Origin of the sequence: Helicobacter pylori, from assembly GCF_015904775.1 — a bacterium.
GTDB classification, from domain to species: Bacteria; Campylobacterota; Campylobacteria; order Campylobacterales; family Helicobacteraceae; genus Helicobacter; species Helicobacter pylori_DM.
Genome location: NZ_JADZNC010000001.1, coordinates 115,343 through 171,980, shown reverse-complemented (window position 1 = coordinate 171,980; position 56,638 = coordinate 115,343). Strand labels below are relative to the sequence as shown.

The following is a 56,638-nucleotide window of genomic DNA, read 5'->3' as shown; positions in this document are numbered from 1 at the left end:
AAGGCATAGCAAATCCCTATTTTACAACAAACTCTCTTAATAATCTTTTTAAAATAACAAATTGAGGCTAAAATCAAACGCTTTTAACGCCGCTTTAAAGAAATTTGAGCACGCAAATGTTTCAAAAGGGTTTCTAAAATATCGTTATCGTCTTTGCTTGGGGCTTTTAAGCTTTCTTTCTTTTCATCGCTATAAGTAAGGGTGATGTTTTGATTGAAATTAGAAAGTTTGATGATGCCAAGCTGGTTGGCTAGAATTTTAAGCGTAATGATTTGCAAAAATTGAGCGCTCAAATCGTCTATTTTGCCAAACCTGTCTTCTATTTCTTCATGGATTTGCCCCACCTCATCTACATTCTCACACAAACTCAAACGGCGATACAAATCCAATCTCAAACTATCGCTTGCAATGAGTTCAGGGTTTAAAAAAGCGCTCACGCCAAGTTGGATTTCTACGCTTTTTTCAAGCCTTTTCTTCCCCCCACTCAATTCATAAATCGCGTCTTCAAGCATGCGCGTATAGAGTGCATAACCGATATTTTTAATATGCCCGCTCTGATCTTGCCCGAGCAAATTCCCACCCCCCCTGATTTCTAAATCATGATAAGCGACACTCTCCCCACTGCCTAAATACGAATTTTTTTCTAAAGCGAGCAAGCGTTTTAGGGCCTGTTCATTCAAACTTTTTTGATCTTCTATGAGAAAATAGCAAAAGCCTTCTTTTTTGCCTCTCCCCACACGCCCTCTCAATTGGTGCAAATCAGCCAGCCCAAAATTCTGTGCATTATCTATAATGATCGTGTTAGCGTTAGGCAAATGAATCCCTGATTCCACAATAGAAGTGCATAATAAAACCTGATAGTTCCCCTTAGCAAACTCTAGCATGATTTCTTCGCTCTCATTAGCGTTAATCTGGGAATGCAAAATAGCGATTTTGAGTTTAGGGATTAAACCTTCTAGCTTGGTTTTGACTTTTGAAATGCTAGCGATGTGGTTATGGATGTAAAAAATTTGCCCGTTACGGCGTAATTCTCTATAAATAATCTCTTTTAAGAGTTTGTCATTCTTTTCTTTCAAAAAAGTGCGGCTGGGTTTTCTGTCTGTGGGCGGGGTTTTTAAAGAGCTAATGCCTTTAATTTGAGAGAGCGCCATGTTTAAAGTGCGCGGGATAGGCGTAGCGGACATGCTTAAAAAATGCACGCTTTTGCTCAATTCTTTTAAAGCTTCTTTTTGTTTTACGCCAAATTTATGCTCTTCATCCACCACCACTAAGCTCAAGTTTTTAAATTTCGCACCTAAAATCGCATGCGTGCCTACAAGAACATCAACTTGCCCTAATTCCACCGCTTTTAAAAGCTTGTTTTTTTCGCTCGCATACCGATCCAAACGAGCCACTTTAACGCCAAAATTTTCAAAACGCGCCCTTAAAGTCTCAAAATGCTGGTGCGCTAATAAAGTGGTAGGCACAACTAGCGCGCTTTGAAAGCCGTTCAAAAACGTGCAAAAAATCGCATGCATCGCTACTTCTGTTTTCCCAAAACCCACATCCCCACTCAAAAGTCTATCCATCACTCTCTTAGAGCTTAAATCCTTTGAAATTTCAGCGATAGCCTTTTCTTGATCGCTGGTGTATTCAAACCCCGCATGCGATTTAAAGACTTCCAACTCCGCCAAATGCACATCCATCTTTTTACCCAAGATCAAATTGCGTTCAGCCGCTAATTCAATGATCTTACTAGCAATCTCTAAAAGCTTAGTCCTGACTTTAGCTTTTAATTTAAGAAAGCTCCCTTTCCCTAGCCGGTCTTTAGCTGGCACGCTATCGCTTTGCGCCACATAGCGAGCGATGAGATGCAAATTTTCTACCGGCAATAGCAGTTTGTCTTCGCCCAAATAAGCGATTTCTAAAAAATCCCTCTTGCTCCCTAAAACGCTGTGCTGGACTAATTGAGAAAACACGCCCACCCCGTAATCATCATGCACCACCCATTCGCCCGGATTTAGTTCATTCAAAGCGAGCTTGGATTTTTGGCGTTTTTTCTTCCTTTCAAAAGAATTGAGCGAAATAAAAATCCCATCAGGGGTTTTAAAGTTTAACACAAAGGGGGCGATGACGCATTCAATATTGCTTTTTTCAAGCGCGCTTATCGCGTTGTCTAAAATCGTTTTATTAGGGGCTAGGAGCGTGATTTTACGATTTGAATGCAAAGCGATAAAGCCTTCTATGGCATGCGCATGGATTTCTAAATCTTCATAACCTTGCGCGTTTTCTAAAACCTTTAAAAATTTGAAACGCTCATAATTTAATTCGTTTAAGCTCGCTAATTCTTGAATTTCTTCTAAAGCTTTAGGGCTTATAACGCTTTTATAAACGCTTAGCAAGTCTTGCGCTTTTTCTCCTAAAAACCACAAACCAAAACTGGTCAAATCTTTAGAAAAGCTATTTAAGGGGCTTTGTTCCACTTTTGTTTTTAGATCCTTATAAGATGATTCGTCCAAACTAAAAAGCGTGGGGGGGATTTCAATTTCTAGTAAATCTTCTTTAAGACTCATTTGAGTGGTGGGATCCAATTCCTTAATGCTCTCACACTCTGCGTCAAAAAAACTCAAGCGATACGCCTTAGAATTAGGTATATAAATATCCACAATATCCCCCATAAAGCTCGCTTCGCCTTCCACTTCCACTAAGTCTAAAATTTCATAGCCATAATAAAAGAGCTTGTCTTTTAAATCCTTAAGGTTATATTTTCCTAAAAGAGTGATTTTAAAGCTCTCTAAAAGTTCTTTTTTAGGTAAAGGGTGTAATAAAGCGCTAATAGGGGCAATAATGATAGTTTCTTGCTTGTTTTCTAAGGCCTGATAAAACTCCCTCAAACCCCCTAAAAGCTGTAAAAATTCTTCAAAAAACGAACGCAAATCGTCGTTTTTTTTAGCCCTAAACTCCGGGAAAAGAACGGCTTTGGTATTGGGCTTAAAATAGCTTATGACTTCTTTAGCGAGCTTGGATTCTTTAAAATCCTTACAAGCGAGTATTTGATAATCAAAGCCTTTGTTTAAGGCTCTATAAAGACTAGATTGGATCATTCCCTATTTATTTTCAATTTTCTTTTCTTGCTCATTGATTAACAACGCCCCCCCTTGAATATTCTTAGGGCGAGTTTCCCCAATCAAAATCCCCTTCCTTTCCACCACAAGCTCTTGGCTAGAGATCTTACCATCAAGGCGCCCTAAAGGCATGATTTCTACCACTTCCGCTTCCACCGTGCCAGTAAACTTGCCATTGACCACTAATTTATTAGCAAAAATCTCACCCACTACCGAGCCGGTTTGCCCGATCACCACCGTGCTTTTAGAATGCACCACCCCTTCTAATTCGCCATCTACGTGCAAATGGTAATCCAAATGAAGCTCACCCTTTATTTTGGTGCCTTGAGCGATGATAGTCGCTGGTCCTGTTTTTGCATTAGCCGATTTATTATTGTTATCAAAGATTGCCATCTGATGCTCCTTTCTTTATTGAAAACTTCTTCAAAATTTTTCATGTTCCATTTGGTGAAACTCATGGGGTTTATGGGCTGATTTAAAAACCGCACTTCATAATGCAAATGCGGCCCTGTGCTCATCCCTGTATTACCACTATACCCAATCAACTGCCCTTTTTTGACAAATTCGCCCGTTTTCACAACGATTTTATTCAAATGGGCGTAGTAGGTTTTAAAACCAAAAGGGTGGAAAACTTTAATCAAATTCCCATACCCCCCATTCCACCCTTTGCTCGCTAACCCCACTACCCCGCTCGCGCTCGCATACACAGGGGTGTTAATAGCGGTGCTTAAATCAAGCCCGGTATGGTTGTGCAACACATGCAAAATAGGGTGGATTCTTTTATTAAAGGCGGCTGAAACGCGCCGATAGGATTCTAGCGGGTAGTCATTAGGGATAAGGCGCATGATAAAGCTTTTTTGAAGCCCGGTAATCCCAGCGACATCCAGGCGGCTGGAAAAATTGCTCTCTTCTTTTTCTTCTTCAGGCTTATTCACTCCCACCACTTCTTCTAAATCGTTGATGCGTTCCCCTGAAAGTTGCAAATCGTCTAAAAATTCATCCATTTGCAAAGAAAGCTTTTCATTCGTCTCTCTTTTTTTCTCAAATTCTTTAGTGATTAAGGCATGCTGCTTTTCAATATTTTTAATCTCTTTATTTAAGACCAATAACGAAATGCCTAAAAACAATAAAGATCCCACAACGCTCAAAAGCGCATATAGGCCAATTTGACGGAATAAGATATGAACATTAATGTAACGGCTCCCTTTAGAGTCCGTAACCATCACAATCAAACGCCTATCTAAAAACACCAAAATCCTTACTGGCTTATGAGCGCGTCTTTATCCACATGCTCTTGGAGCTGGACGATGTCTTCTAAAACCCAAAACAAATTCTTCCATTCAATAAATTTATTTTCTTCTAAAGCGCTTTGAAAATGATCCAAATCCCATGCCAGAAATTTTTCTGCGTCTAAAATTTTACCCAAAAAGCGCACTTCATAATGCAATTTTTCACCGCCGCTATTACCGCTCTTCCCGCTATAGCCAATCAACTGCCCTTTTTGGATAAAACTTTTGGGCTGCACATTGACATGATCTAAGTGCGTGTAAATGGAGCTAAAACCAAACGCATGTTCAATGCGCACCAAGTTCCCATACCCCACATTAGAATTGGTTTTCACAAAATCCACAATCCCATCAGCGCTCGCATACACAGGCGTGTTTAATGGCGCGATAAAATCAATCCCGGATTCAACGCCCTTAATCTTTTTAATGGGGTGGTTCCTTTCTTTGGTGGGTTTGATCGCGCTATAAGTTTTTAGGGGCATGCCATTAGGAATGAGCATGAGCGCTAAATGTTTTTGAGCCAAATTTAAATTTTCTAAATCCACTTCATCATAAAGATGCACGCCCCCATTAGCCCCTCTTTTGATTTCAATCAAGGATTCCAACCCACGAATCTTTTGCCCCACAATAAAAAGCTCTTCTCGCTTGTTTTTAATCTCTTTTGTCAAAGTGTAATTTTTTTGATACAAATCCCTAAAATCCCTTAAAACCGCGTTCCTTTCTGCTGTCATCGTATCCATTTTAGCGATTAAAAATTTTAAAAAACCCACGCCAAGCCCCACGATCAATAAAAGAATGATAACAGAAATGATGAGGTTGCGTTTTAAATTTTTAGAAAATTTGAGCTGTTTAGAGCCTGATTCATCAATGATGGTGATCATAAGCTGGTTTTGTGGCATCAATCCCTCTTCTTTTGATAGCGTTCATAAAAAGCGTTGGCTACCAGAAATGAGCCATACACCAAATAATTTTCATTTTCTTCCAAATCTTCAAACAAAGCGTGTTCTAACCCTAAAGTTTCTAAAATCCCTTTAAGCTTTTCTAATTGGATAATTCTTTCATTATGCAATTCTAAAATCAAAACCTTTTTAATAACAGGCTTTAAAATTTCTAGCACCCTAAAAGCGTCTTTATCTTGATAGCAGTTATAAATCAAAATGATTTTAGCGTTAAAAACGCGCTTGATTTCTTCTTTTAAGGCTTTGGCGCTATGGGGGTTATGCCCCACGTCTATTAAGATATTAGGGCTTAAAAGCTCGCAACGGCCGATTAAATTTAGGGGCTTTAGGTTTTTTAAAACTTCTTGTTTATTGCATGGCAATAGCGTTTCAAACGCTTTTAGAGCCACTTCTAAATTCATCGCTAAAAAATGGGCTAAATGGTAGCGTTCAATATAATCCCTCACTCCTTTTGAAATTTCATTTTGAACCACAATCAATTTTGCGTGTTTGTCTTTGGCGATCTTTTGAGCCACATTTAAAACCAGTTCTTGTTGGGGAGCGATGATGCTAAGAGAGCCCATCGCTTTTAATTTAGTAGTCGCAATGCTTTCTAAACTATCCCCTAAAAATTCCTTATGATCATAATCAATGGGGGTGAAAACGCTTAGGTTTTTTTCTAAAGCGTTCGTGCTGTCAAACTCCCCCCCAAGCCCCGCTTCTAAAACCAAATAATCGCAATCTTTAGCGAGCATGACGGCTAGTAAGGTAGCGTATTCAAAATACGAGCAAGCGCTGCTGAAAGCGTGCGATTGCAATTGCTGGTGGGCGTTTTCTAAAACGCTTTCTTTAACAATAGAATCATTCAAAAAAAAGCGCTCCCTAAATTCAAAAACATGAGGGGAGGTGAAATGCAACACTTTAAAATTTTGATCGGCTAATAAAAGGGTTAAAAACCGCCCCGTGCTGCCCTTACCATTAGTCCCTACCACATGAATGACTTTCGCTTGAATCTCAAAAAAAGCGTTTTTAAAATCTTTATAAATTTGAATGAAACGGCTAGGGTCAAACTTGTGGTATTCTTTAGGCTTTGTTTCTAAAAACGCCTTTAATCCATGGCTATTTTTCATTATTGAATTTCCCCTCATAAGCGATTTGAGCCACAAATTTAGTCAAAGTTTGTTCCACAGCCTGATTGATAGCATAATAGCGGTTCTGGTAGGTATTAAGGGGGTCTTGCAAATTCACAGCGTAATTATAATACCCGCTATTTTGAAAAGTCTTTCTAACGCCTCTCTTATTATCATAAGTGTAACTCACAGACACGGTTGCGCGATAGAAAGTCGTAAAGCCTTCTTTATTTTGCGTGATACTCGTATCGGTTACATTCGTGATTTCTATAATAATGATAGAATCCGAATCCTTTTCACTCGCCAAGCGGCTTTGGAAGCGTTGCACGACTAAACGATTCATCAAATCCTTAAACTCTACAGAGTTTTCAGGGTTAGGCAAATTCACAATGAGTTTCACATAGATGCTATCGCCTAAAGCGTTTTGAGCGTAAGCGGCGATGGGCTTATACCCACAGCCCTTGAACAAAAATAACAAAATAAAAAAAAGTAAAGCCCTCATGCGATAACAAAATTAACAAGCTTATTAGGCACATAAATTTCTTTTTTAACGCTCGCATTTTCTAAATATTTCTCTAATTCTTTTTTAGCCAAAATAATGATTTCTTCTTTATCAGCGTTAATATTGACTTTCAATTCTGCGCGCCTTTTGCCATTAATGGTAAGCCCTAAAGTCATAAAGTCTTCCACTAAAGCACTTTCATCAATCGCTATAGGTTTAAAATTCTCTCTTTTAAAAAGCCTCTCGCTCAACTCCCATGCCGTGTGCGGGATAATAGGCTCTAAAATTTGCAACAACACAAAATAACCCTCGCATAAAATTTGCTCATTATTTTGTGCATTCAAAGCGTTTAAAGCCTCCATGCAACTTGCGATCAAAGTGTTAAACGAATAAGCGCTTTCAGCCTTATTGAAAATTTCATGCGATTTTTTTAACGCTTCATAGACTTTTTTACGCCCTAATTTTTCCGCTTCATTCAGGCTGACTTCTTTAAATTCAGGCTTAGAAGTAGTGGGGTTAATAGCGCTCGCTTTGTCGTATAAGCGCTTGATAAACCGGTGCGCCCCTTCTAAAGCATTGTCATTCCATTCTAACTCTTTAGCCGGTGGGGCAGCAAAAAGGATAAAAAGCCTCGCCGCATCGGCCCCGTATTTTTTAAGTATCTCTTTAGGGCTAACGACATTGCCTTTAGATTTGCTCATCTTAGCACCATCTTTTAAGACCATGCCCTGAGTGATAAGCTGTTTAAAAGGCTCATCTAAATTAAGATAGCCCAAATCCCTTAAAGCCTTAGTGAAAAAGCGCGCGTATAACAAGTGCAAAATCGCATGCTCAATGCCGCCAATGTAAGTGTCCACTGGCATGAAATACTTCAAGTAATTTTGATCAAACGCTTGATTTTCACGCTGATTTTTGGGCGTGGTGTAGCGCAAAAAATACCAACTAGATTGGATGAAGGTATCCATGGTGTCTGTTTCTCTTAAAGCGTTTTTGTGGCATTTAGGGCATTGAGCGAATTTCCAACTCGCATGCTTTTCTAACGGATTGCCCTCCCCATCAATCACAATGTCTTCAGGCAAAGTTACCGGCAGTTGGGTTTCAGGCACAATCCCGCAATGTTTGCAATGAATCATGGGAATAGGCGCTCCCCAATACCTTTGACGGCTCACTCCCCAATCTTGCAAGCGGTAGTTGATCACCCTTTTACCGAGGTTTTCTTTTTCAAAATAAGCGATGATTTGCTCTCTGGCCACTGAGCTAGAAAGATCGCTCCACTCCCCGCTATTTTTTAAAACCTCTTCTTTGGTGTGGGGCAAATTTTGAGGGCTTTGAGTGATCACTTTAATAGGGATATGATAAAGATTAGCGAATTCAAAATCCCTTTCATCGCAGGCTGGCACGCCCATTAACGCCCCAGAGCCATAATTAGCTAGGGCGAAATTAGCCACCCACACAGGGATTTTTTGCTTTGTTAAAGGGTGGATAGCGTAAATGCCTAAAAACACCCCTTTTTTCTCTAAAGCTCTTTCTCTTTGAGTCGTGTTTAAAATCGCTTTAATCATCTTTGAATCTTCTTGACTCACTTGCTTAATGGCATGCTCTACTAAAGGGTGTTCTGGGGCGATGGCGATGTAGGTAACGCCATAAATGGTGTCCGCTCTTGTGGTAAAAACTTCAATTTCTTGAATGCCATTGCAAGCCTTCAAGCACTCATCAGCGATTTTAAAACCAAATTGCAACCCGCTAGATTTCCCTATCCAGTTTTTTTGCATAATTAGGACTTGAGAAGGCCAATGGTTTTCTAAAGCCTCTAAGTCTTTGAGCAATTCTTCAGCGTAATTTGTGATCTTCAAATAATATTGATAGAGTTCTTTTTGAATAACTTCTGTATCGCAACGCCAACACCTCCCATCAATGACTTGCTCATTAGCTAAAACGGTTTTATCGTTAGGGCACCAATTGAGCATGGCTTTCTTGCGATAGACTAGCCCCTTTTCCCACAAGTCAATGAAAAATTGCTGTTCAAATTTCGTGTAATCCGGATCTGAAGTGGCAAATTCCCTATTTTTAGAAAAAGAAAACCCTAAAGTTTCAAACTCTTTTTGCATGTTTTCAATGTTTTCATAAGTCCAGGTTTTAGGGTGGATACCATGCTTAATGGCCGCATTTTCTGCAGGCATCCCAAAAGAATCAAACCCCATAGGGTGTAACACATTGTAATGGTGCAAACGATAATAACGCGCCAAAGCGTCGCCAATGGTGTAATTGCGCACATGCCCCATGTGGATTTCCCCACTAGGATAAGGCAGCATGCTCAAAATGTATTTTTTAGGGAGGTTAAAATCGTCTTTAGGCTCAAAACTCTTATTTTTCCACCAAAATTCTTGCCATTTTTTTTCTATATTGATAAAATCCATCGTTACCCCTTAATCATCTGTTTCGCTCGTTACAACGCTTTCAATCAACAAAAAGATAAGACTGAAAGCGTTGCTAATCAACGCCCCAATCATGAGCATGTAAGCGGTAACCAAATTATTTAAAATCTGTAAAAACACAAACGCCGGTATGAGGTGCAACACGGTAGCTAAAGAGCTCGCTAACAGCTCTGAAGCGAAACGCTTACACACCCCAATTTTAAGCGTAACGGAAATAAGATTTAAAGCCAACGCTACAAACAACACCACCGTATTAGGCTCATACAAAAACCCTGCAATGGTGGTTAAAGAAATAAGGCTAAACAGCACATGAATGACCCGACCCCAATCCATAGAAACTCCTTAAACTTGACCGCCCTCATACAAACGGCGCATTTTTTCTTTCTCTTGAGCTTTTTTGATTTTTCTAGCCTCATTTTCATAATATCTATCCATATCAAAGCCTAACAATAACGCTACTTTAGGGGCGATGAAAATAGAACTATAAGTCCCTACAATCGTGCCTATTAACATGGGCAATGAAAAGCCAATAATGATCTTACTCCCAAACACGCACAAAATCAACACCACAAAAAACACGGTTAAAGAAGTTAGAAGCGTGCGCGTGAGCGTGCTAGAGATGGCTTCATTAATGGCTTGAATGGCGTTTTTGGTTTTTTGAGAGAGCATCTCTTCTCTGATCCTGTCAAAAATAATGATCGTATCATTAATGGAATACCCAATCAAGGTGAGTAAAGCCGCAATCACTTCCAAATTCATATCAATCTTAAAAACAATCACTGAGCTTGCCACTAAAATCACATCATGCACAAGTGCAACAACGCTCGCTAAAGCAAAACGCCATTCATAGCGGAAACTCACATAAACCATGATCGCTATTAACGCTAAAATCAGCGACAAAATGCCCTTTTCTTTCAATTCGCTCCCCACTCTAGGGCCCACGGTGTCAAATTTACGGATTTCAAAATCGCCGCTGGGTTTTAGAATGTTGGCCACGATAGCGTTCAGATCTTCATTCTCAGCCGTTTCTACAAAAGGGAATTTGATTAACATTTCTTCTTTAGAGCCAAATTCGCTCACTTGCACGCCCTTGAAGCGAGCTTCTTTTTCAAAAAGATCGCGCACTTCTTTAATGGGAGCGTTTTGAGTGTAACGCACCTGCACCAAACTCCCCCCCGCAAAATCAATCCCTAAAGAAAACCCTTTGAAAAACAAAAGCCCTAACGCTAGAAGTGCTAAGATCGCTGAAACAACCACCCCATAATTGGAATAACGCATGAAGCTTAAGATTCTAGTTCGCTTGAATAATTCCATAAAACCTCCTAAGCTCTTTTATTCACGCCAAACCAAAAGTAAAGGCTTTTTGTTTGAGTGAGTTTAGGTAAAATGGCTTGATAAATCCCTTGCGTGCCTATAATAGCGGTGATAATAGAGGCTAAAATCCCAATGCCTGTGGTGAGAGCAAAGCCTTTGATCGCTCCTGTGCCATAAGCGTATAACAACACTGAAGCGATCAAGGAAGTGATATTGGAATCAAAAATCGCTCGACTCGCATTGATATAGCCTAAATGGATCGCTTTAGCGATGCCATCATTCTCTCTTAAGACTTCTCTAATGCGCTCGTTGATAATGATATTAGCATCCACGGCAATCCCCACGGTTAAAACAATCCCTGCCATTCCCGGTAAAGTCAGCGTCGCTCCAAAAATCGCCATGACCGCCACGATCAAAAAAAGATTGACCACTAACGCCATGCAAGCGATCACCCCCGCCATGGAGTAATAAAGCACCATAAAGCCCATAACCAAAATAAAACCCCCAACCAGAGCGATAATGGAAGTTTTAATGCTGTCTTTCCCTAAGCTCGGGCCTACAATCCTTTTTTCTAAAACCTGAATGGGCGCGCTCATCGCCCCACTCCTTAAAGCGATCGCCAAATCGCTCGCTTGAGCCACGCTAAAATTCCCGCTAATCTGCCCGCTCCCTCCGCCAATGCGTTCTCTGATCACTGGGGCTGAATAAACCTTATTGTCTAAAACGATCGCCATGCGTTTGCCCACATTCGCGCCTGAAAAATCCCCAAAAATCTTAGCCCCTTGTGCATCCAGCGTGAAGCTCACCACCGGCTGGTTGTTTTGATCATACACCACTTTCGCATCCGTAAGCATTTCGCCATCTAAAATAGGGATCGCTTTGAGTAAGATTTTACCACCCATTTCCACATCAGACAACAACACGCTGCCTAATTTTTGAGCCTCTAAATCCGTCATTTTCATCGCATCTTTATTGTGTTCTTCATCCACTGCCATCATCTGCAAATGAGCGGATTTAGAAATCAAATCTTTAGCGCGCCGCTCTTCTTCTAAAGTCTTAATGCCAGGCAATTGCACCGAAATTTCTTCTTTACCTTGCTGAATGACTACAGGCTCTGCCAAACCAAATTGATCCAAGCGGTTACGAATGATCCCTATCACTTGCAAGATCGTGTTTTTACGCAATTCTTCTTGCTCTAAAGGGGTGAGTTTCACGCTATAAAACTCCGCTTCTTTTTTGATTTCAAACTGGCTATGACCCTGCAACTCCAATAAAAGCGCGTCTAATTTTTTCGCTTCATCTTCATCTAAAAGCTCAAAACTGATCCCTTCTAAACTGGATTTAATGTCTTTAAGCAAGATATTTTGCTTTTTAGCGTTGTATTCTAAAGCGGACGCTAGGCTTAAATACTTGTTCTTTAAAGCCTCATCGGTTTGCACCCCTAAAAGCATGTTTAACCCCCCCCTTAAATCCAAGCCTAAAGTGATTTTAGGGCCTTTAGTTTCTAGTAAAGAAGGCACAGAAAACCCTACCCCTAAAAGAAGCGCGCAAATAAAAACGATTAAACGAGGGTTAAAAAGTTTCATTCAGTTGTTATTTTGCACCGCTTCTTCATCTAATTTGAATGCTACATAGTTTTTAGAAAGTTTAGCGGTGGTGTCATCATTGAGCTTCACGCTAAAAAAATTCGCTTCCGCTTTAAGCACCTCAACAATCAGCCCTCCTTGAGTAACGATTTTATCGCCCTTAGTCAAGCCCTCTATCATTTCTTTATGCTTTTTTTGTTGTTGGCGTTGCGGGCGAACAATCAAAAAATAAAAAATAAGAAACAACACCACAAGGGGTAAAAGCGTCGTTAGAATGTCTCTAATTTGTCCCATTAAATTTCCTTAAAAGATGTTTTAATCTCAAATTATAGCATTTTTAGCTATTTCTTTAAAGTCGCTCTCTTATCTAGTGCGAATAAATACAAAGCCCCTATGATCCCAGAAATCAAAGATCCGAGTAAAATCGCAATTTTTGCCACTTCCATAGCGTCCTTATGCTCGCTCGTGAAAGCCAGATTAGAAATGAACATAGACATGGTAAAGCCAATCCCTGCTAAAAGCCCAGCCCCTAAAATATGCCACCAGCTGATGCCTTTAGGGCGCGCGGTAATTTTAAGCTTTTCGCTTATAAAAGTGATTAAGAAAATCCCTAAAGGCTTGCCCAAACAAAGCCCTAAAATAACCCCTAAAAGCACCTTATCCACTTCTAAATTGATGCTAGAATCAACGCTCACCCCCGCGTTTGCAAACGCGAATAAGGGCATGATGAAATACCCGCTAATGGGGGCTAGAAAATGCTCTAATCTTTCTAAGGGGCTTTGTAAAGCGCTCGCTTTTTCTTCAATAGAATGCAAGATTTCTTGCTGCTCTTTGGTCAAAAGCGCTCCTGAACTCGTTTCTGCGTATCGCTTGCCCAGTTCCAAAAGCTCTACATTTTTAGAATCTTTAGGGATTTTCACCGGTATCATAAAAGCTAGAACCACTGCAGCGATTGTCGCATGGATACCGCTTTGATGCACGCAAAACCAAAGCAACACCCCTAAAAGCAAGTAAGGGACAAGCGAGCGCATATTCAGGCGGTTTAATACAGCTAAAATCAGAACCACCCCTAAAGCCCCTAAAAGCCATGCGAATTTTAAATTCGTGGTATAAAAGAGCGCGATCACGATAATAGCCCCCAAGTCATCAGCCACCGCTAGAGTGATTAAAAAAACCTTTAAAGCGGTTGGCACCCTCTTGCCTAAAAGCATGATCACGCCTAAAGCGAACGCAATATCCGTCGCCATAGGGATCCCAAAACCATGCTGAGAGGGCGTGTTAGCGTTAAGAAAAAAATAAATCAATCCTGGAGCTATCATGCCCCCAAGAGCCGCAATCACAGGGAAAGAAGCTTTTTTGAAACTGGATAACTCCCCAAACAACAATTCTCGCTTGATCTCTAAGCCTATCATTAAAAAAAATAACGCCATTAAAACATCATCAATCCAGTTGTGCAAACTAAAGCCGATGAAAAAATCCCCTATTTGAAACCCAAAAGGGGTGTGCCATAGCGCAAAATAACTTTCTTTTAAAAACGAATTAGCCACCACCATCGCTAAAACGGCGTTTAAAAAGAGGAAAATCCCTCCAAAAGACTCGCTTTTAATGAAGTTTTTAAGCGTCAAACTGAGCGCGTTTTCTGTTTTTTTGAGATTCATAGACAACCTTAAAATTTTTAATTTCAGACCCATAATTTTTCAAGCAGTCTTTTATGAGCGTAAATAATGCCCGCTTGTATCTTAAAATGGGGGGCTTGAGTTTTCAAAAACTCAGCGTAATGAGACACTTGCACTTTGTGGCTTTGCTGGTAATTTTGAGAGCTTTTATAATCTAAAACATACAAATTTTGCCCCCTATCCCACAACAAAACATCAATCCTAGACACAACCCCTTCAAATAAAAAAGCCGCTTCACCCCTTAAGGCATAACTTTTAAAAAGAGCTTGAATCTCTGCATCGTTTTCAAAAAGCTCTAAACTCTCTTCTAACGCTTGATAATCCAAACCATAAAAACCATGATGGTAGTTTAAATATTCTAAAACGCTTTTTTTAGGAATGTTGTAAGCGTATTGGTATTCTAACCCCTTGTGCAAAGCGATACCAAAATTGATCGCTTCCTGGTCGTCATTCTTTTCATAATCGCTCTCTGGCTCTTCTTCTATCTCTTGGACTTGCTCGCCATAGGCATGGGGTTTGATGAGAGTGCTTGTAATTAAAGGCTCTTTTTGAGGAGAAATAACCGGCATAATTTCTCCCTCTTCTAAAGGCGCAAGATCCAATTGTTCGTGCATTGTTTTGTTTTTGCTTTCTTTTTTGCTTTCTTTTTTGTCTTTAGCTACGATAATTAGCCCTAACTCAGCCCTAGTGAATGCGACATAATACACATTGGTTTCTTCATGATCTTTGGCCGCTTCTTCTTTGTCTAAAGCCCTAGCGTAATCCTTATCCACGACCTCACGATTTTTCATTCTGTAATAAAGGCGAAGAAGCTCTGCGCCGTCATATTCTTCAAGGAGTTGATTGGAGTGATTTGAATTAGGCTTGCCCAAGCGTTCGCACACGATCACATAAGGGAATTGCATGCCTTTAGATTTGTGAATGGTCATGATCTGTGCGCCTTTTGAATGGGAAGAAGCGATCGCTTTAGCCTCTAATTTTTCTAAAAATCCATCGGCGTCTTCGCACCCAACCGCTAATTCCAAACAGCTTTGTGCAGGCTCTCCATAAAGCTCAAATTGCTCCATCACCTTCCACACAAAGCCTGCCACGCTCTCTTTTTTAGGGTTAAAACCAGCTAAAGCGATCGCATCATCATGCAAGTATCCGGCGAGTTTTAAAACGCTGTGCTTATAAAAGGGCTTGTAAGGTTCTTCCGCTAGAGCGTATCTTAAAGCGTTCTTAATGATTTTGGATTCTACAAATTGAGACAAATTAGCGCTAGATTCCGTGCTTGGGCAAATTTCGCTCAAATACTCTTGCAAATAATTTTTGATTTCTAAAGCGTCGTCATTAGTGGCGCATAAAATGGTAATGTTTTTAGGATCAATACGATGATCTAAAAGGTTTTGAGCTTCTTGTAAGATTTGTTCTAACAACAATTCCCTTTCATCAGCCACTAAAGAGACTTTCACATAGCCGTCTGTAACATGTTTATTTTGAGAAGTTTTAGGGTATTTTTGCTCCAAATAAGCGGTGGGGGAATTTTGATAAGCTTTTTTAAAAATGGTGTTCACATAATTAATAATCAAAGGTGCACTGCGGTGGTTGAATTGTAAATTATCGTGGTAAAAATCTTTAGCAACGCTTTCAAACAAAGAGCTAAAACTCCCCCTAAAGGCATAAATGCTCTGCTTGACATCGCCCACAAAAAACACGCTCCTGTGCCATTTAGCTTGCCCTATTCCGGCTTTAATCTCATCAATAAAAGGGGCTAAAATCTTATAATCGTTCAAGCTCGTGTCTTGAAATTCATCAATCAAAATGTGCGCGATCTTGCTGTCCAACCTAAAATAAAAAAACTCCGCCGGCATTTCTTCATAACCATTCAATAAGACATGAACCTTATCTTTAATCGCATCAAAATCTAGGGCTTGGATTTTAGAAGTGGCTTTATCATAAAGCTGGATGAATTTAGGGAATTTTTTAAATATTGCGGTTTCTTTGGCTTCATAATAGCGTTTTAAATCGTTTTCAATCTCTTCGCATTCGCTCTCTAAAGTGGGGATTTCACTTTTAAGTTTTTTAAAATAGAGGTACTCGCTCTTTTTTTCAAGCCATGTTAAAGAGCTGTTTAAAAATCCCCTAAAACTATCGCATTTAATGGCTTCTTTAGCCCTATCTGACGCTGTTTCTATGCTTTGAATTTGATTGTTTAAGCTCCTTAGTTTTTCTAAAAAACCCTCTTCATCAAATGCAGGCTCTTTCTTATTAGGATCAAATAAGTAGAGCTTATTCTTTAAAAAACGCAGCCGCTCTAAAATGGAATCGCTTGTGTAATTATCATAACTTAAGCATTGAGCGATAAAAACGCTCAATTCCTCAAGCTGTTTATTATTTAAAGCGCTCAAAAAACCCTCATTAAGCTGTCGTTGGTGCGCTTTGGTGTCTTCATTGACTTCAAAATTCGCGCTCAACCCCACAAACCAGCAAAATTTCCTTAAAATGCTTTGAAAAAACGCGTCAATGGTGCTGATTCTGATTTCGGCGTTTAAAAAGCGTTGGTAGATTTTTGGAGCACTATTTCGCACTAAATCAGGGTTTAAATGGTATTTTTCTTCTAATTCTTTTAGGATATTTTGGGATTTTTCTTTTTCATTTTCAAGGTTTTCTTTTTGCAAAATTTTTAAATAGTCTAAAATGCGCTCTTTCATTTCGGCGGTGGCTTTTTTAGTGAAAGTGAGCGTCAAAATCTCGCTAGGATTAGCCCCCTTAAACAACAGGGCCAAAAACCGCACGCTCAAAGCGAAAGTCTTCCCGCTCCCTGCTGAAGCCTTTAAGGCCATGCATTGTCTTTTTGTATCCATTGAGATCTATCCTAAAATTCTAATTTTGTCTTTATTATAACCTAAAAGCCTTTTTTACTTAAGCTAAAAAACTTTAATCTTTTGCTATAATCATAGGGTTTTGTCGTTTTTCTATCATTTTAATAGGAACAAGGCAAAGACAGCGTCAAATTCACACATGCTAATCCTTGTATTTAGGTGTTCTTAAGAATTTAAGAATCAAATGAGCATGGAGGAAGAGAACCAAAATAACTTTAAGGAGCGTATTCATGGTAACCATGAAAGATTTATTAGAATGCGGTGTGCATTTTGGACACCAAACAAGGCGTTGGAACCCTAAAACCAAGAAATTCATTTTTGGCGTTAGGAAAAATATCCATATTATTGATTTACAAAAAACTTTGCGCTATTTTAGATACACTTATAATATCGTGCGCGATGCGAGCGCTCAAGGCAAGAGCATCATGTTTGTAGGCACTAAAAAACAAGCCAATGAGACTTTGAAAGAATTTGCTGAAAGCATTCAAGTCCCTTATGTCAATTACCGCTGGCTTGGCGGCATGCTGACTAATTTTAGCACCATTAGAAAATCGGTTAGGAAATTAGAAATCATTGAAGAAATGGAAAATAGCGGTCAAATTGATCTATTGACTAAAAAAGAAAAGCTCATGATTTTAAGGAAAAAAGAAAAGCTAGACAAGTATCTTGGTGGGGTGCGCCACATGAAAAAAATCCCTGATATGATTTTTGTGATTGATGTGGCTAAAGAAAAAATTGCTGTCGCTGAAGCGAGGAAACTCCATATCCCTATCGTGGCCCCCTTAGACACTAACTGCGACCCTGATTTAGTGGATTACCCCATTCCTGGAAATGACGATGCGATCCGCTCTATTAGATTGTTCTGTAAAGAAATGAGCGAGGCGATTTTAGAGGGGCGAGAACTCATGCAAGAAGAAATCGTCCATGCGGATGAAAATAGCGAAGAAATAGAGTTCGTGAGCAATGAAGAAAAAGAAGAAATGCTCGCTGAAATCCAAAAAGAAATCACTCAAGGAGCCGAATAATGTCAGGAATTAGCGCTCAATTAGTCAAAAAATTAAGGGATTTAACCGATGCGGGCATGATGGATTGCAAAAAAGCCCTTGTGGAAGTGGCTGGGGATTTGCAAAAGGCCATTGATTTCTTGCGCGAAAAAGGCTTGAGCAAAGCCGCTAAAAAAGCCGATAGGATCGCTGCTGAGGGCGTGGTCGCTTTAGAAGTAGCACCCGATTTTAAAAGCGCGATGATGGTAGAAATTAATAGCGAAACGGATTTTGTGGCTAAAAATGAGGGCTTTAAGGAATTGGTGAAAAAAACTTTAGAAACGATCAAAGCCCACCATATCCATACCACAGAAGAATTGCTTAAAAGCCCGTTAGAAAACAAGCCTTTTGAAGAGTATTTGCACTCTCAAATCGCTGTGATCGGTGAAAACATTTTAGTGAGGAAAATCGCTCATTTAAAAGCCCCTAGCTCTCATATCATTAATGGCTATGCGCATTCTAACGCCAGAGTGGGCGTGCTAATCGGCATAAAATACGATAATGAGAAAAACGCTCCAAAAGTGGTGGAACTGGCCCGAAACATCGCTATGCATGCCGCAGCGATGAAACCTCAAGTATTAGATTGCAAAGACTTTAGCCTTGATTTTGTCAAAAAAGAAACTTTAGCCTTGATCGCTGAAATTGAAAAAGACAATGAGGAAGCTAAACGCTTGGGCAAACCTTTGAAAAATATCCCCACTTTTGGGAGCCGCATTGAATTGAGCGATGAAGTTTTAGCCCATCAAAAAAAGGCTTTTGAAAATGAATTAAAAGAGCAGGGCAAGCCTGAAAAAATCTGGGATAAAATCGTTCCTGGAAAAATGGAAAGGTTTATCGCTGATAACACCCTTATTGATCAACGCCTAACCCTTTTAGGGCAATTCTATGTCATGGACGATAAAAAAACTATCGCTCAAGTCATCGCTGATTGTTCCAAAGAATGGGATGATGATTTAAAGATCACTGAATATGTGCGTTTTGAATTGGGCGAAGGCATTGAGAAAAAAACAGAAAATTTCGCTGAAGAAGTGGCTTTGCAAATGAAGTGAGATTTTAGGAAACGACCTTTAAAGGTTGTTTCTTCTAACTTTTCAACTTTCTTTATTTAAAATTTTCCATTTTAAGGTGTTTGAAATTTTTGTAATTTTCAATCTCTATGCTTTTAATCATTTGAATTTCGCCTTTTAATGAGCCTAGTTGATACTGCCAAGTTTATAGTCGCTCTAATTTTACATTATTTTGATTAAATTTTGAACGCTCACTTGTTGTAAACCTTGCGTTTAAATTATAATAGCAAGCTAATCCGCATTCTTTTTGATTTAAGAGTTAGTTTTGATTGTCTTTCTAGGGATCATACAAATCTCATTTTATTTAATTGGGTTCAATCTAACTCAAACAGATTTTTTCTAATCTGTCCTCTAAATTTGACCTTAATGCCACAGAGCCGGCAACTTAAGACTCCTTTTTTGGGGTTTGGGTTGAAAAGAGCCTTTTATTTTATCTTAAAGCGGTTTTTCTCCAGCATGTTTTGAATCGCAATAGAGGGCGATAGATAATTGTAACGCACTAAAATTTCGGTGATTTCTTTAAAAATAGGGGCTGCAATCTTGCTAGCGTAATATTCTTCCTTGCCGTGCGAGCCTAAGATAACCACGCCGATAGTAAAAACCTGCTTTTCATCTTCAGCGAACCCAAAAAAAGAGCTGTTGTAGGATTCCGCGCTGTAACTCCCGTTTTTGGCAACCCTAGCCGTGCCTGTTTTGCCCCCTATGTATAACCCTTCAAATTGAGCGTTTTTGCCTGTGCCATAACGCACCACTTTGATTAAGGTTTCTTTCATTTTCCTAGCGCTTTTGGGGCTAATGACTTGAAAAGTGGGTTTGGGGCTAGGGATGTAAATATCGCCATTAGGGGCGGTTTCTCGTTGCACTAAATAGGGGGTAGTCAATTTGCCTTCATTAGAAAACACCGCATAAGCCCTTAAAAGCTGCAAAAAAGTCGCGTTCAGCCCATAGCCATAAGAGACGCTGCCCTTTAACACTTCACGCTTGAAAGCGGACAAAGGAGGGATCTTTCCTGTGGCTTCTAAGGATAAATCAATGCCCGTTTTTTGAGAAAATCCATAGCCTAAAAGCCCGTTATAGAAATCCTCTGGGTTTAAGTTTTTACTGATTTTTATCATGCCCACATTGCTAGATTGGATCAAAACGTCTTCCACAACGGCCTTTTTACTGGGGATAAAGTCGTCTTTAATGGTGTATTTTCCTAATTGGTAATAACCATGGTTTAAATCAATGCGTTCTTTGGGGTTGATTAGATTCTTGTCTAACAGCAAGGAATAAACAATGGGTTTAATCGTGCTGCCTGGCTCAAAAACCTTTTCGGCAACGCTCAAATTCAAGCTTTCATAATCGCTGGTTTTAATGGCGTTAGGATTGAAGCGCTTGCTTGAAGCCAGCGATAAGATTTCCCCGCTTTTAGGGTTAATGATACCCACTAGGATTTCTTTAGCCCTGAGTTTGTCTTTAGTTTTATCTAATAGGGTTTCAATTTCTCTTTGGAGTTTTAAAGGAATGCTCAAATACACCTCATAGCCATCAAGCCTTTCAACCTCTGTGTAAGAGTGGTTTTGGATAAAGTTAAAGCTTACATCTCTTTTGCCTGTTCTTATGCCATTTTGTTGGGCTTTAAGCAAGTGATCTTGAGATTTTTCAACGCCTTTTTTACCGGTAGTTAAAGTGAGTTTGTCTTCTTCTTGTTTTTGCACATAGCCAATGATTGGCTCTAGGCTATTTTGATAAGGGTAATGCCTAGAAACGCCGCTCACTTCAATGTTTAGCCCTTGCTTTTGCCACACTTTATCGTGCGCGTCTTTGAAATTTTGAAAAACCCCAAAGGTTAAAAATTTCTTATTCAAGTCTCTAATATTAGCGGCCATATTGGGCGTGAGATCATAGGCTAGAATAATATAGCCTTTCGTATTGATGGCGTCTTTTAAGGACTTTTTAGGGATATTGCTATAGATAGAGAGAAAATCAATGAAAAAATCTTCTTTATCCGGGTTTAAAAACCTTGTGTCAAAGCCCAGTTTGAAAAGGGTTTGTGAAGTGGCTAGGCTGTAGTTGTCTTGACTATAAATAGTCCCCCTAGTAGCGGTGTCTTGTTTGATCATCACCAAAGTGGGCATGTTGGCTTGCGCAAAAAAAGCTTTTTTAAAAGCGACCATTAAAAAAATAAAAAAAAGCAACAAAAAGATTAGCGCCGTAACCACACCCTTGTCTCTTTGGATTTTTAGGAATTGCTCTGGGTTGAAGTAAGGATCAATATTCTTATTATCCATGAACGCTCACTTGAAAATGGCGTGGCGTTGGACTTTCACAACGCATGAGAGCATGAATTTTTGATGATAAAATCCGTTAAAATGAGATGTAGCAACAACAAACCCTCTCTTTAAAAAGGACCAAGCGATCATTTAAAGAGACACCACTTAAGAGATTAGATCTGCGTTCTTAAAAGCTCTTTATAAGCACTGATCGCTTTGTTACGCACTTCAAGCATGAGTTTCATGCTCGTTTCGGCCTTCCCTATGGCGATAGCCGCTTGGTGCAAGTCTTTGATTTGCCCTGTCGCCATATCCGCTAAGGCTTTATCAGACTGCTCTTGAGTGTTGTTAAGCTCATTGATAGATTGTTTCAAGAGTTTAGAAAACTCCCCACCTTTTTGTTCTTTAAAGGCGTTACCCGATTCTTCTCTTTTAGTCCTGTTGTCCGTGTTAAGCTCAGAGAAAGGACTCAATAAGCTTTTATCATTGTGTATGGCTTGCATAGAACCTCCTTAAGCTCTTTTTTAAAAATTTAATTCTATTAAATATCTTATTCATTTCTGTATTCTACTGATCTTTGGCTAATACTACCTAAATTTCCTTATACTACCATAAATTGTTGGAAATCGTTCATGTTTGTAACATGCCTATCGCATTTTGCGCCATGTTTTTAGCGCTTTGAAAGGCTGCAACATTGGCCTGATAGGCTCTAGTCGCTTCCACTAAGTCCGCCATTTCAACCACCGCATTCACATTGGGGTAAGCCACATAGCCTTGAGCGTTAGCGTCAGGGTGGCTGGGATCGTATTTCATCAACGGCTCGCTATCATCGCGCACAATCTTATCCACCACCACGCTTGTAATGGGGATTAAGGGGTTGTCATCGCCTTCATCTAAAGGGTCTTCATAGGGGATAATTTGATTGTTTTGGGCGATTTTTTGGTTTAAAATCTCATTGAAATCAAAAGCCTTAAACACCGCTTCTTGCCTCCTATAAGGGCCTCCTTCGCTCGTGCGTGTGGTGTTAGCGTTAGCGATATTAGAAGAAATCAAATTAGCCCTTAAGCGTTGGGCGGACAAACCATAACCGCTAATATCAAAAGAAGATAAAAACATGCTTTCCCTTAACTATAAATTCTTACTGGAATCAATGGCGTAATTGATCACGCCTCGATACTTTTTTAAGGCCGAACTCAAGGCTAAATACATGGTAGAGTTCTTGCCCATTTCACTCGTTTCTATGTCTAAATCCACGCTGTTGCCATCATTTTTAGCCAAATGCCCATCTCTAAAAAAAAGGCTTGCCCCATTTTTAGCGCTATTTTCAAAGTCCAAATGCCTAGGGTTAGTGTGGGCTAAAGGCAAAACTTTACTGGATTGGTTTTCAAAAATTTCTGCTTTTTTCTCCGCTAAAACGCTTTCAAAATCCAAATCCTTTGGCCTGTAAAAGGGGGTATCCACATTAGCGATGTTAGAAGCGATCATATCCTGCCTTAAAGCCCTATAATCCAACGCTTTATAAACCAATCCAAACGCTTTAGAAAAATCCATATAAAACCCCTTTTTTAAACCCTTGCAAATTAATAACATGCAAAAAGCATTCCAAAACTGGCTCGCTTTTTCATCAAAGAATGCGATCAATTTCAAAGCATGCTTAAGCTTGAGCGATAAGCCAATTCAGAGCCATTATAGTGTAAAATACCCCTAAAATACCTTAAGAGAACGCCTATTCAAAAACCAAAATAAGGAAATCCTAATGACTACAGACAGAAACCTGTTTTTTTGCACTTCGCTATTGATTTTTTTGGGGGTATTGATGAGCTATTCGCTCTCAACTTACACCACAGTGGTGCTGTATCATTATGGGGAATTCCATTTTTTCATACGCCAGCTTTCAAGCGCGATCATAGGGATTGTTATCATGTGGGGGTTGTCTAGGGTTGATCCTAGCAAGTGGTTTGGCCGTTTGGGGTTTTTTCTCCTTTTTGTCCCACCATTACTCATTATTGGCATGTTTTTTTTGCCAGAAAGCCTTTCTAGTAGCGCTGGGGGGGCGAAGCGATGGATTCGTTTGGGGTTTTTTTCTCTAGCGCCTTTGGAGTTTTTAAAGGTTGGTTTCACCTTTTTTCTTGCGTGGAGTTTGTCTCGCACCTTTGTGGCAAAAGAAAAGGCTAATGTTAAAGAAGAACTCATCACTTTTGTGCCTTATTCGGTGGTGTTTGTGGCCTTAGCGATTGGGGTAGGGGTTTTGCAAAACGATTTGGGGCAGATCGTTCTTTTGGGGGCGGTTTTAGCGGTGTTGTTGGTTTTTTCTGGGGGGAGTGCGCATTTGTTTGGCTTGATTGTTTCAGGGGCGTTTGCGATCAGCGTTTTAGCGATTGTTACAAGCGCTCATAGGATTTTGCGCCTAAAATTGTGGTGGTCTAATTTGCAAAATTCGCTTTTCACGCTTTTGCCGGATAAATTAGCGAACGCTCTTAGAATAAGCGACTTGCCCGAATCCTATCAAGTCTTTCATGCAGGCAATGCCATGCATAATGGGGGGTTGTTAGGGCAAGGGCTAGGGCTAGGGCAAATCAAGCTTGGGTTTTTGAGCGAAGTGCATACGGACATGGTCTTAGCTGGGATCGCCGAAGAATGGGGGTTTTTGGGGTTATGCGTTTGTTTTATTTTGTTTTCTGTTTTGATTGTTTTGATTTTTAGGATCGCTAACCGCTTGAAAGAGCCAAAATATTCGCTATTTTGCGTGGGCGTGGTGCTGCTTATTAGTTTTTCTTTGGTGATCAACGCCTTTGGGGTGGGCGGGATTCTTCCGGTTAAAGGTCTAGCGGTGCCGTTTTTGAGCTATGGAGGGAGTTCGCTTTTAGCGAATTGTATCGCTATAGGGCTTGTTTTAAGCCTAGCGCGATACACGAAGGGCTAAAAATACTAGCCCTTTTTAAAAATCAATGCCATAAAAAGGGTTCAACTTCTGCGTCATTCAAATCAAAAACCACTTTATAATAATCTTTGACTATCGCATTAATATCCACGCCTTTAAACGCTTCTGGGTGGGCTTTTAAGGCAATATACAAGCTAATGAGTGGGGCTCTAGGACCGCCAATATCCATCGTGGGGAGTTTATAAACTTGCTTGTTTTTGATAGCTTTGATAGTGGAAAACTTGGGGTTGTTTAACACATCTTCAGGCGTGAGTGGGCTTACCCACCAAATAAAGACAATCTCAGGGTTTTCTTTAACGATTTTTTCCACACTAATATCAGCACGCCCAAACTTAACGTATTTCAAGCCAAAATTGTCTATACCCCCTTTTTCTAAAATATCTGAATCAAGGGCTTGATGGCCGCTAATCTTATTGGCTTTATGGAAAAGTTCCACTCCTTTTTTCTTTTTAACGCCTTTCAAACGCTCAGCAATAAAGTCCAAAGTTTCTTGCATTTTGGCCAATTTTTTAGAAGCGTCAATTTCTAAGGCTTTAGCTTGAGCGTCAATATCCTCCATGACTTCTGCAATGGTTTTTTCTTGGAAAGAAAGGAATGAAATCCCAAATTTTTTCGCATGCTCTACGGCTTTAGGGTTGCCCACAAAGGTTACCACAAGATCGGGGCTAAGTTTTTTTAAAAGCTCCACATTCAACGCCGCCACATGATCACTGCTCATGGATTTAATGCGTTTAGGATCTTTGAGAGTGGCTTTAACAATATCAGATTTAAAAGCGTAATCCGAAATGCCCACAACCCTATCCCAAGTATTGAACATGGCAGGCACTTCTGCAAAGCTACCCAAGTAGATTATTTTAGAAACAGGAAGCTTTATGGTTTGCTCCCCGAAATAATCCTTGACTTTAACTTCTTGCACTGAAGCGTTAGCCACGCCCAATAAAGATGAAACAATAAGTGCGCCTAAAGAATAAGAGATTAAAGCTTTTTTAAAGCGAGCGATCAGCATAACAATTCCTTTTGTATGATTTATGAAGCGATTATAACATCACTAAGAAAATAACAATAGTAAAAATGAAACTATTTTTCATAAAATCTTAAAATTTAAAAGGAAATATCTTTTCATTAACTTTTTAAGAATATACTCCACTATGTTTCCGCTGATTGAGTGGAAAGCATAATAAAATTAAATCTGTTTTAGGTTTAATTTTGATCCAACAAAATTTTAAAACACTTAAGGAGTTGTATATGTTAGTTACAAAACTTGCCCCCGATTTTAAAGCGCCTGCCGTTTTAGGAAACAACGAGGTTGATGAACACTTTGAGCTTTCTAAAAATTTAGGTAAGAGCGGTGCGATTCTTTTCTTCTGGCCAAAAGATTTTACTTTTGTATGCCCTACAGAAATCATTGCGTTTGACAAAAGAGTGAAAGACTTTCACGAAAAAGGCTTTAATGTGATTGGCGTGTCTATTGACAGCGAGCAAGTGCATTTTGCATGGAAAAACACCCCTGTAGAAAAAGGCGGTATTGGTCAAGTAACTTTCCCCATGGTGGCTGATATTACTAAGAGCATTTCTAGAGACTATGATGTGCTGTTTGAAGAAGCGATCGCTTTGAGAGGAGCTTTTTTGATTGACAAAAACATGAAAGTAAGACACGCAGTGATCAATGACTTGCCATTAGGTAGGAATGCAGACGAGATGCTTCGCATGGTAGATGCTCTCTTGCACTTTGAAGAACATGGTGAAGTGTGCCCAGCAGGCTGGAGAAAAGGCGATAAAGGTATGAAAGCAACTCACCAAGGCGTTGCAGAATATCTTAAAGAAAATTCCATTAACCTTTAATGGTTTAATTCGCTGTTTGATCAAGAGAAACTTCGTTTTTCTTGGTTGAATCCTTTTCTTTTTATTCTTTGCCAGTTTCTAAAATTTTCGTATCGTTTTATCTTTTTATCATTTTTGAATTAATTTTTTTTTAATAAAGGGTTTTTTATGAACATATTCAAGCGTATTATTTGCGTAACCGCTATTGTTTTAGGTTTTTTTAACCTTTTGGACGCCAAACACCACAAAGAAAAAAAAGAAGACCACAAAATCACTCGTGAGCTTAAAGTGGGCGCTAACCCTGTGCCGCATGCGCAAATCTTGCAATCAGTCGTGGACGATTTGAAAGAGAAAGGGATCAAATTAGTGATCGTGTCTTTTACGGATTATGTGTTGCCTAATTTAGCACTCAATGACGGCTCTTTAGACGCGAATTACTTCCAGCACCGCCCTTATTTGGATCGGTTTAATTTGGACAGAAAAATGCACCTCATCGGTTTGGCCAATATCCATGTGGAGCCTTTGAGATTTTATTCTCAAAAAATCACGGACATTAAAAACCTTAAAAAAGGCTCAGTGATTGCCGTGCCAAACGATCCGAGCAATCAAGGCAGGGCGTTGATTTTATTGCATAAACAAGGGATTATCGCTCTCAAAGACCCAAGCAATCTGTACGCTACGGAGTTTGATATTGTCAAAAATCCTTACAATATCAAAATCAAGCCTTTAGAAGCCGCATTGTTGCCTAAAGTTTTAGGGGATGTGGATGGGGCTATTGTAACAGGGAATTATGCCTTGCAAGCAAAACTCACCGGAGCCTTATTTTCAGAAGACAAGGACTCGCCTTATGCCAATCTAATAGCCGCTCGTGAGGATAACGCGCAAGATGAAGCCATAAAAGCGCTGATTGAAGCCTTGCAAAGTGAAAAGACCAGGAAATTCATTTTGGATACCTATAAAGGGGCGATTATCCCGGCTTTTTAAGCCATTTGGATAAAATCCATCTTTATGATGAAAGGGGGTTTTTTTAGGCGCTAATAAAAAGCTTTGTTCTCATTGGATATTGATCAAAAATACTAAAAGTATTTTTAGAATAAAACGAAAAGAGCTTGTGCTAATCAAGTGATAATTTCCTAAAAAGCGTTATTTCTTAAGGGGGAAATGGCACAAAATAACCTCCCCCCTTACCCCTTTAAGAAAATAATGATCAAATCTAAAACGATGAGGCAAATAACTAAAACCCCATTTTTAAAAAGATTAAATAAGACTTTAGCTGTCAATATGCGATTAGAATAAAGCCAAAAATACAGCAAGCCTAAATCTCATTAAAGTTTTACGCTTTTAGAGTGTTCTTTAATGAATACCAGTTTTAAACCACCCGTTAGACTGAGTTATAGAGCGCTGAAACAAGTTGGCTGGTCTTTAGCGTTTAGATGGTTGCGTTTTTGAAAAGGTTTAAAATTTGATTAAAGATAGCCAAGCTCATAGAGTTTATTACTCATTTTCACTAACAAGCCCCCTAGTTTTGATCCCCCTTCCCCATGTTCTACTAGAATAGTGATAGCGTATTTGGGTTTTTCATAAGGCAAAAATGCCGTAATCCACGCATGGGATCGATGGAAATATTCCATATCCTTTTCTTTCATGCGATTGACGATGTTTTGAGCGATTTCTACGACTTGCGCGGTGCCGGTTTTACACGCTAAAGTAACCTTAGAACCTCTTGTGGAATGATAAGCGGTGCCGTCTTTATGGTTGCACACTTCATACATTCCAACGCGCAAGGCTTGGAGCTTCTTTTTTTGAAAACTATTTAGGGGATCTTTGAGCGGTTGTTGGTTGTTGATAGCGAAATGAGGCGTTGCCAGTTTGCCCGTAGCAATGAGTCCCGTGTAGGCTAGCACCTGCAAGGGCGTGGCTAAAAAAGAGCCTTGCCCAATAGCGGTAATGAGCGTGTCTCCAACGCGCCAATCTTGATTGAAGCGTTTGAGTTTCCACAAATTATCCGGCACAATCCCCACAAATTCATTCGGCAAATCAACGCCCGTTTTTTCCCCAAAGCCCACTTCCCTTAAGGTTTTAGAGAGTTTTTCTATAGAAATTTCAAGCCCAAACTTATAAAAATACACATCCACGGACTCCCTAATGGCTTTATACAAATTGGAATTGCCATGCCCTGTTTTTTTCCAGTCCCTAAATTTGCGCTTACCCACTTCAATAAAAGGGGGGGTGGGTATGGTGGTGTTTTCTGTGATATGAAGATTTTCTAAAAAGCTCAAGCCCACGCCCATTTTAACCACAGATCCCGGCGGGTATAAAGCGTTAGCGAAGCGGTTTAGTAGGGGGTTATAAATATCATCTTGAAGTTTTTGCCATTTGTCTTGACTGATCCCGCCTACAAAATCGTTCAAATTGTATTCAGGGTAACTTCCTGCAACGAGCAATTCCCCATTTTCTGCGTTCATCACTAAAATAGCCCCCCTTTTATTTTCAAAGAGCTTGTCCGCTTCTTTTTGCAAGCGTTTGTCTAAACTCAATTGCAAGTGGTTGCTGGTGCTTGGCGGCACTACTTCTAAAGTGGCTAATTCTTGATTGAGCGCATTGACACGCATGATTTTATAGCCCACCTTGCCTTGTAAGAGCTTGTTGTATTCTTTTTCAACGCCGGTTTTGCCCACAATCTGGCTGTATTGATTCTCTTCATCGTCTTTCAAATCTTGCAAGCTTGCCACCCCCACATAGCCTAAAACATGCGAAGCTAAAGCGTTATTAGGGTAGTAGCGCTTGTCTAAGGGAAGCGCAAAAATGCCTTGAGTTTGGATGAGTTTGGTATAAAGGGATTGCATGGTGGCATAGGGAATGAAGCCCACCACTTTAATGAGGTTGTGGTTATAAAGCGAATTTTCTTTTTGGTAATTGTTTAAAAGCGTTTCTTTAGAAAAGTTAGGGAAAAATGTTTGGATGATTCCAATTTTTTCTAAAAGTTCTTTTTGTTTCAATCCGCTAGGCAAAAACACGCCAAACACCAATTCATTAGTGGCTAAAAACTCATGGTTTCTGTCTGTAATATTGCCTCTTGTAGGGACTAGAAATTCCTTTTTAGTCATGTTTCGTTCAGCCAGTTTTTCATAGTATTCTTGATTTTTAACACTTAAAATAAATAAATTTAAAACCAATAACCCCCAAAACCCTATAAAAACAAAGAGCAAAAGCTTATAGCGAAGATTTTTCATACAAACCCCACAAAGCACTCTCTATTAAAGCAAAAAGAGCGAGAAAGCCGAGTATTTTCAAACTCAAAGACACCGAAAAAAAGCGCGATAAATAAAGGTAATAAACCAAAAAAACATGCAAAGTTTTGAATAAAAAGCCGTCATTAAAAAACTTTAAAGAGTTTTTATAGACGATTTGATGGTAGATTAAAAACAATAAAGCCAAAACGCCTAAAGTCTTTAAATGCATGCTCTCAAACCAAAACAAACAACCAAACACGCTCAAACTGGGTAAAAAATGATCGTATTTTTTCGCATAAAACAAGAATAAAAACCCAATCATAGGGGGTAAAAAAGGCATTAAATCTCTCAAAAGGCTATAAAAATAAAAACCAAAGATCCCTAAACATAAGAAAAAAAAGGAATCTTGTTTTAAAGAGAGCATGGTTTTGCGGCCTATAAAGGGTTAGTGAGCAAGTATTTCAAAAGGGTTTGGCGCACGATTTCAAGGGTTGGGTATTTTGAAGAAAGAGCGTTAAAATGGGTGGTATTGATTAAAAAAGGTTTAGGAGCGTTTAAAAAAAGGCGGTGTTGCTCGTTTTTATTCAACTTGTCAAATTTCGTAAAAAGAGAAAGGTAGGCTTGATCGGGCCTTAAAAGGGCTTGAATATTTTCTTTAGCGTTTTTGTCAATTTCTAAATCCAAATGGCGCGCATCCACTAAATGGATAAAAAGTTTGATAGAAACCCTAACGCTCAACAATTCCCATAAAAACCCCTCCCATTCTTTTTTCAAGCTTTTAGAAACTTTAGCGTAGCCAAACCCGGGCAAATCAATCACATTAAAAGTGGCCCTTAAGGCGTTTTCTTTATCTTCCCAAGTGGTGGAAAAAAAATTCGCTAAGCGGGTTTTTCCCGGCGTCGCTGAGCTTTTGGCGAGATTTTTCCCCAACAAAGTATTAATAAAGGCGCTTTTGCCTACATTGCTACGCCCTAAAACCACCATCTCAGAAGTCAGGCTTGCGGGGCATTGAAAAAGTTGGCTAGAAGAAGTGAGAAAATGAGCGTCTTTAATGGCGATCATGGTTTTTCCTTAGCGCCTTTCTTCTTCAATTTAGCCTTACGATTTTCTTCATTAATATCTTCCATATCAAACACAAATTTAGCGGGCCGCTTCGCGCTCCCCAACACATCAGCATAGCCCTTAGTTTTGTTTAAAATGATTTCATCACCGGTGATGACATTGGATTTCCCCACTTCTCTAACCACCGCATTTTGCAATAATTTGTATTCCCCATTCAGCGCGTTATAAATGAGCTTGTCAGCGCTCCCGCTGATTTCACGATTGTCCTCTGTAAAGATATTAAAATGCGTGTTCCCTGTGGCTTCATAGTGCTCTGGCTTTCGTTTATCATTTAAAAACACGCTCACTTTATCCGCAAACAACCGGTCTTTACCTTTTTTGATCTGCACATTACCTTGAATAACGGCGGTTTTTGTTTTGTCGTTCGCTACAAATTGGTTGCCAGTAATCTCTAAAAGCTCTCTTTCTTTTTTCAAACCTTTATTCTCTGTTTTTTGAGCGCTCATCACGCTTAAAATACCAAAACAACACACCAAAAAACACCACCAACGCATTAAAAACCTCCTTTGAAAGTGGGGAATTTTTTCTTTTCTTTCTGGCTTTGTTTGATTTCATCTAAGAATAAATGCGCTTGAATGCTTTGAGCTTCAATAATGGCTAAAGCATGCGAATAAGAAATGTCAAGCCCTTCAATCTTACTATCTTTTGAAATGAGAATGAAACGGCCCTTGCCTTTAAAATTTTGCTCCTTGTGGTTGTAAATCCCTGTTTCACTCCAAAAACTAGAATCGTCGCTTCTTTTATAAGTAACCCCATTAGGGAAGAAATACAAATCCTGCTGCCGCTTGGCTTTAGGAGATTCAACGCTTTCAATGGTGTCTTCATCATAGCGCTTGATTTTGGAATCAAAAAAGATTTCGTAATCATCGTATTGTAAAGCTTTTTTACCCTCTATGGAAAGATCAAGGATTTTATCGTTGATTTGAAACGCTTTAAAATTTTCTAATTCAATTTTAGGGATATTTTCTTTAGAGACCACGCTAGTGGGTTGGGAACGCAAAAAGAAAAAGACTAGCCCTATCGTGATGAAAGACAAAACCACAAAAAAGTTTAAAACGCTATTAGAGGTAAAGCTTGAGTGCTTCATCTTGCAAGCCTTCTAATTCTAAAAGATAATCAATCGCTTCCCTAACAGCCCCCTTACCCCCTGAATTTTGCAACACTTTATAAGCCTTACTTTTAAGCAAGGGGTGTGCATCAAAAGGAGCGAAACTCAAAGCGCATGCCTTAAACATGCCTAAATCGTTATAATCATCGCCTACGCATGCGATTTCTTGCGTACTCAATTGCAAGTCTTTTTTGAGCCGCTCCACAACCACGCTTTTATTTTCAACGCCCATAAAAACAAACTGAACGCCCAAACTCTCCATGCGTTTTTTCACCATGATTGAAGTTCTTCCTGTAATGATAGCGATTTTTTTGCCTAATTTTTGCCATAGCGTCATGCCAAGCCCATCTTTGACATTAAAAGCCTTGATCTCGTGAAAATTCTCATCAAAATACAACGCCCCGTCCGTGAGCGTGCCATCCACATCTAAAAGCAATAACTTAATCATTCTCTCGTTAAAACCGCATTCTGGTTGTATTTTTTCATAAAGTCCCTAGCCTCTTCTTCGCTTTGAAACCCTTGAACTAAAACTTTATACAAATCGTCCTTAAAAGCAACCTTGACGCTGTAATTTGGATTTTCTGCTTGCAATTTATCCGCTAGAGTTTGAGCGCCTATTTGGTTTCTAAAAGCCCCCATTTGCAAAGAAAATTTCCCTCCGCTCACGCTTTTTTCGCTCTCGCCGACTTTAAATTCCTTGTGTAAGATCTTTGAATAGCTGGCGTTAAAGGATTGTTCGTATTGCGTGGAGATAACCCCACCAAAACCCAAAACAATAAGACGCACGCTGGCTGTGCCTTTTTTAACCATGTCAATATCCCTAGCGGCCGCATTAGACAAATCAATGATGCGATCGCTCACAAAAGGCCCTCTATCATTAATGCGCACGATGGTGCTTAAGTTATTATCAACATTGATGACTTTCACCACGGTGTTCATGGGTAAAGTCTTATGCGCGGCGGTGTGGGCATACATGTTATAAATTTCCCCATTACTGGTTTTTTTGGCATGGAAGTTAGGGCCATACCAGCTCGCAATGCCATCAAATTTTTCGCCTAAATCCACTTTAGTGGGGTAATACCACTTGCCCCCCACTTGATAAGGGCGCATGGTGGCTCTTTGGATCGCACTAGAATCGCGCATGCCGTTATCTAGGGGTTGTTTTGTATTGCTATCTTGCGAATCGGTGTGGTGTTTGAAATGGCGTTCAAAAAAATTGCGTTTATAGGTGGCTTTTTTGGTTGTCGGGTCATAGTCTTTAGCGTTTTCATAAGCGCGCAAGCTTTCATGCTTATAAGACAAATTCTTTATTCCCTCTTTTTTAACCGCACAAGCGCTAATCAAAAAAATAACGCCTAAAAAATAAACTTTTTTTAACGCCAAACCCATTAAAATTCCCTTGTAGCGATCGATTTCTTATTGGTGGGGATGATTAAGCGTTGGTGGATAAAGATATTAGAATCTTTGAGGTTATTGGCTAATTGGATACTGGAAATACTGACTTGATAGCGTTTAGCGATAGAAGACAAGGTTTCTTTAGGCAAGACCACATGGGTGATGAAAGGGCTTTTAGGACTAGCTTGAATGTTTTTATTTTGTTTGAGTTGGCGTTGTTTGAAAAGGGCGAGTTTTTCATAAGGGATATAAATGGTGTAGGTGGGGTCTTTAGAGGGCAGAATGTTATAGCGGAATTGGTGGTTGTAGGATTTTAGGGTTTCCAAACTCAAGTTTAAATTTTTGGCCACTTGGACTAAAGAAGTGTGTCTTTTAAACGGGACGCCCACTAAACTCACCCTCGCCCCACGATTGAGCAAGTATTCTTTATCTTTGAGGTTGTCTAGGCTGTTGAATTTCAACGCCAGGCTTAGAATGGAGCGGATATACTCTCGTGTCTCTTTGGGGAGGTATTTTTTATCTTCATCCAGCAAAATCTTAATATCCGAAGTGCCGGCGGCTTTAATAGCGTTTTGAACCTTGTGTAAGCCGTAATTATACGCCATAGCGACCAAATACCACTCCCCGGTTTGCTTGTAGAGCTGTTTCAAATAAGTGATCGCCGCTTGAGTGCTTTTAATGGGGTCTCTTCTTTCATCAATGTAATGATTGACCTTAAGCCCTAATTCTTTAGCCGTGCTTGGCATGAATTGCCAAATCCCTACCGCTTTTTTCCTGCTATAAGCCCTTGATGAAAATTTAGACTCTGCCATGGCTAAAAACAAAAATTCTTGTGGCACGCTCGCTTCTATGAGCATGTTTTTAATGATGGGGATGAACTGGTAATTCACATCAAATCTTTTGACAAGTCTCTTCCATTCTTCTTCTTCATTCACTTTTTTTAAAACGCCTGGCATTTGGGATAAAAAGCTCGCATTAACCCCAAAGGCCTCTAGCGCTTTGGTGTCAATATTAGATTCAAAAGCCATTTTCGCATGGCCTAAAGAAGCCAATAAAAGGGTAACAAAAAAAACCAACCATTTTTGACTAAAACACTTCATTCTTTTTGACATCGCATCCTAATAACTATCCAGCTTTTAAAATAGCCTTGATTATAGCTAAACTTGAATAACGCTTTCTAACAAGCCCTAATTTTAGGGGAAACTAAAGAGCGTGTGAGCGTTATGCGTGCTTAAAGAAGCGAGTTCTTCAGTCTCTATGTTGATGATTTCGGCAATTTTTTGAGCGATTAAAGGGATATAAGTAGGGCTATTCCTAGTACCTCTAAAAGGGTGTGGGGTCAAATAGGGCGAATCCGTTTCTAAAAGAAGCCTGTTTTTAGGGATTTTAGGGAGAATCTCTACCAGTCTTTTAGCGTTTTTAAAGGTGCTAACCCCCCCTATACCATAGTAAAAACGATCGCTCAGTTCTAAAAGCATGCTATCAGCGTTAAAGCAATGCAACACCCCAAAAGCTTTAGGATAGCTTTTTAAAAGATTCAAACTATCAAAACTCGCCTCTCTAATATGGATGATCAAGGGCTTGTTGTGTTGGATAGAAAACTCAATCTGTTTGGTGAAAACTTCTTTTTGTTTGCTTTTATAATTTTCTCTTTCATTCAATTCAGGCAAGCGGTAGTAATCCAGTCCGCATTCGCCTATCGCCACGCACTTTTGATGACTGACAAATTTTTCAAACAGGCTTTCATCAAAACTCTCCACATCATAAGGGTGAGCGCCTATAGCAAAAAACACGCCTTCAAATTTTTCGCTAATTTCTATTGCTCTATTCAAATCTTTCATGTCCGCGCCAGGAATCACGCATTGAGTAACGCCTTTTTCTAGGCTTTCTTTTAACACTTCTTCTAAATCGTTTTCATAATCCTTGTGATCCAAATGGCAATGCGTATCAATAAACATGCTTCTATCCTGTGGTTTTATTTAGCTATGTTATAATAGTCAAACATTCTAACATAAGGAGAATAACAATCAATTATGTTTAGCGGGTTAATCCATAAAATAGCTAAAGTGAAAAGTTTCCACAACAATATTTTAAGCATAGAGAGCGATCTCAATCCCAAGCTTGGCGACAGCATTGCGGTTAATGGGGCGTGTTTGACCGCCATAGAAAGTTCAAAAACGCATTTTAGCGTGGAATTGAGCCAAAAAACCCAAAACAGCGTAGCGTTAGAAAATTACAAGGATTTAGTCCATATTGAGCCAGCCTTAAAAGCCGATGCGAGTTTGGATGGGCATTTTGTGCAAGGGCATATTGACGCTATTGGGGTCATTGAAAAAATCATTCACAACGCTAATCAAGTGGATTTTTTCATCAGCGTTTCTAAAGAAACGCTTTTATTGTGCGTTGAGCAAGGCTCTATCGCCATTGATGGGGTGAGTTTGACTTTAAGCAAAGTAGAAGAAAAGGGGTTTTGGCTAACGATTATCCCTTACACTTTAGAAAATACCCTTTTTAAGACTTATCCACTCAAACGGCGCGTGAATATTGAAACGGACATGTTGGTTCGCAGCGTTGCGTCTATTTTGAAAAAAACAAAAGGGTTTGAAAAAAATTTCTCTTGGAATGACGCGGATTCTTTGACTTTAGGGTATTAGATGAATAAAACCATAAAAGCCGCCGCTCTAGCCTATAACATGGGGCAAGATCATGCCCCAAAAGTGATCGCAAGCGGGGTGGGCGAAGTGGCTAAAAGGATCATTCAAAAAGCTAAGGAATACGATATAGCGCTCTTTTCTAACCCCATGCTGGTGGATTCGCTTTTAAAGGTGGAATTAGACTGCGCGATACCTGAAGAATTGTATGAAAGCGTGGTGCAAGTGTTTTTATGGCTCAATAGCGTGGAAAATAACGCGCAAATGTCCAAGTGATCGGGATATAAAGTTAAAACGATGGTAGTGGAATTAAAGAACATTGAAAAGATTTATGAAAACGGATTCCATGCTCTAAAAGGCGTGAATTTGGAATTGAAAAAAGGCGATATTTTGGGCGTGATAGGCTATTCAGGGGCGGGAAAATCCACGCTCATCCGCTTAATCAATTGTTTAGAGCGCCCTAGTTCTGGCGAAGTGTTAGTCAATGGGGTCAATCTGTTAAACTTAAAGCCTAAAGAATTGCAAAAAGCACGCCAAAAAATAGGCATGATTTTCCAACATTTCAATTTATTGAGCGCTAAAAATGTGTTTGAAAATGTCGCTTTCGCTTTAGAAATCGCCCGATGGGAAAAAAATAAGATCCAATCAAGGGTGCATGAATTGTTGGAATTAGTGGGGTTAGAAGATAAAATGCATTTTTACCCTAAACAGCTCAGCGGTGGGCAAAAACAACGAGTGGCAATCGCTAGGAGTTTAGCGAATTGCCCTGATTTGTTGCTTTGCGATGAAGCCACATCCGCGCTGGATTCTAAAACCACGCATTCTATTTTAACGCTTTTAAGCGGCATTCAAAAAAAGCTTGACTTGAGCATCGTTTTCATCACGCATGAAATTGAAGTGGTTAAAGAATTGTGCAATCAAATGTGTGTGATCAGCAGCGGCGAAATCGTGGAAAGAGGCTCGGTGGAAGAAATTTTTGCTAACCCTAAACATGCCGTTACTAAAGAATTGCTTGGCATCAAAAACGAGCATGGGGATCAAAAATGCCAAGACATTTATCGCATCGTGTTTTTAGGGGAGCATTTAGACGAGCCGATCATTTCTAATTTGATCAAGCGTTTTAAAATAGATGTGAGTATCATTTCAGGCAATATTGAAGAGCTTACGACTAAAGATATAGGGTATTTAGTGGTGCGGTTTTTAGGCAGCACTACAGAGATTCAAAGGGCTTTAGAGTATTTGAACGCTTTAGGCTTACAAGTGGAAAAATTAAAGGATTAAAATGATTTCTCAAATGCTCATTCAAGCCACGCTAGAAACGCTTTATATGGTGTTTGTGGCGAGTTTTTTGGCGGTTGTTTTTGGCTTGCCTTTGGGGGTTTTATTGTTAGTGAGTAAAAAAGGGCATCTGTTAAACAAACCCCTTTTGCATAAGATTTTAGACACTTCTATCAACATGACTCGCTCTTTCCCTTTTATCATTTTGATTATTTTGCTCTTGCCTCTATCGCGCTTTTTGATTGGCACAAGCATTGGATCTAGCGCGAGCATTATCCCGTTAGCCATTTCAGCCATTCCTTTTGTCGCAAAGCTTTTTGAAAATTCTCTAATGGAAGTAGAGCATGGCAAGATTGAAACCACTTTAAGCTTGGGAGCGTCTCATTTGGAAGTCGTTAAAATGATGCTTTTAGAGAGCCTGCCCTCTTTAGTGAATAATATCACCATCACTTTAATTTCTCTAATAGGCTATTCGGCTATGGCTGGAGCGTTAGGGGCTGGGGGATTGGGGGATTTAGCCATTAGGATTGGCTATCAAAGTTATAGGGGCGATGTGCTTTTTTACGCGGTGGTTGTGATCATCGTTTTAGTGCAAATCATTCAAAGCGCGGGGGATTATGTGGTGAAACGCTTGAGAAAGAATAAGTATTAGGGATTTGGTTCTCATCAAATGCGAATATTCAAAGCCAACTTTAACTCTTTGTTTTTTAAACGGGATTTCTAAGCTTTGTTCATGGCGGAATTCAACTCTTTAAAAACGCTTTTAAAGGTTATCGCTCAACACTTGGATTAAAGCTTTTTGCGATCAAATATTCCATTAAATTCTCATGCAAAAATGGGCTTTATTTCGCGCCATTGATAAATTGATTCATCTGCTCTTCTAATCCTATGATTTGCGTTATCGCTCCCTCTAAAATTTCAAAATTTTTAGCGTTTTTTGGGGCAATGCATGCAAGCTTGTTGGAAGACTTTTCTAATGATTGGATGTCTTTAAGCAAGGTTTTTAAAACCCCTACGCTTTTAAAATCCTTCTCAAAATAATCATCAAATTGTTGCTCTGTTTGAGACAAATTCTCTAAAAAATCGTTTTGAAGGCGTATTTGAGTGCGATCATGCCCGGTTTCAATACAGGTTTTATAGGTTTTATTGATCGCAGTCAAAACCTCTTTGGCTTTCAAAAAAGCCTTGGAAAGCTCAGCGATGATTTCATAATGTTCGCCCTCCGCTCTTAAAAACCCTAAAAAGAGCACAATGAGCAATAACTTTTTTAGCATTTTATCCCTTTACCATTGATAAGAAAAGCTCACCCCATAGCGGCTACTGCCTTTAAAGTCGCTAGAGATTTCAGGATAGAGCATCCATCGCTTGGGTTTGTAGCGTGAAGTGAATAAATAGGCAAACCCCCATGCGATAAGACTGCCGATCGTAACTTGCAAGATCGTGTGTTGTCCTGCCACCACTCTGCTAGCGTCAGTGAGGATTGCAAGAGCGATCACAGGAAGAGCCGGTTTCCACCCGTAGCGGTAATACACAAACCCAGCCGCGCTAAACACCCCCCCAGCATGCCCGCTTGGCATGCCTCTCCAAGAATTACAGCATGGCCGTTTAGCAAATCCCACTCTAGCCCCATCTTTATGGGCGGTGCTAAAAGCTCCTTTAAGGCCATAAATCACTCCTTGAGTGACTAATGTGCCGACCGCTAATTCCCCTAATCCTCTATAATCGCGCATCGCCAAACTGACCGTGCCTACAAAAATAGGCAAAAACCTAAGCACATCGCCAATCTCTTCTAAAATGTATGCCCCCTCATTGATCGGCTCACTCCTTAAAGGATATACCCATAAGAGCAGACTCAAAAAAAGACTTTTGAGCTTTTTCATTAGAACGCCCGCTTTTCTAAGGCAAAAACTTGCCTGCTCAAATAAGCATAGCCTATTAAATAGCATGCGATAAAGACTAGGCTAATGACAATGAGCGCGTAAGAATTTAAACGAAACAAGACGCTGATTAAAATAAAAGGCAAGTTGCACAGAATAAGGATAAACGCGCATAAAGGGTTAGGGTAATTGAAAGAGCGTTGTTGCAAGAATTGGAATAAGAGGGTGTGCAAATGCAAATTATCCGGCATGGTGGCTTTCTGGCGTTTTATTTTGCGCCTTAGGATACTAAAAAGCACCTCTATGACTGGATAAAGCATTAAATTTAGCCCAAAAAACACGCTGATTTTTTGCTCCAAACTCAAATCCAAAAGGGAAATCCCGCACACCAAGCCCAAAAAATACGCCCCTCCATCGCCTAAAAAAATCTTTCCTGAAGGGAAATTTAACACCATAAACCCAAGCACCATGTAAGCGAGCAAACAAGACAAACTGCTAGGGTCTATATAATGAATGACTAAAAGAGTAATCGCGCAAATCCCTGATGCCAGCCCGTTAAACCCATCAATAATATTAATGGCGTTACTGATACCCACCAGCATAAAGATAGCGAATAAAAAAGCGATAAAATAAGGCAAGCTAAAAAGGGGCGAAAAATCGCTCACCACTAAAGGCGTTGATGAGATGATGCAAATAACCCCTACGGCTTGCAAAATAAGGCGTATTTTGGGGCTTAATGAAAGGTTAATGTCTTCTAAAAAACCGCTCAAAAACACTAGCGACAGCCCTAAGAAAACAAAAAACCCCTTAAAAGGCATCTCAAAAGGTTCAAAATAACAAGCCAACGCAAAAGAAAGAAAGATCCCAAGCCCCCCGGCTCGTGGGGTTCTTGCATGATGGAAGCCTTGTATTTTATTAGCGTTATCCACAAAGAGCATGGATTTTTTAGACCACAAAACAATCAAAGAGCAAATAAATAAACTGGTTAAAAAATATAGCACCCACAACACTTTTATTGGATTTAATTGACATTTTGTTTTGGGTATTATAGCATTTTTAAAAGATAGCTTGATGATAAAATCTTATAGGTATAAGAGGTGGGTTTTATGTTACAATTCCAAAAATCATTATTATAAAATAAAGGATAGCCATGCGTTTTGGATTGAATATTGATCACATTGTTACTTTAAGGGAAGTGAGAAAGACTTATGAGCCTGAGATTTTAGAGGCTCTGTTTATCGCTAAAAACACCCATAAAGTGGATTTAATCACCATCCATTTGAGGGAAGACAAACGGCACATTCAAAATGAAGATGTTTTGAGACTGCTTGAAATAAGCCCCTTGCCTATCAACATTGAATGCTCTATCAATACTGAAATCACTGATTTTTTATGCTCTTTAAAAAATAAGCCGAGTAAGGTTACGATCGTGCCTGAAAACAGAAATGAGATTACGACAGAGGGGGGATTGGATTGCTCATTAAAGGGTTTGGGGGAAGTTATTAGAGCGTATCACAATAAAGGCATTGAGGTGTCTTTGTTTGTTGATCCTTTAAAAGACGCTCTGCATTTTGCAAAGGAGCATCAAGTCAAGCAAGTGGAGTTCCACACTGGGGTGTATGCGAATTTGCACAACGCTTTATATTCTAACGCTAACAATCAAATCCATGCCATTAGCGCGCTCAAAGACAAAAGCCCCAAAGAATTGAAAGAAGAATTGCATAACGCCTTTTTGCAATTAAGGAGAATGAGCAAAGAAGCGTTTTTTATGGGAATTGTGGTGTGCGCTGGGCATGGGTTGAATTATACTAATGTGAAAGAATTGTTAAAAATCCCCTCTTTAAGAGAGCTTAATATCGGTCATAGCGTGATTTCAAAAGCGGTTTTAGTGGGCTTAGAAAAAGCGATTTTAGAAATGGCGCAACTTATTAAGCGATAAAATGGCTAAAAAGAAAATTGCGATCAGTTGCGGGGATATTCAAGGCGTAGGCTTAGAATTGATTTTAAAAAGCCATAAGGAAGTGAGCGCGATTTGTGAGCCGTTGTATCTCGTTGATGGCGAACTTTTAGAGCGAGCCAATCAATTGCTTGATAACGCTTATGAAGCTAAAACGCTTAACACACTCGCTATTGATGCCCCCTTACCCTTATTAAACTCTAGCACGATAGGCAAAGTCAGCGCTCAAAGCGGGGCGTATAGTTTTGAGAGTTTTAAAAAGGCTTGCGAGTTAGCGGATAGTAAAGAAGTGGATGGCATTTGCACTTTGCCTATCAACAAACTCGCATGGCAACAAGCTCAAATCCCTTTTGTGGGGCATACCGATTTTTTAAAACAACGCTATAAAGATCATCAAATCATCATGATGCTTGGGTGTTCAAAACTCTTTGTGGGGCTATTTAGCGACCATGTGCCTTTAAGCGCAGTTTCTCAACTCATTCAAGTGAAAGCGTTAGTTAAGTTTTTATTAGCGTTTCAAAAAAGCACTCAAGCTAAAATCGTTCAAGTGTGTGGCTTTAACCCCCATGCGGGCGAAGAGGGATTGTTTGGGGAAGAAGATGAAAAGATTTTAAAAGCCATTCAAGAGGGCAACCAAACACTGGGCTTTGAATGCTTTTTGGGGCCACTGCCGGCTGATAGCGCTTTTGCCCCTAATAAACGCAAAATAACCCCCTTTTATGTGAGCATGAGCCATGATGTGGGGTTAGCCCCTTTAAAAGCGCTCTATTTTGATGAAAGCATCAATGTGAGTTTGAACGCCCCCATTTTGCGCGCTTCCACTGACCACGGCACAGCGTTTGATATTGCTTATCAAAACAAAGCGAACAACAAAAGCTATTTGAACGCGATCAAATATTTGGCTTAAAGATTTTAAAATACAAGCCAACAAAGTATAATTCAATCTCTAATATTATTCAAAGATAAAGACATGATTTTAAGCATTGAAAGTTCTTGCGATGACAGCTCTTTAGCCCTTACAAGAATAGAGGACGCTAAACTCATCGCTCATTTTAAAATCTCTCAAGAAAAGCACCACAGCTCTTATGGGGGTGTTGTGCCTGAGCTTGCATCGCGCTTGCATGCTGAGAATTTGCCGCTTTTATTAGAACGCATTAAAATAAGCTTGAATAAGGATTTTTCCAAGCTCAAAGCCATCGCTATTACTAATCAGCCAGGTTTGAGCGTTACTTTAATAGAGGGTTTGATGATGGCAAAAGCCTTGAGCTTGTCTTTGAATTTGCCCTTGATTTTAGAAGATCATTTGAGAGGGCATGTGTATTCGCTATTCATCAATGAGAAGCAAACTCGCATGCCTTTAAGCGTGCTGCTAGTCTCTGGGGGGCATTCTTTGATTTTAGAGGCTAGAGATTATGAGAATATTAAAATCGTTGCCACGAGTTTAGACGATAGCTTTGGGGAGAGTTTTGATAAGGTTTCTAAAATGCTTGATTTAGGCTATCCAGGAGGCCCTATAGTGGAAAAATTAGCCCTTGATTATAGGCATCCAAACGAGCCTTTAATGTTCCCTGTCCCTTTAAAAAACAGCCCGAATCTGGCTTTTAGCTTTTCAGGTTTAAAAAATGCGGTGCGTTTGGAGGTTGAAAAAAACGCCCATGATTTGAACGATGAGGTAAAACAAAAGATTGGCTATCATTTTCAAAGCGCAGCTATCGAGCATTTAATCCAGCAAACTAAACGCTATTTTAAAATCAAACGCCCTAAAATTTTTGGCATTGTGGGGGGAGCGAGCCAAAATTTGGCTTTAAGAAAGGCGTTTGAAAATTTGTGCGCTGAGTTTGATTGCAAGCTTGTTTTAGCCCCTTTAGAATTTTGCAGCGACAATGCCGCCATGATAGGGCGATCAAGCCTAGAGGCTTATCAAAAAAAGTGCTTTGTCCCTTTAGAAAACGCTAACATTTCGCCAAGAACGCTGTTAGAAAGTTTTGAGTGAATGGATACAAAAAGAAAACGCATGATAAAACGCCCCAACATTTATCAATCTTTTATCTGTATTTGAGAGATTAAATTTGAATAAAAGCGCATTAAAACTGAATTAACGAGTAAGCAAAAAGCCTTGAAACGCTTGACGAGAATTGTTTTATTATGGGCAGATTATTAGATTAAATACGGATTAAATCTACAATTTTATAAAAAACCGCTATCATTTAAGTTAAATTTAATGATTATTGCATTATAGTTTCATCACAAAAAGGGTTTAAAAAATCCTTGAGAGTTGGTAGCTCTTAAGGATCTGTATTTGGTGTAGTGGTGTTACGAGCACCATTAACACTATGATGATTAATAATAATTTCATAGTTATCTCCTTTATGTTATTTATGGCATGTTTCTTAATAGGCATTATTATTCAAACCATTAGGTTGGTAGCTAATGGTTTCAAACATCTATTAAGGAGCACATGTTTTGAATTGTATCATGTCAAACGCTAAAGATACTTGGGATTTCTTGCTTGAATGGGTTAAATTTTTTATTAAAAGAGCGTTTTAGTCAAATTTAATCTTATTTTTGTTAGAATTTTGGGTGATTAAGTTTTAGTTTAAAGGGAAAAAATGCTCCGCTCTCTCTATAGCGCCACTTCAGGGATGCTCGCCCAACAAACGCACATTGACACCACTTCAAACAATATCGCCAATGTCAATACCACCGGGTTTAAAAAATCTCGCGCGGATTTTAACGATTTGTTTTACCAAGCGATGCAATACGCCGGCACCAACACAAGCAACACGACTTTATCGCCAGATGGCATGGAAGTGGGCTTAGGCGTGCGCCCTAGCGCGATCACTAAAATGTTTTCGCAAGGCAGCCCTAAAGAAACGGAAAACAATTTAGATGTCGCCATTACGGGCAAAGGCTTTTTTCAAGTCCAGTTGCCTGATGGCACCACCGCTTATACAAGAAGCGGGAATTTTAAGCTAGACGAGCAGGGCAATCTTGTAACGAGCGAGGGCTATCTTCTCATCCCTCAAATCACTTTACCTGAAGACACCACGCAAGTAAACATCGGTGTGGATGGCACGGTGAGCGTGACTCAAGGCTTGCAAACGACTTCTAATGTGATCGGGCAAATCACTTTGGCTAATTTTGTCAACCCGGCGGGGCTTCACTCTATGGGGGATAATTTGTTTTCCATCACCAACGCTAGCGGCGATGCGATTGTGGGCAACCCGGATTCTCAAGGATTAGGCAAGTTAAGGCAAGGCTTTTTGGAGCTTAGTAATGTGAGATTGGTAGAAGAAATGACGGATCTAATCACCGCTCAAAGGGCTTATGAAGCCAATTCTAAAAGCATTCAAACCGCTGACGCCATGCTCCAAACCGTCAATTCCCTCAAACGCTAAAAGGGGATTTTACCCTCCTTAACGCTCTTTAATCTCTGCTCCCTTGTTGTTTTTGTGCTTGGGGTGGTTTTGTGTTTTGGAGCGGTTGTTGCCATTCTTTAATTCTTGTGGCTAGGGTTTTTAAGTTTTTCAACACCGCTTTAGCCAAATACCATGCTTTATTGGTTTTATTTGCTTGTTCTGCTTCTTGTTATACTTTTAATTTTTTGCGTAAGGTAGCAACCAAAACGCATGCAGGCACGGTTACCCTATAAGCCGGCCCAGCAAGATTGATGCTCACTAACGCGCCCGTAATGACCCAACCAATAGGGCCAGCTAAAATGCCTAGAGTTTTTTTAAGCGCTACTTTACCCACCACAGACGATAAACCATGCCCTAGAGTTTTTTTCACCATTGTATCTGCAACAGCTATAGCCAACGCATAAGAATGAAAGCCGCCCGTTTGAAACAGCGTTAAAACAGATGCGATTAGGACTTGTTTGTTTTCAGCGATCATTTTATCAATATTTGGCATGCCCAATTCATCGCAGAGTTCTTTAATCTCTCTCCCACTCATTTTTTCTAAACTATCTTTCAAAAGTTTAGAAAGCATGTTTTGCTCAATCAAAGAGGTTGGAGATTTTTCATGGTAATTAACCTTTAAATGATCGCACGCATCGCACAAAATCTCTTTGTATAAGACCCCTTCATCTCTAAAAAAATCCGCAAAACTATTGCCCCCATAATGCTGTAACTCTTCAGCGATCCTTTCGGGGTATTTAGCGTAATCTCTACCATACCTTTTATATTCTGTTGAACTTGTCAATTCTTCACTCATTCTCAGTGTGCCATCTTCATCATAAGCAATCACATCAAACAAATCTTTCAAATCGCTAGAGCTTAATCGCTTTAAAAATGCCAAGTCGCTATCTGTATGCCATGCAATCCCTTTAATTTTATTTCTACCACTCACTCAAATCCTACCAACCCCCTTTTTTAGTGATTAGTGATTAGTGGTTATAGCATCATTTTTTAAAATCATGTCTAACGCCCTAAAAGGCTCAAGCACACCCGCTAACTGTGCATGAATATTGCGTTACAAATGCTAATGGGCTTTATTGATTTTACGACCAAAGAATGATAATAATTAAAATGTTTTGATACGCTTATCATTTTGGATAAGATAGATCCGATTTGAAAGTAGGAAACTATTGATTTTTCTTTAGGTATAATTTAATGAAACGCTACTTTGATTTTTGGTACAAGAAACCCCCTCCTTTTAACTCTCTCTAACCCTTACTTTTTATCGTTTTTATGCTCGTGGTTAGCGTTGCATTGATTAGCCTGGTTTTGGCTATTTTTTTGACAACTTTCGTTGTTTTGATTTTTAGCATCACCTTTTTGATTGTGGTTTTGATTACTGCAACTGTTACTCATCTTGTCTCCCTTAAATTAAAATAAAAACTAGATGCACTTTCGCATCTAGGTCTCCATTCTATACCCTTTTCCCTAAAAAAAGCTTAAATGGATTCTATTTGCAACGACTTCTTATCTTCACTAGCTTGCTGTGTTTTTAGGCGTAAAGTGGCAACCACAATGCATGCCGGTATGGTTACCCTATAAGCCGGCCCTGCAATATCAATCGCTGTCCATACGCCTGTAATGATCCAGCCAACAGGGCCTGTTAAAAAGCTCAGAGTTCTTGTAAGCACTTGATTGCCCGCAAGCGATAAACCACGCCCTAGAATGGTTTTTGCGACCGCATTCGCAACAATGACCGCTAATTGATAAGATTTAAAGCCTCCCATTTTAAACAGCGTTAAAGTCGCCGCGCTTAAGGCTTGTCTGTTCAAATTGTCGGTGTTTTTTATGGACAATTCATCGCACATTTCTTTCACTTCTTCATCATCCATTTCTTCCAAACTTCTTTCTAAGATTTTAGAAAGCATGTTTTGTTCAATCAAAGTCGTTTCAGTTTTCTTGTTGTAATTGACCTTTAATTTATCGCACACATCGCATAGGATCTCTTTGTATAAGACTCCTTCGCCTTTAATGAAACTCGCAAAACTATTGCTCCCATAGTATTGCAACTCTTCAGCGATTCTTTCTGCGTATTTAGCGTAATCATCGCCATGCCTTTTGTATTCTATTGAGCTGGTCAGTTTTTCATTGTGTCTTTTTTCGCCGTCTTTACCAAAAACAAGCACCTCGAACAAATCCAATAAATCACTAGATTCCAATTGCTTTAAAAATTCCAAGTCTCTATCATATTTGTATGCCATATTATTCCTTTATATTGTTTTATCACTTATTAAAAACAAACGACTTTTCACGCTCCATCGCTGTTTTTCTAAAGTGATTACTGATTTTAATATCATTTGTCTAAAACTACACTTAATATTCTAAAAAGGCTTAAACTCAAAAACCCAACGCTCTTAACTCTATAGATTGCTTTAAGCATCAATTTTCCCAAACGCTAAAGGGGGGGGGATTTTTATCCCCATTTTTTCTAACCTTTACTTTTGCCATTTTATACTTAAGGTTATTAGGGGTTAAGCGGTTTGGAGCGGTTGTTATCATTTTTTTTGTAATTCTCATGGCTGGGATTTTTAGCGTCAATTCTTTGGTTATTGCTTAATTGATACCCTCCTTTTCTAAGAAAAACAGCTAATAAAATAATGGCTAAAAAGAAAATAACCACACAAATAAAAATGCGAGTTGTATTAGTTTCATTAGAATTTGCTTTAGCGGTTTCACTAACAGATTGTTTCGTATCATTATATTCATTTGCTTGTTGTGTTTCGTGGTGTAAAGATTTACCGGAGTTTGTTTCAATAGTATTAATAAGTTGTTCCATTTCCTTTCGTCTTTGATCCCCATGCATGACCAAACAACACCAAGTGGTCAATATTACCCACAAAAAAATGGCTCTAAAAGACTGAAAACCCCACCTCCTGAATAAACAATATCAAAAATATTATAACCAAGAATGACCCAAAGAATAAAGCTGAATATAGCCGAAAAAAATCCTACCTCTCAAGAAAAAAGCTAACCCATGGAAGGAATACAGCTAATGCATAAATCACAATCGACTCCCTTAATTTTACTTCTACCACCGTTCAAATCCCACCAACCCCCTTTTTTAGTGATTAGTGATTAGTGATTAGTGATTAGTGATTAGTGATTAGTGATTAGTGATTAGTGATTAGTGATTAGTGATTATAGCATCATTTTTTAAACTTAGGCATAAAACGCCCTTAATTCAAGGGTTTTTGAGCGAGCTTTTTACTCAAAGAATCCAAGATAGCGTTTAAAAATTTAGGGGTGTTAGGCTCAGCGTAGAGTTTGCCAAGCTCTATGCATTCATTGATGATGATAGGGTTTTGTGTGGGCGTGAAGCCAATTTCATACGCTCCTAAGCGTAAAATCGCCTTTTCCATGCTCCCTAATCGCTTGAAATCCCAGTCTTTTAAATGCGGCTCGATGAGGGCGTCAATCTCATTGATTCTTTCTAACACGCCATTAAAAAGGCTTAAGGCAAAAGCCAGCTGGTTGTTTTTAATCTTTTTTTCTTTTAACATGCTGGAAGCGATTTTTTTAATTTCTTCATTACCGCTCTCAAACGCATACAACAATTCAACCACAGCCCCCCTGGCTTGAGTTCGTGTCGCCATTTTAACCCTTGAGAGTTTGGCACAAGCTCAATAATTCAATGAGAGTGCTCATCGCTTCAAAACCCTTGTTTCCGGCTTTACTGCCCGCTCTTTCAATCGCTTGCTCAATATTGTCCGTGGTCAGCACGCCAAAGCTTACCGGCATGCTGTATTTTAGCATCGCGTTGGCAATGCCCTTAGTCGCTTCCGCGCTCACATAGTCAAAATGCGGAGTCCCCCCTCTAATAATCGCTCCTAAAACGCACACGCCATCGTATTTTTCGCTCCCTAACAACCTCTCTAAAATAAAAGGCAATTCATAAGCCCCAGGCACCAGCACGATGTCTAAAAGATTCTCATCGCCCCCATGCCTTTTAAAGCAGTCAATCGCCCCTTCTTGCAATCTGTCTGTGATGATATGATTGAAGCGCGATGTCAAAATAGCGACTTTTTCATCCCCTTGCAATTGCAATTTCCCTTCTATGATTTGCATGAAATTCCTTTAAAATAAATTTTGGATTTTTAACATGTCGGCTACTAAATGTTCTAGCTCGTCAGGTTTTAGCATGTTCGCCCCATCGCTTAGAGCGTTTTTAGGATCAACATGCGTTTCAGCGAACAACCCATCAATCCCCACCGCCGCTGCAGCTCTGGCTAAAATAGGGGCAAAAGAGCTATCGCCTGAACTTTTCCCGTTCGCTCCCCCTGGCATTTGCACGCTATGAGTAGCGTCAAAAATCACAGGGGCAAACTCTCGCATGATTTTTAAAGAGCGCATATCCACCACTAAATTTCCATACCCAAAGCTGCTCCCCCTTTCACACAGCCACACGCCATTTTTTAACGCTGTTTCATAAGTGGGGCTTTGAATGCTACTATCTCTCGTTTTAAGGGCTTTTAAAACGGAATATTGCATGTCTTTTGGGCTCATGAATTGCCCTTTTTTGATATTGATAATAGCGTTAGTTTGGCTCACTTCTACAATCAGATCCGTTTGGCGGCACAAAAACGCCGGGATTTGTAAAATATCCGCTACTTTGGCCGCTATGCTTGCTTGATAACTCTCATGCACATCGGTTAAAATTTTATAGCCAAATTCCTCTTTGATAATTTGTAACATTTCTAGGCCTTTTTCTAAACCAGGCCCTCTGTAACTCTCCAAACTCGTGCGGTTCGCCTTATCAAAACTCGCTTTAAAATAAAAATCCAACCGCTCGTTGCTGGCTAGGGGTTGTAATTTAGTAGCGATGCTTCTTAGATTTTCTAAGCTCTCAATGACGCATGGCCCGGCGATTAAAACGGGTTTAGGGGTTTTTGTTTTAGAAGTTTTCATGACTTATCCTTTGTTTAATGGTTTCTTCAATCGGCTCAAAAAAATGGCTTTCAAAATTATAATTATAAATCCTGCCTGTTTCTATAATGTAGTGCCAACCAAAAATTTTTAATTCGTTATTTATTACTCTTTCTTGAATGAAATCATAGCTTAAGAGGTTGTTGAGTTGCAAGTGCGCATTCAAACGCTCTGTAAGCCATGAACGCTTGGCGAAATGGTTGCTGAATTGCGGGTGGTTTTTTAATTCTTCTTTAACAGGCTCTAAGAATTGTATCCAGTCTGCAATGTAAGGGGTTTTAGCTTTGGTGGTTTCATCATGGATTAAATGAACGCTCCCGCAAGCCCCACAATCGCTATGCCCGCAAATGATTAAATTGTGAACGCCCACATGCGCAATAGCGTATTCAATGCTCGCAATGGTAGAAAGGGATTCTTTATAACTTGTTTTAGGGGGGATCACATTGCCCATGTTGCGGATCACATACAATTCGCCCGGTTTAGTGCCAGTGATTAGATTAGGCACGACTCGTGAATCCACGCAAGAAATGAACAAAGTGTGGGGCTTTTGCTTGGTTTTTAAGCTTTCATAAAGCTCTTTAAGCTCTTCATATTCATTCTCTTGAAACTCTAACGCTCCTAAAAACGCTTCCACTCTTTAACCCTTAATCTCATTTTCTTAAACTTGGTTTTCATTCTAAAACGCTTATCATAGCTAAAAATCTTGCATTTCTTTTTGTTATAATGGCGTTATTTTACACTTTAAAGGGCTTTCATGCAATTGTGTGTCGCATTGGATTTAGAAAAAAAAGAGGACAATCTTTCTTTATTGCAAGAATTGAAGGGCTTAGATTTATGGGCTAAGGTGGGGCTTAGATCTTTTATAAGAGACGGGGCTAGTTTTTTAGATGAAATCAGAAAGATTGATGAAAATTTTAAGATCTTTTTGGATTTGAAGCTTTATGATATCCCTTATACTATGGCAAATGCTGCACTAGAATGCGCGAAATTAGAAATTGACATGCTCACCGTGCATTTAAGCAGCGCTAAAAGCGCGTTAACCATTTTAATGCAACGCCTAAACGCTCTTAAAAAACGCCCCTTGATTATGGGCGTGAGCGCTTTAACCAGCTTTAGCGAAGAAGAATTTTTGAGCGTGTATAACGCTCCTTTAAAAACTCAAGCGATTAAATTGAGCGCTATGGGCAAAGAGAGCGGGATTGATGGGGTGGTGTGTTCGGTGTTTGAAAGCTTAGCGATTAAAGAGGCTTTAGGTAAGGATTTTTTGACTTTAACCCCTAGCATAAGGCTGGATAAAAACGATAAAGAAGATCAAAAAAGGGTGGCGAACGCTAAAGAAGCCAAACAAAATTTAAGCGATTTTATCGTGGTGGGCCGCCCCATTTATCAGGCTAAAGAGCCTAGAGAAGTGGTTTTAGAGCTTTTAAAGGATTGTTAAATGCGCATGTTAGAAACGATTGCTGCTTTAAGAGAGTATCGTAAAAGTTTGGAAGAAAGCGTGGGGTTTGTGCCGACTATGGGGGCTTTACACAAAGGGCATCAAAGCCTGATAGAAAGGAGTTTGAAAGAAAATTCCCACACGATTGTGAGCGTTTTTGTCAATCCCACGCAATTTGGGGCTAACGAAGATTTTAGCGCTTACCCGCGCCCTTTAGAAAAGGATTTGGCTTTGTGTGAAACATTAGGCGTTAGTGCGGTGTTTGCGCCTAAAGTGAGCGAAATGTATCCCTATGAAGCAGAGCAACGCCTGAAACTCTACGCCCCTACATTCTTATCTAGCTCTTTAGAGGGAGCGGTGCGTAAGGGGCATTTTGATGGGGTGGTTCAGGTCGTGTTAAAATTGTTCCATCTTGTTAATCCCACTAGAGCGTATTTTGGCAAAAAGGACGCCCAACAGCTTTTAATCATTGAGCATTTAGTTAAAGATTTGCTTTTAGACATTGAAATAGCGCCATGCGAGATTGCGCGCGATAGCGATCATTTGGCGTTAAGCTCTAGGAATGTGTATTTGAATGCCACAGAAAGAAAACAAGCCCTAGCCATTCCAAAAGCTCTAGAAAACATCAAGCAGGCCATAGATAAGGGCGAAAAATCGTGCGAAAAACTGAAAAAACTAGGGCTTGAAATTTTAGAAAATTTAGAAGTGGATTATTTGGAATGCTGTAACCACAAGCTAGAGCCTTTAAAAACCATAGAGCCAACTAACACGCTCATTTTAGTGGCGGCTCGTGTGGGTAAAACCAGGCTTTTAGATAATTTGTGGGTGTAGTTTGAAATCTTTGTGGCGACCCTTGAAAGATTTGAACTTCCGTTTCCACCGTGAAAGGGTGGTATCCTTGGCCACTAGATGAAAGGGTCATTTTTAACGATTGACTATTATAACTATTGTATTGGAAATAAAGCGTAGAAAATGATTTAAAAAGTTCTTGGTGGCGGAGCGGACGGGACTCGAACCCGCGACCCCCTGCGTGACAGGCAGATATTCTAACCAGCTGAACTACCGCTCCCTATCCAAACCCCATAGCCTAAAAATGCATGCTTTAGTCATGGTGGTCGCTATAAGACTCGAACTTATGACATCTACCTTGTAAGGGTAGCGCTCTACCAACTGAGCTAAGCGACCAAAATATTGAGATAAAATCCAACTAAACCCGTATAAAAGAGTGGTGACTCCTAGGGGATTTGAACCCCTGTAACCACCGTGAAAGGGTGGTATCCTAACCACTAGATGAAGGAGCCACGATGTTCATGGTGACCCGTGTTGGATTTGAACCAACGGCCCATTCCTTAAAAGGGAATTGCTCTACCAGCTGAGCTAACGGGTCTCACAAAAAGATAATGATACAATTTTTTTTAACGCTTGTCAAGAATAATTGAAAAATATTGCGGTTTTCATAGAAACGACACGCTCTTAAAACGGCATAACAGCTTTTGCTTAAATAAAAACTTGGTTGTGCTTTAATGCTATAAGGATCACAATAGATGCGTTTTTGTTATTGGTTAGTATTATTTTTTTGGGGTTTTAAAAAAGCTTTGTTTTTATCAAGATCTAACAAATCTTATTAGGATTTAATGCTTTTTTTGTTTAAAAAATTTCATTGCTAAAAAATGGGGTTTTGTTTTATTGTTTTAGATCTTATTTTGTTGTAAAACGCATTTTCTTTTATTTTCTTAAAGGGATAGGGGTGAATTTTACGCTTGACCCCCAAAAAAAGAGGGTTCAAAAAAAGAAAGGCTTCAAAAGAAACCCCTTAAAAAGGGGATTTCACAAAGGGTTTAACGCAAGCTTTTAATACGCAAACACATAATTCAAATACACGCTATAAAGCCTGCGGTATTGGAGTTGAGTGCCTAGCAAAGAATAGTAATTGGTGTTGATCGTGGGGATCTTCACGCCTAATTCCACGCCATGCTGAGCGGCATGATCGCTCGCTTTCTTTTTGTTTTTAGCGAGATTCATTCTCAAGCCTAAATTGAATAAGAATTGGAAATTCGCCACATTCATTTTAGCGCTATAGAAATTATTGAAGGTCGCTAAATTCACATACTGGGAATTCAACCACGAAGTGCCCGCTAAGGCGATACCCCCAAACACCCCAAAAGAAATCTTGCTGTTTTTGGTGGCTTTATCGTTGATAAAGTTATAGAGGACATCTGTTCCTACCCCATAAGTGAACACATCAGAGGCAGAGTTGAAAAAGCTGGATTTGATATAGGCATGGTTATAGTCAAAAAAGCCGTAATATCTTAATCCCCACCTTCTTTTTTCACCAAAAAATTGTTTATAGCCCACTTGCACGCCGATCCCATTCATCGCGCCGTTGTTGGTTTGAGAGCTGATTAATCCAATGCGTCTGAAAGGGTTATGCCCTAATTCTTGCGTGGCGCTTAATAATTGCGAATAAGCACTTTGGTTGAGTTGGTAAACGGTCTTTAAGCCCTCGGGGTTATTAGGGTTAGTGGATTGGCTTATCAAATTTTTAAGGAATGGGGAATTAGGCGTGTTTGAAGCGGTCGTGGTGATGCTGTTATAAGCGCTGTTTAAATTACTGAGACTGCCTCTAAAATCAAGTATCGTGCGCGCCAACAACTCAGATTGCTTGATCTGCTCGGCTTGAGTGCCAAAATGCGCAAGGCTGTTATTTAGGGCGGTTATCGTCTCTCCCACATACGCGCAACCGGCTCCCCAAGTGTTAGAAGTAACCCCTTGATTAGGCGTTGTGCCATCTGTTTTGCATGATGCCAAGTAGTTTGTGATAAATTGTTTTGGGATAGTGTCAAGGTCATTTTTCATTTGATTGGCTAGTTCAAGCATCTTGGCTTGCGCTTGCGCGTGATTGAGCATGTTTTGAGCGAAAGCCTTATCAGCAGAGGTGTAAGGATTGAAATCTTGCGGCGCGCTTTGGTTGTTTTGCTGGTTGTTAAGGCTTTGAGCTTGAGCGACGATTTCTTGGGCGTTTTTGATCATGCTAGTAACGGCGCTAAATTCAGCGCTAAAGATTTGGCACGCATTCCCACCTGTACTGATCCCCCATGGGCTACCATTACCCGCAGCGTTTTCATCATGCGTGGATCGCACCAAAGGGCATTGGGTGTTAAGGACATTCATGATCGTGCTCGCTTGTTCCAAAAGGTTTTGAGCGGTATTGGTGAAGGTAAAGCTTTGCGTTTCTTTGTTGTTGCTACCAGTGCTAGCTACACCATTACTGCTGCTATTTTTGTTACAGAATTGTTCCACACCACCATTAATATTATTACCACTACTATTTCGTTTGCATTCGTAGGTGTAGGTTACGGTCACTTCTGTGCCTTTCCCATCTAAGACAGGAAACCCGTTTTCGCTCTTTAAAGCTTGTTGGATAGCTTGATAGGCTTTATTGAGTTTTTCAAATTCTTGGATAGACAAAGAACTGCCATACCCAATATTCTCATACCGGTTGCAAGTGATGCTCGTTGAATAGCTTCCTGGTTGGTTATTGAAAATAACGCTGCCAGGGCCACTCCCTGTGCCATTGCCATTCCCGCACATTATCGCATAGCCTATCACGTTCCACAAGCCCACCGCCGCATTGAGCGCTAAAGAGACGGCTTGATAGGCTGGGGAGTTGTCTTTTTCGCCGGTCAACCCTTGCGTGTTTGCTCTTAAATTATCGATCGCGGCATTGATTTCTGAAGGGCTGCTCGCGTTCGTTACCGCCTGATTGAGATTGTTAAAATTGCTTAAAAGGTTGCTCAAATTCTCATAAGTGTCTGAGAGTTTTTTCAATTCGCCGGTGTTTTTCACCATTTGAGCGGCTTCGCCGATTTGATAGCCCGCGCTGATAAAAAAGCCGTTGTCTTCAGCGTTTAAAAGCGATGAAGCGAGAGAGAGAGAGAGAGAGTAAAAGGGTTTTTTTCATAAATTTTCTCCTTGAAATAAAATTGAGTGATTGGAATTTGATACATTAAGAATGTATTAAAAGCATTGTAGCGCAAAATCGTTTTTTTTTTTTTTGTCATTTAGAGAAAATTTTAGAATTTTGCAAATTTTGCGCGTTTGTTTGGGTGGTATTGAAAGGGTTTTTAGGTTTTATTTTAATGGAACGCTAACGATAAAATCTTGATTTTAATGGAGATTTTTTGTTGCGCGTTTTTCAAAAAAAAGCGGTTTTGTGAGATAAAAAGCCCCCCCAAAAAGGGGGATTTTAGAAGAGGGCTGTTATGAAAAATGGTATTAAAAAGCAAGGGGGCTTACATCATGCCGCCCATGCCTCCCATACCGCCCATGCCACCCATATCAGGCATTGCCGGGGCCGCTTTTTCTTCTTTGATTTCATGCACGGTGGCTTCTGTGGTTAAAAGCAGGCTTGAAACCGAAACCGCATTTTGTAAAGCGATCCTTTCTACTTTTAAGGGGTCAATAATGCCTTCTTTAAACATGTCCACATACTTGCCATTGCTAGCGTTAAAACCAAAATGCCCTTCGTGTTTTTCTACTTCATTCACGACCACACCGCCATCATAACCGGCATTGATAGCGATTTGAGCTAGTGGGGCTTTAATGGCGCGCATGATGATTTCATAGCCCACTTTTTCATCATCGTGTAAATTCAAATGCACTTTTTGAGCCGCGCGAATGAGAGCTGCACCGCCACCAATCACAATGCCTTCTTCAACAGCCGCTTTAGTCGCGCTCAACGCGTCATCAACCCGGTCTTTTTTCTCTTTCATTTCCACTTCACTCGCAGCGCCCACTTTAATCACAGCCACACCGCCAGAGAGTTTAGCCAATCTTTCTTGCAATTTTTCTTTGTCATAATCGCTTGTCGTGCTTGCAATTTGGGTTTTGATTTGCGCGACTCTGTCTTTAACGTCATCGCTATGGCCTTTGCCATCTACGATCGTGGTGTTGTCTTTGTCAATCACAATCCTTCCGGCTTTGCCTAAAAACTCCACTTCAGCGTTTTCTAGACTCAAGCCCAATTCTTCGCTAATAACTTGACCGCCGGTTAAAATAGCGATGTCTTTTAGCATTTCTTTTCTCCTGTCCCCAAAGCCTGGAGCTTTAACCGCTGCGATATTCAACACGCCTCTTAATTTATTCACCACTAGAGTCGTTAAAGCTTCACCCTCAATGTCTTCAGCGATGATTAAAAGCGGTTTGCCCTCTTTCATGGTTTTTTCCAATAGGGGGAGAATGTCTTTCATGCTAGAGATTTTTTTATCCGTTAAAAGGATGTAAGCGTTATCCAATTGAGCGGTCATTTTCTCAGCGTTGGTTACAAAATAAGGGGAGAGGTAGCCTCTATCAAATTGCATGCCTTCTACGACATCTAATTCATCTTCAATGCCCTTAGCCTCTTCAACAGTGATCACGCCATCTTTGCCCACTTTTTCCATAGCGTCAGCGATGAGTTTCCCGATATTGTGATCGGAGTTTGCAGAAATGGTCGCCACTTGGGTGATTTCTTCTTTACCGCCTACTTTTTTGCTGGCTTTTTTAAGCTCATTAATGATCGCTTCAGCGGCTTTATCCATGCCTCGTTTCACTTCAATGGGGTTAGCCCCAGCCGTGATATTCCTCAAACCTTCTTTAAAAATGCTATAAGCCAACACGGTTGCTGTGGTCGTGCCATCGCCGGCAGCATCAGCGGTTTTGCTCGCTACTTCTTTAACGAGTTGAGCGCCCATGTTAGCTACCGGGCAACTTAATTCAATCTCTTTAGCCACGCTCACGCCGTCTTTGGTGATGCTTGGAGCGCCATAGCTTTTTTGGATCAACACGTTCCTGCCTCTTGGCCCCATGGTAACTTTAACAGCGTCATGGAGTTGTCTCACGCCTTCAAATAGAAGGTTTCTTGCACTATCTGAAAATTTGATTTCTTTTGCCATTGTGTATCCTTAATAATAATGTTTTTTAGTGTTTTTTGTGATCATGACAGCAAGATTCATGCTCTTTAGCATGCTTATGATCATGATTACCTGTATGACAACAAGAGCCTGAGCCCACAATACCTAGAATGTCTTCTAGTTCTAACACCATGTATTCAGTGCCGTCTAAAACGATTTCTGCACCTTTGTATTTGCCAAAAGCGATCACATCGCCTTCTTTAACGCATTTGCAACCCTCACTGATTTTATGGCTAACCGCTTTGACTACGCCCATTAAAGGCTTTTCTTTAGCGTTATCAGGGA

The 56,638-nt window shown here is 39.8% G+C and carries 56 protein-coding genes, 5 tRNA genes and 2 pseudogenes (1 of these 63 only partly in view); 15 read left to right on the top strand and 48 right to left on the bottom strand.

Going from position 1 to position 56,638, the window contains the following annotated elements; translation table 11 throughout:
- Positions 1-83 precede the first annotated feature (83 nt).
- From mfd to I6852_RS00775, 13 genes are read right to left on the bottom strand one after another with little or no spacing between them, the layout of a single operon-like run.
- Positions 84-3,083, bottom strand: coding sequence for a transcription-repair coupling factor (gene mfd, locus I6852_RS00835; protein ID WP_197291131.1), 3,000 nt, complete (start codon positions 3,081-3,083; stop codon positions 84-86).
- A gap of 3 nt (positions 3,084-3,086) precedes the next feature.
- Positions 3,087-3,401 (bottom strand): bactofilin family protein, encoded by a 315-nt coding sequence (locus I6852_RS00830; protein WP_000384498.1) that lies wholly within the window; start codon positions 3,399-3,401, stop codon positions 3,087-3,089.
- 14 nt (positions 3,402-3,415) lie between these two features.
- Complete coding sequence (gene csd1, locus I6852_RS00825; RefSeq protein ID WP_197291132.1) at positions 3,416-4,354, bottom strand: peptidoglycan DD-metalloendopeptidase Csd1; 939 nt, start codon at positions 4,352-4,354, stop codon at positions 3,416-3,418.
- 8 nt (positions 4,355-4,362) lie between these two features.
- Complete coding sequence (gene csd2, locus I6852_RS00820; protein WP_197291133.1) at positions 4,363-5,289, bottom strand: M23B family cell shape-determining DD-metalloendopeptidase Csd2; 927 nt, start codon at positions 5,287-5,289, stop codon at positions 4,363-4,365.
- Entirely contained in the window at positions 5,289-6,458 is a 1,170-nt protein-coding gene (locus I6852_RS00815; protein WP_197291134.1) for a bifunctional folylpolyglutamate synthase/dihydrofolate synthase, read from the bottom strand. Before I6852_RS00815 ends, csd2 begins: the two co-directional genes overlap by 1 nt.
- Positions 6,448-6,960 (bottom strand): LPS assembly lipoprotein LptE, encoded by a 513-nt coding sequence (gene lptE / locus I6852_RS00810; RefSeq protein WP_197291135.1) that lies wholly within the window; start codon positions 6,958-6,960, stop codon positions 6,448-6,450. Before lptE ends, I6852_RS00815 begins: the two co-directional genes overlap by 11 nt.
- Positions 6,957-9,377: a leucine--tRNA ligase gene (gene leuS / locus I6852_RS00805; RefSeq protein ID WP_197291136.1), complete on the bottom strand. Its 2,421-nt coding sequence runs from the start codon at positions 9,375-9,377 to the stop codon at positions 6,957-6,959. The genes lptE and leuS overlap by 4 nt, the downstream gene beginning before the upstream one ends.
- A 9-nt stretch (positions 9,378-9,386) precedes the next feature.
- Positions 9,387-9,728: a DUF6394 family protein gene (locus tag I6852_RS00800; RefSeq protein WP_000383762.1), complete on the bottom strand. Its 342-nt coding sequence runs from the start codon at positions 9,726-9,728 to the stop codon at positions 9,387-9,389.
- 9 nt (positions 9,729-9,737) lie between these two features.
- Complete coding sequence (secF, locus tag I6852_RS00795; protein WP_197291137.1) at positions 9,738-10,709, bottom strand: protein translocase subunit SecF; 972 nt, start codon at positions 10,707-10,709, stop codon at positions 9,738-9,740.
- An 8-nt stretch (positions 10,710-10,717) separates the two neighbouring features.
- A complete protein-coding gene (secD, locus tag I6852_RS00790; protein ID WP_197291138.1) occupies positions 10,718-12,295 on the bottom strand; it encodes a protein translocase subunit SecD in 1,578 nt (525 codons plus the stop codon).
- Positions 12,296-12,589 carry a preprotein translocase subunit YajC gene (gene yajC, locus I6852_RS00785; RefSeq protein WP_120832982.1) on the bottom strand — a complete coding sequence of 98 codons (294 nt, stop codon included), beginning with the start codon at positions 12,587-12,589 and terminating at the stop codon, positions 12,296-12,298.
- 47 nt (positions 12,590-12,636) lie between these two features.
- Complete coding sequence (gene nhaA / locus I6852_RS00780) at positions 12,637-13,953, bottom strand: sodium/proton antiporter NhaA (RefSeq protein ID WP_197291139.1); 1,317 nt, start codon at positions 13,951-13,953, stop codon at positions 12,637-12,639.
- A gap of 23 nt (positions 13,954-13,976) precedes the next feature.
- The gene (locus tag I6852_RS00775) at positions 13,977-16,817 is read right to left on the bottom strand and encodes a RecB-like helicase (RefSeq protein WP_197291140.1); all 2,841 of its coding nucleotides are present in this window, start codon (positions 16,815-16,817) and stop codon (positions 13,977-13,979) included.
- A gap of 248 nt (positions 16,818-17,065) precedes the next feature.
- Between I6852_RS00775 and rpsB the strand changes: the two genes are divergently transcribed.
- Both rpsB and tsf read left to right on the top strand, forming a co-directional pair.
- Positions 17,066-17,860 (top strand): 30S ribosomal protein S2, encoded by a 795-nt coding sequence (gene rpsB / locus I6852_RS00770; protein WP_000258276.1) that lies wholly within the window; start codon positions 17,066-17,068, stop codon positions 17,858-17,860.
- A complete protein-coding gene (gene tsf / locus I6852_RS00765; RefSeq protein ID WP_000014407.1) occupies positions 17,860-18,927 on the top strand; it encodes a translation elongation factor Ts in 1,068 nt (355 codons plus the stop codon). Before rpsB ends, tsf begins: the two co-directional genes overlap by 1 nt.
- Before the next feature lie 55 nt (positions 18,928-18,982).
- Here tsf and I6852_RS08300 read toward each other — a convergent pair.
- The 6 genes and pseudogenes from I6852_RS08300 to flgB all read right to left on the bottom strand — a co-directional run.
- Positions 18,983-19,048 (bottom strand): annotated as a pseudogene (locus I6852_RS08300) (AAA family ATPase); the annotation flags it as partial.
- Positions 19,049-19,370: 322 nt separating this feature from the next.
- Positions 19,371-21,218 carry a peptidoglycan D,D-transpeptidase FtsI family protein gene (locus tag I6852_RS00760; protein ID WP_197291141.1) on the bottom strand — a complete coding sequence of 616 codons (1,848 nt, stop codon included), beginning with the start codon at positions 21,216-21,218 and terminating at the stop codon, positions 19,371-19,373.
- 6 nt (positions 21,219-21,224) lie between these two features.
- The gene (locus I6852_RS00755) at positions 21,225-21,350 is read right to left on the bottom strand and encodes a hypothetical protein (protein ID WP_001929974.1); all 126 of its coding nucleotides are present in this window, start codon (positions 21,348-21,350) and stop codon (positions 21,225-21,227) included.
- A gap of 23 nt (positions 21,351-21,373) precedes the next feature.
- A complete protein-coding gene (gene fliE / locus I6852_RS00750; protein ID WP_001147916.1) occupies positions 21,374-21,703 on the bottom strand; it encodes a flagellar hook-basal body complex protein FliE in 330 nt (109 codons plus the stop codon).
- A gap of 127 nt (positions 21,704-21,830) precedes the next feature.
- Positions 21,831-22,316, bottom strand: coding sequence for a flagellar basal body rod protein FlgC (flgC, locus tag I6852_RS00745; RefSeq protein ID WP_000480086.1), 486 nt, complete (start codon positions 22,314-22,316; stop codon positions 21,831-21,833).
- Positions 22,317-22,328: 12 nt separating this feature from the next.
- Positions 22,329-22,751, bottom strand: coding sequence for a flagellar basal body rod protein FlgB (gene flgB, locus I6852_RS00740; protein WP_000347750.1), 423 nt, complete (start codon positions 22,749-22,751; stop codon positions 22,329-22,331).
- Between the two features lie 205 nt (positions 22,752-22,956).
- Between flgB and I6852_RS00735 the strand changes: the two genes are divergently transcribed.
- A complete protein-coding gene (locus tag I6852_RS00735; protein ID WP_197291143.1) occupies positions 22,957-24,123 on the top strand; it encodes an FtsW/RodA/SpoVE family cell cycle protein in 1,167 nt (388 codons plus the stop codon).
- Between the two features lie 22 nt (positions 24,124-24,145).
- Here the strand turns inward: I6852_RS00735 and I6852_RS00730 are convergent, their stop codons facing one another.
- Positions 24,146-25,147: an ABC transporter substrate-binding protein gene (locus tag I6852_RS00730; RefSeq protein ID WP_197291144.1), complete on the bottom strand. Its 1,002-nt coding sequence runs from the start codon at positions 25,145-25,147 to the stop codon at positions 24,146-24,148.
- 239 nt (positions 25,148-25,386) lie between these two features.
- Here I6852_RS00730 and I6852_RS00725 point away from each other — a divergent pair, with 239 nt between their 5' ends.
- Positions 25,387-25,983, top strand: a complete 597-nt coding sequence (locus I6852_RS00725) for a peroxiredoxin (protein WP_026938544.1) — start codon at positions 25,387-25,389, stop codon at positions 25,981-25,983.
- Between the two features lie 147 nt (positions 25,984-26,130).
- On the top strand, positions 26,131-26,946 hold the full coding sequence (locus I6852_RS00720; protein ID WP_079360675.1) for a MetQ/NlpA family ABC transporter substrate-binding protein: 816 nt from the start codon (positions 26,131-26,133) through the stop codon (positions 26,944-26,946).
- 482 nt (positions 26,947-27,428) lie between these two features.
- Here the strand turns inward: I6852_RS00720 and mrdA are convergent, their stop codons facing one another.
- The 9 genes from mrdA to I6852_RS00675 form a co-directional block, all read right to left on the bottom strand.
- Entirely contained in the window at positions 27,429-29,195 is a 1,767-nt protein-coding gene (gene mrdA, locus I6852_RS00715; RefSeq protein ID WP_197291145.1) for a penicillin-binding protein 2, read from the bottom strand.
- On the bottom strand, positions 29,176-29,619 hold the full coding sequence (locus tag I6852_RS00710; protein ID WP_097687688.1) for a hypothetical protein: 444 nt from the start codon (positions 29,617-29,619) through the stop codon (positions 29,176-29,178). Before I6852_RS00710 ends, mrdA begins: the two co-directional genes overlap by 20 nt.
- Positions 29,620-29,630: 11 nt before the next feature.
- Complete coding sequence (yihA, locus tag I6852_RS00705) at positions 29,631-30,257, bottom strand: ribosome biogenesis GTP-binding protein YihA/YsxC (protein WP_197291146.1); 627 nt, start codon at positions 30,255-30,257, stop codon at positions 29,631-29,633.
- Positions 30,254-30,811 carry a lipopolysaccharide transport periplasmic protein LptA gene (gene lptA / locus I6852_RS00700; protein ID WP_197291147.1) on the bottom strand — a complete coding sequence of 186 codons (558 nt, stop codon included), beginning with the start codon at positions 30,809-30,811 and terminating at the stop codon, positions 30,254-30,256. The genes yihA and lptA overlap by 4 nt, the downstream gene beginning before the upstream one ends.
- Positions 30,811-31,404 carry a hypothetical protein gene (locus I6852_RS00695; RefSeq protein WP_197291148.1) on the bottom strand — a complete coding sequence of 198 codons (594 nt, stop codon included), beginning with the start codon at positions 31,402-31,404 and terminating at the stop codon, positions 30,811-30,813. The genes lptA and I6852_RS00695 overlap by 1 nt, the downstream gene beginning before the upstream one ends.
- Positions 31,379-31,873 carry a KdsC family phosphatase gene (locus I6852_RS00690; RefSeq protein ID WP_197291149.1) on the bottom strand — a complete coding sequence of 165 codons (495 nt, stop codon included), beginning with the start codon at positions 31,871-31,873 and terminating at the stop codon, positions 31,379-31,381. The genes I6852_RS00695 and I6852_RS00690 overlap by 26 nt, the downstream gene beginning before the upstream one ends.
- Entirely contained in the window at positions 31,870-32,814 is a 945-nt protein-coding gene (locus I6852_RS00685) for a septal ring lytic transglycosylase RlpA family protein (RefSeq protein WP_197291150.1), read from the bottom strand. The genes I6852_RS00690 and I6852_RS00685 overlap by 4 nt, the downstream gene beginning before the upstream one ends.
- Positions 32,814-33,932: a lytic transglycosylase domain-containing protein gene (locus I6852_RS00680; RefSeq protein WP_197291151.1), complete on the bottom strand. Its 1,119-nt coding sequence runs from the start codon at positions 33,930-33,932 to the stop codon at positions 32,814-32,816. The genes I6852_RS00685 and I6852_RS00680 overlap by 1 nt, the downstream gene beginning before the upstream one ends.
- Positions 33,933-34,013: 81 nt before the next feature.
- The gene (locus I6852_RS00675) at positions 34,014-34,778 is read right to left on the bottom strand and encodes a TatD family hydrolase (RefSeq protein WP_079370440.1); all 765 of its coding nucleotides are present in this window, start codon (positions 34,776-34,778) and stop codon (positions 34,014-34,016) included.
- 75 nt (positions 34,779-34,853) lie between these two features.
- On the opposite strand from I6852_RS00675, the gene ribE reads away from it, so the two are divergent.
- The 4 genes from ribE to metI are packed head-to-tail and all read left to right on the top strand — an operon-like array spanning position 34,854 to position 37,401.
- Complete coding sequence (ribE, locus tag I6852_RS00670; RefSeq protein ID WP_197291152.1) at positions 34,854-35,474, top strand: riboflavin synthase; 621 nt, start codon at positions 34,854-34,856, stop codon at positions 35,472-35,474.
- Positions 35,475-35,747: a FlhB-like flagellar biosynthesis protein gene (locus tag I6852_RS00665; protein WP_001044047.1), complete on the top strand. Its 273-nt coding sequence runs from the start codon at positions 35,475-35,477 to the stop codon at positions 35,745-35,747.
- Between the two features lie 21 nt (positions 35,748-35,768).
- A complete protein-coding gene (locus tag I6852_RS00660; protein ID WP_197291153.1) occupies positions 35,769-36,752 on the top strand; it encodes a methionine ABC transporter ATP-binding protein in 984 nt (327 codons plus the stop codon).
- 1 nt (position 36,753) lies between these two features.
- Positions 36,754-37,401 (top strand): methionine ABC transporter permease, encoded by a 648-nt coding sequence (gene metI / locus I6852_RS00655; RefSeq protein WP_000625464.1) that lies wholly within the window; start codon positions 36,754-36,756, stop codon positions 37,399-37,401.
- Positions 37,402-37,591: 190 nt separating this feature from the next.
- Here the strand turns inward: metI and I6852_RS00650 are convergent, their stop codons facing one another.
- Genes I6852_RS00650 through wecA form a run of 3 tightly spaced genes read right to left on the bottom strand, consistent with a single transcriptional unit; the run spans position 37,592 to position 39,636 of the window.
- Entirely contained in the window at positions 37,592-38,023 is a 432-nt protein-coding gene (locus I6852_RS00650) for a hypothetical protein (RefSeq protein ID WP_197291154.1), read from the bottom strand.
- A 9-nt stretch (positions 38,024-38,032) separates the two neighbouring features.
- Positions 38,033-38,629 (bottom strand): lipid A 4'-phosphatase, encoded by a 597-nt coding sequence (gene lpxF, locus I6852_RS00645; RefSeq protein ID WP_001925529.1) that lies wholly within the window; start codon positions 38,627-38,629, stop codon positions 38,033-38,035.
- Positions 38,629-39,636, bottom strand: coding sequence for an undecaprenylphosphate N-acetylglucosaminyl transferase WecA (gene wecA, locus I6852_RS00640; protein WP_197291155.1), 1,008 nt, complete (start codon positions 39,634-39,636; stop codon positions 38,629-38,631). Before wecA ends, lpxF begins: the two co-directional genes overlap by 1 nt.
- A gap of 140 nt (positions 39,637-39,776) precedes the next feature.
- On the opposite strand from wecA, the gene pdxJ reads away from it, so the two are divergent.
- From pdxJ to flgG, 4 genes are all read left to right on the top strand, one after another.
- Positions 39,777-40,565: a pyridoxine 5'-phosphate synthase gene (gene pdxJ / locus I6852_RS00635; protein WP_197291156.1), complete on the top strand. Its 789-nt coding sequence runs from the start codon at positions 39,777-39,779 to the stop codon at positions 40,563-40,565.
- A 1-nt stretch (position 40,566) separates the two neighbouring features.
- Complete coding sequence (gene pdxA, locus I6852_RS00630) at positions 40,567-41,490, top strand: 4-hydroxythreonine-4-phosphate dehydrogenase (protein ID WP_197291157.1); 924 nt, start codon at positions 40,567-40,569, stop codon at positions 41,488-41,490.
- 63 nt (positions 41,491-41,553) lie between these two features.
- Positions 41,554-42,576 carry a tRNA (adenosine(37)-N6)-threonylcarbamoyltransferase complex transferase subunit TsaD gene (gene tsaD, locus I6852_RS00625; protein ID WP_197291158.1) on the top strand — a complete coding sequence of 341 codons (1,023 nt, stop codon included), beginning with the start codon at positions 41,554-41,556 and terminating at the stop codon, positions 42,574-42,576.
- Between the two features lie 616 nt (positions 42,577-43,192).
- Positions 43,193-43,981, top strand: a complete 789-nt coding sequence (gene flgG / locus I6852_RS00620; protein ID WP_000946437.1) for a flagellar basal-body rod protein FlgG — start codon at positions 43,193-43,195, stop codon at positions 43,979-43,981.
- A 190-nt stretch (positions 43,982-44,171) separates the two neighbouring features.
- Here flgG and I6852_RS00610 read toward each other — a convergent pair whose 3' ends face one another.
- From I6852_RS00610 to I6852_RS00575, 8 genes are all read right to left on the bottom strand, one after another.
- On the bottom strand, positions 44,172-44,933 hold the full coding sequence (locus tag I6852_RS00610) for a YaaW family protein (RefSeq protein WP_414735716.1): 762 nt from the start codon (positions 44,931-44,933) through the stop codon (positions 44,172-44,174).
- 323 nt (positions 44,934-45,256) lie between these two features.
- The gene (locus tag I6852_RS00605) at positions 45,257-45,397 is read right to left on the bottom strand and encodes a hypothetical protein (protein WP_000071328.1); all 141 of its coding nucleotides are present in this window, start codon (positions 45,395-45,397) and stop codon (positions 45,257-45,259) included.
- A gap of 83 nt (positions 45,398-45,480) precedes the next feature.
- Positions 45,481-46,242, bottom strand: coding sequence for a YaaW family protein (locus tag I6852_RS00600; protein ID WP_000323696.1), 762 nt, complete (start codon positions 46,240-46,242; stop codon positions 45,481-45,483).
- 263 nt (positions 46,243-46,505) lie between these two features.
- The gene (locus I6852_RS00595) at positions 46,506-46,817 is read right to left on the bottom strand and encodes a hypothetical protein (RefSeq protein WP_146169932.1); all 312 of its coding nucleotides are present in this window, start codon (positions 46,815-46,817) and stop codon (positions 46,506-46,508) included.
- A 400-nt stretch (positions 46,818-47,217) separates the two neighbouring features.
- A complete protein-coding gene (gene nusB / locus I6852_RS00590) occupies positions 47,218-47,634 on the bottom strand; it encodes a transcription antitermination factor NusB (RefSeq protein WP_197291159.1) in 417 nt (138 codons plus the stop codon).
- 1 nt (position 47,635) lies between these two features.
- On the bottom strand, positions 47,636-48,106 hold the full coding sequence (gene ribH, locus I6852_RS00585; RefSeq protein WP_197291160.1) for a 6,7-dimethyl-8-ribityllumazine synthase: 471 nt from the start codon (positions 48,104-48,106) through the stop codon (positions 47,636-47,638).
- 9 nt (positions 48,107-48,115) lie between these two features.
- Positions 48,116-48,946 carry a 3-deoxy-8-phosphooctulonate synthase gene (kdsA, locus tag I6852_RS00580; RefSeq protein WP_197291161.1) on the bottom strand — a complete coding sequence of 277 codons (831 nt, stop codon included), beginning with the start codon at positions 48,944-48,946 and terminating at the stop codon, positions 48,116-48,118.
- Positions 48,933-49,598 carry a carbonic anhydrase gene (locus I6852_RS00575; RefSeq protein WP_197291162.1) on the bottom strand — a complete coding sequence of 222 codons (666 nt, stop codon included), beginning with the start codon at positions 49,596-49,598 and terminating at the stop codon, positions 48,933-48,935. Before I6852_RS00575 ends, kdsA begins: the two co-directional genes overlap by 14 nt.
- 120 nt (positions 49,599-49,718) lie before the next feature.
- On the opposite strand from I6852_RS00575, the gene pyrF reads away from it, so the two are divergent.
- Complete coding sequence (pyrF, locus tag I6852_RS00570; protein WP_197291163.1) at positions 49,719-50,402, top strand: orotidine-5'-phosphate decarboxylase; 684 nt, start codon at positions 49,719-49,721, stop codon at positions 50,400-50,402.
- Positions 50,403-51,233, top strand: a complete 831-nt coding sequence (panC, locus tag I6852_RS00565) for a pantoate--beta-alanine ligase (RefSeq protein WP_197291164.1) — start codon at positions 50,403-50,405, stop codon at positions 51,231-51,233.
- A 13-nt stretch (positions 51,234-51,246) separates the two neighbouring features.
- On the opposite strand, the gene I6852_RS00560 is transcribed toward panC, so the two are convergent.
- The 8 genes and pseudogenes from I6852_RS00560 to groES all read right to left on the bottom strand — a co-directional run.
- Positions 51,247-51,322, bottom strand: a tRNA-Glu gene (locus tag I6852_RS00560).
- Between the two features lie 72 nt (positions 51,323-51,394).
- Positions 51,395-51,471: transfer RNA gene (locus tag I6852_RS00555), tRNA-Asp, on the bottom strand.
- A 40-nt stretch (positions 51,472-51,511) separates the two neighbouring features.
- A tRNA-Val gene (locus I6852_RS00550) sits at positions 51,512-51,587 on the bottom strand.
- Between the two features lie 41 nt (positions 51,588-51,628).
- Positions 51,629-51,703: transfer RNA gene (locus I6852_RS00545), tRNA-Glu, on the bottom strand.
- Positions 51,704-51,713: 10 nt separating this feature from the next.
- A tRNA-Lys gene (locus tag I6852_RS00540) sits at positions 51,714-51,789 on the bottom strand.
- Between the two features lie 464 nt (positions 51,790-52,253).
- Positions 52,254-54,363 (bottom strand): annotated as a pseudogene (gene sabA, locus I6852_RS00535) (Hop family adhesin SabA/HopD).
- A gap of 331 nt (positions 54,364-54,694) precedes the next feature.
- A complete protein-coding gene (groL, locus tag I6852_RS00530; protein WP_001040278.1) occupies positions 54,695-56,335 on the bottom strand; it encodes a chaperonin GroEL in 1,641 nt (546 codons plus the stop codon).
- Between the two features lie 25 nt (positions 56,336-56,360).
- Positions 56,361-56,638, bottom strand: partial view of a co-chaperone GroES gene (groES, locus tag I6852_RS00525; protein WP_033767138.1) — the 3' portion only. Its footprint extends 79 nt past the window's final position; 278 of the gene's 357 nt are visible here — the last part of the coding sequence; its start codon lies beyond the right edge, outside the window; the stop codon is at positions 56,361-56,363.

What these genes read in the sequence shown, in the direction of transcription:
- metI (WP_000625464.1), top strand. Translation starts at nt 36,754, where the DNA reads ATGATTTCTCAAATGCTCATTCAAGCCACGCTAGAAACGCTTTATATG.
- lptE (WP_197291135.1), bottom strand. Translation starts at nt 6,960, where the DNA reads ATGAGGGCTTTACTTTTTTTTATTTTGTTATTTTTGTTCAAGGGCTGT.
- mrdA (WP_197291145.1), bottom strand. Translation starts at nt 29,195, where the DNA reads ATGAAAAATCTTCGCTATAAGCTTTTGCTCTTTGTTTTTATAGGGTTT.
- mfd (WP_197291131.1), bottom strand. Translation starts at nt 3,083, where the DNA reads ATGATCCAATCTAGTCTTTATAGAGCCTTAAACAAAGGCTTTGATTAT.
- rpsB (WP_000258276.1), top strand. Translation starts at nt 17,066, where the DNA reads ATGGTAACCATGAAAGATTTATTAGAATGCGGTGTGCATTTTGGACAC.
- I6852_RS00800 (WP_000383762.1), bottom strand. Translation starts at nt 9,728, where the DNA reads ATGGATTGGGGTCGGGTCATTCATGTGCTGTTTAGCCTTATTTCTTTA.
- I6852_RS00695 (WP_197291148.1), bottom strand. Translation starts at nt 31,404, where the DNA reads ATGAAGCACTCAAGCTTTACCTCTAATAGCGTTTTAAACTTTTTTGTG.
- fliE (WP_001147916.1), bottom strand. Translation starts at nt 21,703, where the DNA reads ATGCAAGCCATACACAATGATAAAAGCTTATTGAGTCCTTTCTCTGAG.
- pdxA (WP_197291157.1), top strand. Translation starts at nt 40,567, where the DNA reads ATGGCTAAAAAGAAAATTGCGATCAGTTGCGGGGATATTCAAGGCGTA.
- secF (WP_197291137.1), bottom strand. Translation starts at nt 10,709, where the DNA reads ATGGAATTATTCAAGCGAACTAGAATCTTAAGCTTCATGCGTTATTCC.
- I6852_RS00710 (WP_097687688.1), bottom strand. Translation starts at nt 29,619, where the DNA reads ATGCTCTCTTTAAAACAAGATTCCTTTTTTTTCTTATGTTTAGGGATC.
- tsf (WP_000014407.1), top strand. Translation starts at nt 17,860, where the DNA reads ATGTCAGGAATTAGCGCTCAATTAGTCAAAAAATTAAGGGATTTAACC.
- I6852_RS00680 (WP_197291151.1), bottom strand. Translation starts at nt 33,932, where the DNA reads ATGTCAAAAAGAATGAAGTGTTTTAGTCAAAAATGGTTGGTTTTTTTT.
- I6852_RS00600 (WP_000323696.1), bottom strand. Translation starts at nt 46,242, where the DNA reads ATGGCATACAAATATGATAGAGACTTGGAATTTTTAAAGCAATTGGAA.
- flgG (WP_000946437.1), top strand. Translation starts at nt 43,193, where the DNA reads ATGCTCCGCTCTCTCTATAGCGCCACTTCAGGGATGCTCGCCCAACAA.
- I6852_RS00665 (WP_001044047.1), top strand. Translation starts at nt 35,475, where the DNA reads ATGAATAAAACCATAAAAGCCGCCGCTCTAGCCTATAACATGGGGCAA.
- nusB (WP_197291159.1), bottom strand. Translation starts at nt 47,634, where the DNA reads ATGGCGACACGAACTCAAGCCAGGGGGGCTGTGGTTGAATTGTTGTAT.
- I6852_RS00775 (WP_197291140.1), bottom strand. Translation starts at nt 16,817, where the DNA reads ATGGATACAAAAAGACAATGCATGGCCTTAAAGGCTTCAGCAGGGAGC.
- I6852_RS00675 (WP_079370440.1), bottom strand. Translation starts at nt 34,778, where the DNA reads ATGTTTATTGATACGCATTGCCATTTGGATCACAAGGATTATGAAAAC.
- lpxF (WP_001925529.1), bottom strand. Translation starts at nt 38,629, where the DNA reads ATGAAAAAGCTCAAAAGTCTTTTTTTGAGTCTGCTCTTATGGGTATAT.
- secD (WP_197291138.1), bottom strand. Translation starts at nt 12,295, where the DNA reads ATGAAACTTTTTAACCCTCGTTTAATCGTTTTTATTTGCGCGCTTCTT.
- tsaD (WP_197291158.1), top strand. Translation starts at nt 41,554, where the DNA reads ATGATTTTAAGCATTGAAAGTTCTTGCGATGACAGCTCTTTAGCCCTT.
- I6852_RS00755 (WP_001929974.1), bottom strand. Translation starts at nt 21,350, where the DNA reads ATGATCGCTTGGTCCTTTTTAAAGAGAGGGTTTGTTGTTGCTACATCT.
- leuS (WP_197291136.1), bottom strand. Translation starts at nt 9,377, where the DNA reads ATGGATTTTATCAATATAGAAAAAAAATGGCAAGAATTTTGGTGGAAA.
- groL (WP_001040278.1), bottom strand. Translation starts at nt 56,335, where the DNA reads ATGGCAAAAGAAATCAAATTTTCAGATAGTGCAAGAAACCTTCTATTT.
- I6852_RS00730 (WP_197291144.1), bottom strand. Translation starts at nt 25,147, where the DNA reads ATGCTGATCGCTCGCTTTAAAAAAGCTTTAATCTCTTATTCTTTAGGC.
- nhaA (WP_197291139.1), bottom strand. Translation starts at nt 13,953, where the DNA reads ATGAATCTCAAAAAAACAGAAAACGCGCTCAGTTTGACGCTTAAAAAC.
- lptA (WP_197291147.1), bottom strand. Translation starts at nt 30,811, where the DNA reads ATGCGTTGGTGGTGTTTTTTGGTGTGTTGTTTTGGTATTTTAAGCGTG.
- I6852_RS00760 (WP_197291141.1), bottom strand. Translation starts at nt 21,218, where the DNA reads ATGGATAATAAGAATATTGATCCTTACTTCAACCCAGAGCAATTCCTA.
- I6852_RS00660 (WP_197291153.1), top strand. Translation starts at nt 35,769, where the DNA reads ATGGTAGTGGAATTAAAGAACATTGAAAAGATTTATGAAAACGGATTC.
- yajC (WP_120832982.1), bottom strand. Translation starts at nt 12,589, where the DNA reads ATGGGACAAATTAGAGACATTCTAACGACGCTTTTACCCCTTGTGGTG.
- pyrF (WP_197291163.1), top strand. Translation starts at nt 49,719, where the DNA reads ATGCAATTGTGTGTCGCATTGGATTTAGAAAAAAAAGAGGACAATCTT.
- pdxJ (WP_197291156.1), top strand. Translation starts at nt 39,777, where the DNA reads ATGCGTTTTGGATTGAATATTGATCACATTGTTACTTTAAGGGAAGTG.
- I6852_RS00735 (WP_197291143.1), top strand. Translation starts at nt 22,957, where the DNA reads ATGACTACAGACAGAAACCTGTTTTTTTGCACTTCGCTATTGATTTTT.
- I6852_RS00605 (WP_000071328.1), bottom strand. Translation starts at nt 45,397, where the DNA reads ATGAGTAACAGTTGCAGTAATCAAAACCACAATCAAAAAGGTGATGCT.
- flgB (WP_000347750.1), bottom strand. Translation starts at nt 22,751, where the DNA reads ATGGATTTTTCTAAAGCGTTTGGATTGGTTTATAAAGCGTTGGATTAT.
- I6852_RS00595 (WP_146169932.1), bottom strand. Translation starts at nt 46,817, where the DNA reads ATGGAACAACTTATTAATACTATTGAAACAAACTCCGGTAAATCTTTA.
- I6852_RS00720 (WP_079360675.1), top strand. Translation starts at nt 26,131, where the DNA reads ATGAACATATTCAAGCGTATTATTTGCGTAACCGCTATTGTTTTAGGT.
- panC (WP_197291164.1), top strand. Translation starts at nt 50,403, where the DNA reads ATGCGCATGTTAGAAACGATTGCTGCTTTAAGAGAGTATCGTAAAAGT.
- csd2 (WP_197291133.1), bottom strand. Translation starts at nt 5,289, where the DNA reads ATGCCACAAAACCAGCTTATGATCACCATCATTGATGAATCAGGCTCT.
- ribH (WP_197291160.1), bottom strand. Translation starts at nt 48,106, where the DNA reads ATGCAAATCATAGAAGGGAAATTGCAATTGCAAGGGGATGAAAAAGTC.
- I6852_RS00725 (WP_026938544.1), top strand. Translation starts at nt 25,387, where the DNA reads ATGTTAGTTACAAAACTTGCCCCCGATTTTAAAGCGCCTGCCGTTTTA.
- I6852_RS00815 (WP_197291134.1), bottom strand. Translation starts at nt 6,458, where the DNA reads ATGAAAAATAGCCATGGATTAAAGGCGTTTTTAGAAACAAAGCCTAAA.
- yihA (WP_197291146.1), bottom strand. Translation starts at nt 30,257, where the DNA reads ATGATCGCCATTAAAGACGCTCATTTTCTCACTTCTTCTAGCCAACTT.
- I6852_RS00685 (WP_197291150.1), bottom strand. Translation starts at nt 32,814, where the DNA reads ATGGGTTTGGCGTTAAAAAAAGTTTATTTTTTAGGCGTTATTTTTTTG.
- I6852_RS00650 (WP_197291154.1), bottom strand. Translation starts at nt 38,023, where the DNA reads ATGCTAAAAAAGTTATTGCTCATTGTGCTCTTTTTAGGGTTTTTAAGA.
- ribE (WP_197291152.1), top strand. Translation starts at nt 34,854, where the DNA reads ATGTTTAGCGGGTTAATCCATAAAATAGCTAAAGTGAAAAGTTTCCAC.
- flgC (WP_000480086.1), bottom strand. Translation starts at nt 22,316, where the DNA reads ATGTTTTTATCTTCTTTTGATATTAGCGGTTATGGTTTGTCCGCCCAA.
- kdsA (WP_197291161.1), bottom strand. Translation starts at nt 48,946, where the DNA reads ATGAAAACTTCTAAAACAAAAACCCCTAAACCCGTTTTAATCGCCGGG.
- I6852_RS00690 (WP_197291149.1), bottom strand. Translation starts at nt 31,873, where the DNA reads ATGATTAAGTTATTGCTTTTAGATGTGGATGGCACGCTCACGGACGGG.